Annotated in this window: 50 protein-coding genes, 3 tRNA genes and 2 pseudogenes (2 of these 55 only partly in view); 31 read left to right on the plus strand and 24 right to left on the minus strand. The window is 69.2% G+C overall.

The window, feature by feature from the left end; all coding sequences use genetic code 11:
- From QOL88_RS19865 to trxA, 7 genes are all read left to right on the plus strand, one after another.
- A protein-coding gene (locus QOL88_RS19865) for a DUF6049 family protein (RefSeq protein WP_097217886.1) crosses the window boundary here: on the plus strand, positions 1 to 475 show its end. The gene continues 1,931 nt to the left of window position 1, outside the view; 475 of the gene's 2,406 nt are visible here — the last part of the coding sequence; the start codon falls outside the window, past its left edge; it ends in the stop codon at positions 473 to 475.
- A 43-nt stretch (positions 476 to 518) separates the two neighbouring features.
- The gene (gene murJ, locus QOL88_RS19870; RefSeq protein WP_097217888.1) at positions 519 to 2,825 is read left to right on the plus strand and encodes a murein biosynthesis integral membrane protein MurJ; all 2,307 of its coding nucleotides are present in this window, start codon (positions 519 to 521) and stop codon (positions 2,823 to 2,825) included.
- Positions 2,826 to 2,967: 142 nt separating this feature from the next.
- Positions 2,968 to 4,680 carry a protein kinase family protein gene (locus QOL88_RS19875; protein WP_097217890.1) on the plus strand — a complete coding sequence of 571 codons (1,713 nt, stop codon included), beginning with the start codon at positions 2,968 to 2,970 and terminating at the stop codon, positions 4,678 to 4,680.
- 663 nt (positions 4,681 to 5,343) lie between these two features.
- Positions 5,344 to 6,072, plus strand: coding sequence for an RNA polymerase sigma factor SigM (sigM, locus tag QOL88_RS19880; RefSeq protein WP_097217892.1), 729 nt, complete (start codon positions 5,344 to 5,346; stop codon positions 6,070 to 6,072).
- On the plus strand, positions 6,069 to 6,992 hold the full coding sequence (locus QOL88_RS19885; RefSeq protein WP_097217894.1) for an anti-sigma factor family protein: 924 nt from the start codon (positions 6,069 to 6,071) through the stop codon (positions 6,990 to 6,992). The genes sigM and QOL88_RS19885 overlap by 4 nt, the downstream gene beginning before the upstream one ends.
- A 168-nt stretch (positions 6,993 to 7,160) precedes the next feature.
- The gene (gene trxB / locus QOL88_RS19890; RefSeq protein ID WP_097217895.1) at positions 7,161 to 8,129 is read left to right on the plus strand and encodes a thioredoxin-disulfide reductase; all 969 of its coding nucleotides are present in this window, start codon (positions 7,161 to 7,163) and stop codon (positions 8,127 to 8,129) included.
- Between the two features lie 45 nt (positions 8,130 to 8,174).
- Positions 8,175 to 8,507, plus strand: a complete 333-nt coding sequence (trxA, locus tag QOL88_RS19895; RefSeq protein ID WP_097217897.1) for a thioredoxin — start codon at positions 8,175 to 8,177, stop codon at positions 8,505 to 8,507.
- Positions 8,508 to 8,595: 88 nt separating this feature from the next.
- Here trxA and QOL88_RS19900 read toward each other — a convergent pair whose 3' ends face one another.
- From QOL88_RS19900 to rpmH, 9 genes are all read right to left on the minus strand, one after another.
- Positions 8,596 to 9,213: a GNAT family N-acetyltransferase gene (locus tag QOL88_RS19900; RefSeq protein WP_097217899.1), complete on the minus strand. Its 618-nt coding sequence runs from the start codon at positions 9,211 to 9,213 to the stop codon at positions 8,596 to 8,598.
- 324 nt (positions 9,214 to 9,537) lie between these two features.
- A complete protein-coding gene (locus QOL88_RS19905; RefSeq protein ID WP_031102671.1) occupies positions 9,538 to 10,638 on the minus strand; it encodes a ParB/RepB/Spo0J family partition protein in 1,101 nt (366 codons plus the stop codon).
- Positions 10,635 to 11,711 (minus strand): ParA family protein, encoded by a 1,077-nt coding sequence (locus tag QOL88_RS19910; RefSeq protein ID WP_097223089.1) that lies wholly within the window; start codon positions 11,709 to 11,711, stop codon positions 10,635 to 10,637. The genes QOL88_RS19905 and QOL88_RS19910 overlap by 4 nt, the downstream gene beginning before the upstream one ends.
- 265 nt (positions 11,712 to 11,976) lie before the next feature.
- On the minus strand, positions 11,977 to 12,693 hold the full coding sequence (rsmG, locus tag QOL88_RS19915; RefSeq protein WP_097217901.1) for a 16S rRNA (guanine(527)-N(7))-methyltransferase RsmG: 717 nt from the start codon (positions 12,691 to 12,693) through the stop codon (positions 11,977 to 11,979).
- A gap of 126 nt (positions 12,694 to 12,819) precedes the next feature.
- Positions 12,820 to 13,332, minus strand: coding sequence for a Jag family protein (locus tag QOL88_RS19920; RefSeq protein WP_097217903.1), 513 nt, complete (start codon positions 13,330 to 13,332; stop codon positions 12,820 to 12,822).
- A gap of 15 nt (positions 13,333 to 13,347) precedes the next feature.
- Positions 13,348 to 14,640, minus strand: a complete 1,293-nt coding sequence (gene yidC, locus QOL88_RS19925; RefSeq protein ID WP_097217905.1) for a membrane protein insertase YidC — start codon at positions 14,638 to 14,640, stop codon at positions 13,348 to 13,350.
- Between the two features lie 3 nt (positions 14,641 to 14,643).
- On the minus strand, positions 14,644 to 15,018 hold the full coding sequence (gene yidD, locus QOL88_RS19930) for a membrane protein insertion efficiency factor YidD (protein ID WP_097217907.1): 375 nt from the start codon (positions 15,016 to 15,018) through the stop codon (positions 14,644 to 14,646).
- Positions 15,015 to 15,386 carry a ribonuclease P protein component gene (rnpA, locus tag QOL88_RS19935; RefSeq protein ID WP_078615240.1) on the minus strand — a complete coding sequence of 124 codons (372 nt, stop codon included), beginning with the start codon at positions 15,384 to 15,386 and terminating at the stop codon, positions 15,015 to 15,017. Before rnpA ends, yidD begins: the two co-directional genes overlap by 4 nt.
- Positions 15,387 to 15,407: 21 nt before the next feature.
- Entirely contained in the window at positions 15,408 to 15,545 is a 138-nt protein-coding gene (gene rpmH / locus QOL88_RS19940; protein WP_005482975.1) for a 50S ribosomal protein L34, read from the minus strand.
- 374 nt (positions 15,546 to 15,919) lie between these two features.
- Between rpmH and dnaA (QOL88_RS38875) the strand changes: the two are divergent.
- From dnaA (QOL88_RS38875) to QOL88_RS19985, 10 genes and pseudogenes are all read left to right on the plus strand, one after another.
- A pseudogene (gene dnaA / locus QOL88_RS38875) lies at positions 15,920 to 16,274 on the plus strand (chromosomal replication initiator protein DnaA); the annotation flags it as partial.
- Between the two features lie 179 nt (positions 16,275 to 16,453).
- Positions 16,454 to 18,034, plus strand: a pseudogene (gene dnaA, locus QOL88_RS19945) (chromosomal replication initiator protein DnaA); the annotation flags it as partial.
- A 1,026-nt stretch (positions 18,035 to 19,060) separates the two neighbouring features.
- Entirely contained in the window at positions 19,061 to 20,191 is a 1,131-nt protein-coding gene (dnaN, locus tag QOL88_RS19950; RefSeq protein WP_097217913.1) for a DNA polymerase III subunit beta, read from the plus strand.
- A gap of 207 nt (positions 20,192 to 20,398) precedes the next feature.
- Positions 20,399 to 21,274 (plus strand): phosphogluconate dehydrogenase (NAD(+)-dependent, decarboxylating), encoded by an 876-nt coding sequence (gene gnd / locus QOL88_RS19955; protein WP_097217915.1) that lies wholly within the window; start codon positions 20,399 to 20,401, stop codon positions 21,272 to 21,274.
- Between the two features lie 31 nt (positions 21,275 to 21,305).
- A complete protein-coding gene (recF, locus tag QOL88_RS19960) occupies positions 21,306 to 22,427 on the plus strand; it encodes a DNA replication/repair protein RecF (RefSeq protein ID WP_097217917.1) in 1,122 nt (373 codons plus the stop codon).
- Positions 22,424 to 22,969, plus strand: coding sequence for a DciA family protein (locus QOL88_RS19965; RefSeq protein WP_097217919.1), 546 nt, complete (start codon positions 22,424 to 22,426; stop codon positions 22,967 to 22,969). Before recF ends, QOL88_RS19965 begins: the two co-directional genes overlap by 4 nt.
- 432 nt (positions 22,970 to 23,401) lie before the next feature.
- Entirely contained in the window at positions 23,402 to 25,462 is a 2,061-nt protein-coding gene (gene gyrB, locus QOL88_RS19970) for a DNA topoisomerase (ATP-hydrolyzing) subunit B (RefSeq protein WP_179878910.1), read from the plus strand.
- Positions 25,463 to 25,504: 42 nt separating this feature from the next.
- Positions 25,505 to 28,099: a DNA gyrase subunit A gene (gene gyrA, locus QOL88_RS19975; RefSeq protein ID WP_097217923.1), complete on the plus strand. Its 2,595-nt coding sequence runs from the start codon at positions 25,505 to 25,507 to the stop codon at positions 28,097 to 28,099.
- 19 nt (positions 28,100 to 28,118) lie between these two features.
- Positions 28,119 to 28,925: a DUF3566 domain-containing protein gene (locus tag QOL88_RS19980; protein ID WP_097217925.1), complete on the plus strand. Its 807-nt coding sequence runs from the start codon at positions 28,119 to 28,121 to the stop codon at positions 28,923 to 28,925.
- 110 nt (positions 28,926 to 29,035) lie between these two features.
- Positions 29,036 to 29,112 (plus strand) — tRNA-Ile (locus QOL88_RS19985).
- Positions 29,113 to 29,338: 226 nt separating this feature from the next.
- Here QOL88_RS19985 and QOL88_RS19990 read toward each other — a convergent pair.
- A complete protein-coding gene (locus tag QOL88_RS19990) occupies positions 29,339 to 29,701 on the minus strand; it encodes a DUF6344 domain-containing protein (RefSeq protein WP_097217928.1) in 363 nt (120 codons plus the stop codon).
- Positions 29,702 to 30,038: 337 nt separating this feature from the next.
- Here QOL88_RS19990 and QOL88_RS19995 point away from each other — a divergent pair, with 337 nt between their 5' ends.
- Positions 30,039 to 30,167 (plus strand): DLW-39 family protein, encoded by a 129-nt coding sequence (locus QOL88_RS19995; RefSeq protein ID WP_003999697.1) that lies wholly within the window; start codon positions 30,039 to 30,041, stop codon positions 30,165 to 30,167.
- A gap of 221 nt (positions 30,168 to 30,388) precedes the next feature.
- Positions 30,389 to 31,666 carry a hypothetical protein gene (locus QOL88_RS20000; protein WP_097217932.1) on the plus strand — a complete coding sequence of 426 codons (1,278 nt, stop codon included), beginning with the start codon at positions 30,389 to 30,391 and terminating at the stop codon, positions 31,664 to 31,666.
- A gap of 33 nt (positions 31,667 to 31,699) precedes the next feature.
- On the opposite strand, the gene QOL88_RS20005 is transcribed toward QOL88_RS20000, so the two are convergent.
- Positions 31,700 to 33,163 (minus strand): serine/threonine-protein kinase, encoded by a 1,464-nt coding sequence (locus QOL88_RS20005; protein ID WP_097217934.1) that lies wholly within the window; start codon positions 33,161 to 33,163, stop codon positions 31,700 to 31,702.
- Between the two features lie 281 nt (positions 33,164 to 33,444).
- Positions 33,445 to 33,993: a helix-turn-helix domain-containing protein gene (locus QOL88_RS20010; protein ID WP_030846998.1), complete on the minus strand. Its 549-nt coding sequence runs from the start codon at positions 33,991 to 33,993 to the stop codon at positions 33,445 to 33,447.
- Positions 33,994 to 34,174: 181 nt separating this feature from the next.
- On the opposite strand from QOL88_RS20010, the gene QOL88_RS20015 reads away from it, so the two are divergent.
- Positions 34,175 to 34,247: transfer RNA gene (locus tag QOL88_RS20015), tRNA-Ala, on the plus strand.
- Positions 34,248 to 34,407: 160 nt separating this feature from the next.
- Here QOL88_RS20015 and QOL88_RS20020 read toward each other — a convergent pair.
- Positions 34,408 to 35,109, minus strand: coding sequence for a DUF5324 family protein (locus tag QOL88_RS20020; RefSeq protein WP_097217936.1), 702 nt, complete (start codon positions 35,107 to 35,109; stop codon positions 34,408 to 34,410).
- 337 nt (positions 35,110 to 35,446) lie between these two features.
- Between QOL88_RS20020 and QOL88_RS20025 the strand changes: the two genes are divergently transcribed.
- Complete coding sequence (locus tag QOL88_RS20025; RefSeq protein ID WP_097217938.1) at positions 35,447 to 35,974, plus strand: peptidylprolyl isomerase; 528 nt, start codon at positions 35,447 to 35,449, stop codon at positions 35,972 to 35,974.
- Between the two features lie 88 nt (positions 35,975 to 36,062).
- Complete coding sequence (locus tag QOL88_RS20030) at positions 36,063 to 36,953, plus strand: rhomboid family intramembrane serine protease (RefSeq protein ID WP_097217939.1); 891 nt, start codon at positions 36,063 to 36,065, stop codon at positions 36,951 to 36,953.
- Positions 36,954 to 37,207: 254 nt separating this feature from the next.
- Here QOL88_RS20030 and crgA read toward each other — a convergent pair whose 3' ends face one another.
- Positions 37,208 to 37,462 (minus strand): cell division protein CrgA, encoded by a 255-nt coding sequence (gene crgA / locus QOL88_RS20035; RefSeq protein ID WP_030846986.1) that lies wholly within the window; start codon positions 37,460 to 37,462, stop codon positions 37,208 to 37,210.
- A 139-nt stretch (positions 37,463 to 37,601) separates the two neighbouring features.
- On the opposite strand from crgA, the gene QOL88_RS20040 reads away from it, so the two are divergent.
- From QOL88_RS20040 to QOL88_RS20065, 6 genes are read left to right on the plus strand one after another with little or no spacing between them, the layout of a single operon-like run.
- The gene (locus QOL88_RS20040; RefSeq protein WP_097217941.1) at positions 37,602 to 38,384 is read left to right on the plus strand and encodes a DUF881 domain-containing protein; all 783 of its coding nucleotides are present in this window, start codon (positions 37,602 to 37,604) and stop codon (positions 38,382 to 38,384) included.
- 20 nt (positions 38,385 to 38,404) lie between these two features.
- Positions 38,405 to 39,082: a class E sortase gene (locus QOL88_RS20045; RefSeq protein ID WP_097217943.1), complete on the plus strand. Its 678-nt coding sequence runs from the start codon at positions 38,405 to 38,407 to the stop codon at positions 39,080 to 39,082.
- 17 nt (positions 39,083 to 39,099) lie between these two features.
- Positions 39,100 to 39,297 (plus strand): hypothetical protein, encoded by a 198-nt coding sequence (locus QOL88_RS20050; protein ID WP_037668147.1) that lies wholly within the window; start codon positions 39,100 to 39,102, stop codon positions 39,295 to 39,297.
- The gene (locus QOL88_RS20055) at positions 39,294 to 39,932 is read left to right on the plus strand and encodes an aminodeoxychorismate/anthranilate synthase component II (protein ID WP_031105357.1); all 639 of its coding nucleotides are present in this window, start codon (positions 39,294 to 39,296) and stop codon (positions 39,930 to 39,932) included. Before QOL88_RS20050 ends, QOL88_RS20055 begins: the two co-directional genes overlap by 4 nt.
- The gene (locus QOL88_RS20060; protein WP_097217945.1) at positions 39,929 to 41,071 is read left to right on the plus strand and encodes a class E sortase; all 1,143 of its coding nucleotides are present in this window, start codon (positions 39,929 to 39,931) and stop codon (positions 41,069 to 41,071) included. The genes QOL88_RS20055 and QOL88_RS20060 overlap by 4 nt, the downstream gene beginning before the upstream one ends.
- Before the next feature lie 13 nt (positions 41,072 to 41,084).
- Positions 41,085 to 41,834 (plus strand): class E sortase, encoded by a 750-nt coding sequence (locus tag QOL88_RS20065; protein WP_097217947.1) that lies wholly within the window; start codon positions 41,085 to 41,087, stop codon positions 41,832 to 41,834.
- Between the two features lie 95 nt (positions 41,835 to 41,929).
- Here QOL88_RS20065 and QOL88_RS20070 read toward each other — a convergent pair whose 3' ends face one another.
- The 7 genes from QOL88_RS20070 to QOL88_RS20100 all read right to left on the minus strand — a co-directional run bounded on the left by QOL88_RS20070 (position 41,930) and on the right by QOL88_RS20100 (position 51,390).
- The gene (locus QOL88_RS20070; protein ID WP_097217949.1) at positions 41,930 to 42,961 is read right to left on the minus strand and encodes a restriction endonuclease; all 1,032 of its coding nucleotides are present in this window, start codon (positions 42,959 to 42,961) and stop codon (positions 41,930 to 41,932) included.
- 193 nt (positions 42,962 to 43,154) lie between these two features.
- The gene (gene pknB / locus QOL88_RS20075; RefSeq protein WP_097217951.1) at positions 43,155 to 45,179 is read right to left on the minus strand and encodes a Stk1 family PASTA domain-containing Ser/Thr kinase; all 2,025 of its coding nucleotides are present in this window, start codon (positions 45,177 to 45,179) and stop codon (positions 43,155 to 43,157) included.
- A 169-nt stretch (positions 45,180 to 45,348) separates the two neighbouring features.
- Positions 45,349 to 46,827: a peptidoglycan D,D-transpeptidase FtsI family protein gene (locus QOL88_RS20080; protein ID WP_097217953.1), complete on the minus strand. Its 1,479-nt coding sequence runs from the start codon at positions 46,825 to 46,827 to the stop codon at positions 45,349 to 45,351.
- Positions 46,824 to 48,281, minus strand: coding sequence for an FtsW/RodA/SpoVE family cell cycle protein (locus QOL88_RS20085; protein WP_097217955.1), 1,458 nt, complete (start codon positions 48,279 to 48,281; stop codon positions 46,824 to 46,826). Before QOL88_RS20085 ends, QOL88_RS20080 begins: the two co-directional genes overlap by 4 nt.
- A gap of 22 nt (positions 48,282 to 48,303) precedes the next feature.
- The gene (locus tag QOL88_RS20090) at positions 48,304 to 49,860 is read right to left on the minus strand and encodes a Stp1/IreP family PP2C-type Ser/Thr phosphatase (protein WP_097217957.1); all 1,557 of its coding nucleotides are present in this window, start codon (positions 49,858 to 49,860) and stop codon (positions 48,304 to 48,306) included.
- A 140-nt stretch (positions 49,861 to 50,000) separates the two neighbouring features.
- On the minus strand, positions 50,001 to 50,513 hold the full coding sequence (locus QOL88_RS20095) for an FHA domain-containing protein FhaB/FipA (protein WP_097217959.1): 513 nt from the start codon (positions 50,511 to 50,513) through the stop codon (positions 50,001 to 50,003).
- A gap of 10 nt (positions 50,514 to 50,523) precedes the next feature.
- Complete coding sequence (locus QOL88_RS20100; RefSeq protein WP_097217961.1) at positions 50,524 to 51,390, minus strand: FHA domain-containing protein; 867 nt, start codon at positions 51,388 to 51,390, stop codon at positions 50,524 to 50,526.
- A gap of 481 nt (positions 51,391 to 51,871) precedes the next feature.
- Here QOL88_RS20100 and QOL88_RS20105 point away from each other — a divergent pair.
- Positions 51,872 to 51,955: transfer RNA gene (locus tag QOL88_RS20105), tRNA-Leu, on the plus strand.
- A 104-nt stretch (positions 51,956 to 52,059) separates the two neighbouring features.
- Here the strand turns inward: QOL88_RS20105 and QOL88_RS20110 are convergent.
- The 3 genes from QOL88_RS20110 to QOL88_RS20120 all read right to left on the minus strand — a co-directional run bounded on the left by QOL88_RS20110 (position 52,060) and on the right by QOL88_RS20120 (position 55,813).
- Positions 52,060 to 52,593, minus strand: coding sequence for a winged helix-turn-helix transcriptional regulator (locus QOL88_RS20110; RefSeq protein WP_097217963.1), 534 nt, complete (start codon positions 52,591 to 52,593; stop codon positions 52,060 to 52,062).
- A 62-nt stretch (positions 52,594 to 52,655) separates the two neighbouring features.
- On the minus strand, positions 52,656 to 55,094 hold the full coding sequence (locus tag QOL88_RS20115) for an FtsX-like permease family protein (RefSeq protein ID WP_097217965.1): 2,439 nt from the start codon (positions 55,092 to 55,094) through the stop codon (positions 52,656 to 52,658).
- Entirely contained in the window at positions 55,088 to 55,813 is a 726-nt protein-coding gene (locus QOL88_RS20120) for an ABC transporter ATP-binding protein (protein WP_097217967.1), read from the minus strand. The genes QOL88_RS20115 and QOL88_RS20120 overlap by 7 nt, the downstream gene beginning before the upstream one ends.
- Before the next feature lie 161 nt (positions 55,814 to 55,974).
- Here QOL88_RS20120 and QOL88_RS20125 point away from each other — a divergent pair, with 161 nt between their 5' ends.
- Both QOL88_RS20125 and QOL88_RS20130 read left to right on the plus strand, forming a co-directional pair.
- Positions 55,975 to 57,246: a sensor histidine kinase gene (locus tag QOL88_RS20125; protein ID WP_179878911.1), complete on the plus strand. Its 1,272-nt coding sequence runs from the start codon at positions 55,975 to 55,977 to the stop codon at positions 57,244 to 57,246.
- Positions 57,236 to 57,671, plus strand: partial view of a response regulator transcription factor gene (locus QOL88_RS20130; protein WP_179879129.1) — the 5' portion only. Its footprint extends 224 nt past the window's final position; the window shows 436 of its 660 coding nt (coding positions 1-436); the start codon lies at positions 57,236 to 57,238; its stop codon lies beyond the right edge, outside the window. Before QOL88_RS20125 ends, QOL88_RS20130 begins: the two co-directional genes overlap by 11 nt.

Consider the following 57,671-nt stretch of genomic DNA (forward strand, 5'->3'; position numbering starts at 1 on the left):
GCAGCCCGTCACCGTCAACGGCGGCCACGCCCAGTCGGTGAAGTTCACCACGTCGGCCAACGCCAACGGCCGAGCCGAAGTCGTCGCCCAGCTGTACACGGAGGACGGCCAGAAGTACGGCGCCCCGGTCACCTTCGACGTGAAGGTCACCGAGGTCACGCCCACGGTGATGCTGGTCATCGGCGGTGGCGTCCTGCTCCTGGTCCTCGCGGGCTTCCGGATGTACACCCACCGCAAGCGCGCCGCCGCACGCGAGGCAGCCGAGGACGACACCGCCGAGGCGGACGACGAGTCCGACGGCCCGCACGACCGGGAAGACACTCCGCAGAACCCGGAGCCCTCCAGCGCACGTCTCAAGGAGGAGGCCGGGGCCGGCTCAGGGGCAGACACCTCCGAGCAGCCGAGTGACCCGGCCCCGGACACCGCAGCGGAAAGCACCGACCCGTCCGGCACGGGTGAGAGAGTGGACCGTTGAGAAATCGTGGCCGGTGGGCCCGGGACGATGAGGTGGGGTAAGCATGAACGCGCCGTACGACGGTGACCGCGGCCGTGCCGCGGGCAACTCGGGCTACCCCGACGCGGGCGGGCCCGAGGGTTCACCGCCCGAGCACGGCCAGGTGCCGCCGCAGCCGCCCGCGGACATCTACCTCCAGGACGCCTACGGCCAGGACCCCTACCGGGCACAGGACCTCTCCGCCCAGGACCCGGTCGGCGAGGCGCTCTACGACCGCTCCGCGCACCCGCCGCCCGCTCCCGGCACGTACCAGCCACAGCAGCAGTTGTACGGTCAGCCGCCGCAGTCGCCGTACGCGCCCGACCCGCAGGTGTGGGCGCAGACACCCGCGCCGGAGCCGGAGGGTCCGACCCGTCATCTGCCGTACGGCGACGACCCCCGCACCACCCAGTTCGTCGGCGTCGACGACCTCGTCTCCCAGGCGGGCGAGCCGCGCCAGGAGCCGGACGCGTTCGCGCACCTCTTCCGGGACCAGCAGCAGGGCAGCGGTCACCCGTCGTACGAGTCGCACTCGGTCCCCGGCCCGTCCCCGGCCCCGGGGCAGATGGCACAGGGCCCGTACGCACCGCAGGGTCAGTACACGGAGCAGTACGCGGAGCCCGGCCGGACCGCGGCGGTACCGCCCGTAGTGAACGAGACGCCGGCCCCCGAGCCCACCGCCGCATCCGCCCCCAAGAAGGGCGGCCGCGCCGCGGGCCTGATGAAGTCCAGCGCCGTGATGGCGGCGGGCACGATGGTCTCCCGCCTCACCGGCTTCATCCGCTCCGCGCTGATCGTGTCGGCGCTGGGCGTCGGCCTCCTGGGTGACACCTTCCAGGTCGCCTACCAGCTGCCGACGATGATCTACATCCTCACCGTCGGCGGTGGTCTCAACTCCGTCTTCGTGCCGCAGCTCGTGCGCGCCATGAAGGAGGACAACGACGGCGGCGAAGCGTACGCCAACCGCCTGCTCACCCTGGTCATCGTGACGCTGGGCGGACTCACCGCGCTCTCCGTCCTCGGCGCACCGCTCCTGATCCGCGTGCTGTCGGACCCGGTGGCGAGCGACCCGGCGGCGAACGAGGTCGCCGTCACCTTCGCCCAGTACTTCCTGCCCACCATCTTCTTCATGGGCATCCACGTGGTGATGGGCCAGATCCTCAACGCCCGTGGCAAGTTCGGCGCGATGATGTGGACTCCGGTCCTGAACAACATCGTCATCATCGTGACGCTGGGCATGTTCATCTACGTCTACGGCACCGCGGCCGACTCCGGGATGAAGGCCGCCAACATCCCGCCGGAGGGCCAGCGCCTGCTCGGCATCGGCGTCCTGCTCGGCCTCGTGGTCCAGGCGCTCGCGATGATCCCCTACCTGCGCGAGACCGGCTTCCGGCTGCGACTGCGCTTCGACTGGAAGGGCCAGGGGCTCGGCAAGGCTGTCACGCTGGCCAAGTGGACGGTGCTCTTCGTCCTCGCCAACCAGGCCGGCGCCATGATCGTCATCCAGCTGTCCACCGCGGCGGGCAAGGCCTCGCCGGTGGACGGCACCGGCTTCGCCGCCTACGCCAACGCACAGCTGATCTGGGGCCTGCCGCAGGCCATCATCACGGTCTCCCTCATGGCCGCCCTACTGCCGCGCCTGTCGCGCTCGGCGGCCGAGGGCGACGGGGGCGCCGTCCGCGACGACATCTCCCAGGGCCTGCGCACCACGGCGGTGGCGATCGTGCCGATCGCGTTCGGGTTCCTCTCCCTCGGCATCCCGATGTGCACCCTGATGTTCGGCTCCTCGGGCACCAGCGAGGCCACCAACATGGGCTTCATGCTCATGGCGTTCGGACTCGGCCTGATCCCGTACTCCGTGCAGTACGTGGTCCTGCGTGCCTTCTACGCCTATGAGGACACCCGAACTCCCTTCTACAACACGGTCATCGTGGCCGCGGTCAACGCGGGCGCCTCGGCGATCTGCTACTTCGTCATCCCGTCCCGCTGGGCCGTGGTCGGCATGGCCGCCTCGTACGGCCTGGCCTACGCGATCGGCGTCGGCGTCGCCTGGCGCCGGCTGCGCAAGCGGCTCGGCGGAGACCTCGACGGCGCCCGCGTCCTGCGGACTTACGCCCGGCTGTGTATCGCGTCGGTTCCGGCCGCCCTGCTCAGCGGCGCGGCCTGCTACGGCATCGGCCACTCGCTGGGCCAGGGCCCGGCCGGCTCGCTCGCCGCGGTCCTGGCCGGCGGCGTCGTACTGCTCGGGATCTTCTTCGTCGCCGCCCGCCGCATGCGCATCGAGGAACTCAACTCGCTGGTCGGCATGGTCCGCGGACGCCTGGGACGCTGAGTCGGGGGGTAGGCGCACAACCATCGTCAGCCACCGCGTGTCGTGCATAGCGGCGGACTGTGGGCACAATTGGTTTCGGCGTCGGGCTGCATGCATGGGACGCCGGGCCCGGCGCGTAATGGATGGGGAGGCAGGAACGACGGTGGCGGAACGGAGTACGGCTGCCGTCGACGTGGCAGACAACAGCGACGAGACGTCGCTGACCGCACAGGCGGACCAGTCCACGGCCGACGGGGTGGCCAAGAACCGGGAGCGGGACACGGACAGCGACGAGGTACAGGAGAGCACCGGGACCGACGGTGCCGGAACGACCTCGCCGCCCGAACTGCACAGTGGTCACAAACTCGCCAGGCGCTACCGCCTCGAGGAGTGCGTCACCCGTCTGGACGGATTCAGCAGTTGGCGTGCCGTGGACGAGAAGCTCCGCCGTGCCGTCGGGGTGCACATCCTGCCCGCCGACCACTCACGGGCCCGTTCCGTCCTGGCGGCCGCCCGCTCGTCCGCCCTCCTGGGTGACCCACGCTTCGTCCAGGTGCTGGACGCGGTGGAGGAGAACGACGTCGTCTACGTCGTGCACGAATGGCTGCCCGACGCGACGGAACTGACCACGCTCCTCGCCTCCGGGCCCCTGGAGCCCTACGACGCCTACCAGATGGTCAGTCAGGTCTCCTCCGCCATGGCCGCCGCCCATCGTGAGGGCCTCGCCCATCTGCGGCTGAACCCCAACGCCGTGCTCCGTGCCTCGACCGGCCAGTGGCGCATCCGCGGCCTCGCAGTCAACGCCGCCCTGCGCGGCGTCTCGTCCGACACACCGCAGCGCACGGACACCGAGGCCATCGGTGCCCTGCTGTACGCGGCGCTCACCCAGCGCTGGCCGTACGAGAGCGACGCCTACGGCCTGTCGGGCCTGCCGAAGGACATCGGCCTGATCGCGCCCGACCAGGTGCGGGCCGGTGTACACCGCGGTCTGTCCGAGCTCTCCATGCGCGCGCTCGTCAACGACGGCGCCACCGCGTCCCGGCACGAGTCGCCGTGCACCACGCCGGAGGAGCTGGTGAAGGCGATCGGCGAGATGCCCCGCATCCGTCCGCCGGAGCCGGCGTTCACCGCCCCGCCCGAGTACCAGCGCACGACGTACCAGCAGGGCACGTACGGCCGTCAGACCCCGCGCCCCGGCGTCACCCAGCCGGTCCCGACTCCGCCGCCCCCGCTCCAGAGCCGCACGGGCAAGGCCTTGAAGTGGGCCGTCTCCGCGCTCCTGATCGCCGCGCTGGGCCTCGGCAGCTGGCAGCTGGCGGACGCGCTGATGGACCAGGGCGGCAAGAACGAGGACCCGGGCCAGACGCAGACGAACGACGGGGACGGCGGCAACAAGCCGGTCGCACCGCTGAAGCAGATCCCGATCGACAGCGTGCGGGAGTTCACCCCGGGCGGTTCCGGCATACAGGAGGACGAGGTCCAGCTCGCCGTCGACGGCCAGGCGGACACCGCGTGGATCACGCCGGAGTACCGGGGGTACCCCAACTTCGGGAATCTGCCGCAGCGCAAGGACGGCAGCGGGCTGATCCTGGACCTCGGCAAGGTTACAAACGTGTCCCGTCTCGATATTTCCATGTATCGAAGCGGGCAGACAGCACAGGTTCTCGCCGCCGATGCCGATATTTCCGATCCGTCATCTCTGAGTGATTTCTCCGAGGAAATCACCGAATTGTCGACTGTGGGTTCCGACCTCAAGGTCACGCTGAAGAAGCCGGTCAAGACGCGTTACGTCTTCATCCACATCACGGAACTTCCGGCCGACGGCTCCGCGGACCGCTTCCGAGGAGGTATCTCAGAAATTCAAGTGCGCGGCTGAGAGCGCTCCAGCTGCACCGCAAGCGCGTCCGGTTCGAAGTTCAGGCTCCGAACCGGACGCAAGGATCAGCCGCAGTGACCCCAGTCGGAATTGTCACCTGTGGTCCCCACCTGGCCGAGGAAGCGCACGCACGCCCCATTGGCATACAGGCTCACCGGGCCGGCGTGGTAGGAGTAGTACCCAGAGTCCGTCTTCTTGGTCCCGCCGAGCACCTCAAGCTGAGCTATCATCCGCAACTTGACTCCAGGGGTCCGTGATGTGGTGATCACGCAGTTGGTGCCATTGCTGTAGTAGAGATCCACCCACCCTGTGTCAAAGGAAAGCCGGTCAATTCGACTCCCTGGACACGTGGTCGCAGCCTGAGCCGTTCCGGATCCCGCAAAAATGACCGCTCCCGCGATGGTCGACACGACCGTCCCCATAGCGGCAGCTCGACGCCTACTCAACTTCTTCACCAGCTTCTCCTGTTGCCTGTTGTGTGCCGAAAGAACATGACGCATCAATTATGTGACCAGCAGAGAGCTCATGATCATGATCAGGCCAATGGGAGGTGCTGTGTCTGTCACAGCGTTCCGGGACCCGCCTCGGGTTCGCTGAGGCGCGTTTACATCCCACCGACCCGCAGGATTCAATGGAACACTCAGAGCGGAACGGGGAGGGGACGTGCAGGTAGAGCACCAGAACAGCTCACCGGCGACCGATGCCCAACTGATCCGCCTTCATGTGGGAGGCGACCCGGAAGCCTTCGCCGAATTGGTACGCCGTCATCGTGACCGCCTCTGGGCCGTCGCCCTGCGTACCCTGGGCGACCGCGAGGAAGCCGCCGACGCCGTCCAGGACGCGCTGGTCTCCGCCTACCGGGCCGCCCACACCTTCCGGGGCCAGTCGGCGGTCACGACGTGGCTGCACAGGATCACGGTGAACGCCTGCCTGGACCGCGCCCGCAAGGCGGCCTCCCGGAAGACCTCTCCCGTCGACGACACCGAGCGCCTGGAGCAGCTGCTGGAGCCGCACGAGTCGGCTTCGGCCCCCGCCGAGCGCAACGATCTCCACCGGCAGCTCATCGAGGCCCTGGGAACCCTGCCCGCCGACCAGCGCGCCGCACTCGTCCTGGTGGACATGCAGGGCTACCCCGTCGCGGAGGCCGCCCGCATTCTCGACGTGCCGACCGGCACCGTGAAGAGCAGATGTGCGCGCGGAAGAGCCAGACTCCTGCCGCTGCTCACCCATCTACGGCCGGACAACAGCGGTGAGGTCAAGAACCCGCGCGAAGAACGGAACCGGACGCAGGGGCCGACCGTCCCACCCGCAGCGGGACCGCGCCGAGCGGAACCCCCGGACACAGGACCGAGCGACTCAGCTGCAGTGAAGGGCGGAGGTGGACGAGCGTGACGTCGACGACAGACATGGCCGGGCACCCGGACGTCGCGGAGATCTCCGACCTCGCCGAGGGTCTCCTCCCACCGGCCCGGACTACGGAGCTGCGCCGGCACCTGGACGACTGCGAGCTCTGTGCGGACGTCTACAGCTCCCTGGAGGAGATCCGCGGGCTCCTCGGCACACTGCCGGGTCCGCCGCGCATGCCCGCCGATGTCGCGGGCCGCATCGATGCCGCTCTTGCCGCCGAGGCCCTGCTGAACGCCTCGGGACCGGAGGCCGCAGAGAGCCCGGATCCAGTGAGCGCTCCCGGTTCTGCCTCCGAGGACGACAGCGATGCGCATGTTTCACGTGAAACATCGACGCCCCCCGACCGGCCTGTCGGCCGTCCCCGCTCCTCCACCACTGGTCCGGGCCGCAAGGGCCGCCCTCGCAACGGACGCCGCAGGATCGTCGTCCTGGGGACCGTCTTCACGGTGGCCGCCTTGGGTCTGGGATCCGTCTTGCTGACGTCGCTCGGGGACAACAAGCCTCCCGCCGGAGCGACGGGCGAACGGCAGACCACGGCGGCGGACACCTTCTCCGAAGGGAAGCTACCGAAGCAGGTCACCGGTCTCCTGGCCGAGAACAAGACCAAGGGCGGCGGCTCCCGCACTCCCTTCGGCGCGGCGACGGCTCCCGGCACCAACCAGCCGAAGGTCCTCAGGGAGGTCGTGGTGCCCGGCTGCGTCCGCGACGGCATCGGGCGCGACGACGCGGCCCTGGCCATCGAGAACGGCACCTATCAAGGGAAGAAGGCCATGCTCGTGCTGCTTCCCGACGCCGCCGACGCCACTCGGGTCACTGCCTACATCGTGGACGCGACCTGCGTGGATCACGAGGCGCCCACCGCCGCCGGCGAGGTACTCCTGAAGCGCACCTACCCGGCTGCCTGAGCGAACGCTTCGTCCTCGCCCTGTGGGGGCTCACCCCCAGGGCGCCGCATCTCCGTGTGCCCGGACACAGTGGGAATGCGCGCCCCTTAGGATCCGTTGGGTGGGGTGAGAGGTCATAGAGAACTCCCACCGCTCGACCGACGCAGTCCAGAGACGAGGAAACAAGCCGTGAGCGACGTCCGTAACGTGATCATCATCGGCTCCGGGCCCGCCGGCTACACGGCGGCGCTCTACACCGCGCGCGCGTCGCTGAAGCCACTGGTGTTCGAGGGCGCCGTCACCGCGGGTGGTGCGCTCATGAACACCACCGAGGTCGAGAACTTCCCGGGTTTCCAGGACGGCATCATGGGCCCCGAGCTCATGGACAACATGCGCGCCCAGTCGGAGCGCTTCGGAGCCGAGCTCGTCCCGGACGACATCGTGACCGTCGACCTGAGCGGTGAGATCAAGACCGTCACGGACACGGCCGGCACCGTGCACCGAGCGAAGGCCGTCATCGTCGCCACCGGCTCGCAGCACCGCAAGCTCGGACTGCCGAACGAGGACGCCCTGTCGGGCCGCGGTGTGTCCTGGTGCGCCACCTGTGACGGGTTCTTCTTCAAGGACCAGGACATCGCCGTGATCGGTGGTGGCGACACCGCGATGGAGGAGGCCACCTTCCTCTCGCGGTTCGCCAAGTCGGTGACCATCGTCCACCGCCGCGACACCCTGCGCGCCTCCAAGGCCATGCAGGAGCGCGCCTTCGCCGACCCGAAGATCTCCTTCGTGTGGGACAGCGAGGTCGCCGAGATCCAGGGCGACCCGAAGCTCTCCGGTCTGAAGCTGCGCAACCTCAAGACCGGTGAGATCTCGGACCTGCCGGTGACCGGACTCTTCATCGCCATCGGTCACGACCCGCGCACCGAGCTCTTCAAGGGCCAGCTCGACCTGGACGAAGAGGGCTACCTCAAGGTGAGCGCTCCGTCGACGCGCACCAACGTGACCGGTGTCTTCGGCGCCGGTGACGTGGTCGACCACACCTACCGTCAGGCGATCACCGCAGCCGGGACCGGCTGCTCCGCAGCTCTCGACGCCGAGCGCTACCTCGCCGCCCTGGCGGACGAGGAGCAGCCCGAGCCCGAGAAGACCGCCGTCTGACCTCCCCCTACCCGCCCCACGCACCAACCAGTTAAGGAGCCCGCCGTGGCCGGCACCCTGAAGAATGTGACCGACGACTCCTTCGAGCAGGACGTCCTCAAGAGCGACAAGCCTGTTCTGGTGGACTTCTGGGCCGCCTGGTGCGGTCCGTGCCGCCAGATCGCTCCGTCCCTCGAGGCGATCGCCGCCGAGTACGGCGACAAGATCGAGATCGTCAAGCTGAACATTGACGAGAACCCGGGTACGGCCGCCAAGTACGGCGTCATGTCCATCCCGACCCTGAACGTCTACCAGGGTGGCGAGGTCGCCAAGACCATCGTGGGCGCGAAGCCGAAGGCCGCGATCGTTCGCGACCTCGAGGAGTTCATCGCCGAGTGAATCGGCTACAGCGTCGCACCGACGGCGCATGTTTCACGTGAAACACGAATGGGCCAGCCCCGAAGGGTTGGCCCATTCGTTTGTCTGCTCACAGCGGCCGCAGCGCCGGCTCCTTCTGCACGGCTCCCAGGAGCCGGTCCAAGGCCATCTCGACGTCTTCCTTCCAGGAAAGCGTCGACCTCAGTTCCAGCCGCAGCCGCGGATGCGTGGGATGTTGGCGGACCGTCTTGAAGCCAACCGCCAGAAGATGGTCGGCGGGCAACAGACAGGCCGGTTCCTTCCAGCGCGCATCTCCGAAGGCCTCGATCGCCTTGAACCCACGCCGCAGCAGATCCTTGGCGACCGTCTGAACCATCACTCTGCCCAGCCCCTGCCCCTGGTAGCCGGGCACGATGAACGCGGTCATCAGCTGCACCGCGTCAGGCGAGACGGGGCTCGTGGGAAACGCCGTGGAGCGGGGGACATAGGCGGGTGGGGCGTAGAGCACGTAGCCCACCGGGACGTCGTCGACGTACACGACCCGGCCGCAGGACCCCCAGTCCAGCAGAACCGCTGAGATCCAGGCTTCCTTCTCCGGAGCGGACGTGCCCTCCTTTACCGCGGCCTCACCGCTGACTGGGTCGAGCTCCCAGAAGACACACGAGCGACAACGCTTGGGAAGGTCCTGGAGGTTGTCCAGCGTGAGCGGTACGAGCCGGCGGCCCATGAAGGCTGATCCTCGCTTCCTTCGCCCGCCACCGCGTCGCGGGCGGCTGTCAGAGCGCTCCGTTCCCTGAGGAGACTGCCGATGAACCCACCGACCGCTCCCAGCCCCAAACCGGCGCTCACCAGTCCGGTGCGGCTCATGGTTCGCATGGCCTCCGTCTCCCTTTCAGAGGTGCTGCCGAGTGGTTGCGCCGTACCTGACGCATCGTATCCACGATGCGATTCCATCGATACCGGCAGAAAGGAAAGAGCGAGCCACGTTCCGGCACACACCGGACACGGCCCGCTCTGTCTCCCTGCGCAGCAGAGGCTCCGTGCCGGAGGCTCAGGACTCGCTCTCTTCGGAGTCGCCCTCCGAAAGGCTGTTCTGCAGGACCGGCCCCTCGCCAGGAGCGAGTGAGCCCAGGATCCGCTCAAGATCCTCCATCGAGGCGAACTCGACGGTGATCTTGCCCTTCTTCTGACCCAGGTCGACCTTCACCCGCGTCTCGAAGCGGTCCGAGAGCCGTGTGGCGAGGTCGGACAGAGCCGGAGAGACCCGGGCACCGGCGCGCGGACCCTTGGGCTTCTGAGCCTTCTGAGGCCGTGACCCCATCAGGGTCACGATCTCCTCGACGGCTCGCACCGAGAGGCCCTCGGCCACGATGCGGTGAGCCAGCCGATCCTGCTCCTCAGAGTCCTCAACGGAGAGCAGTGCCCGTGCGTGACCGGCGGAGAGAACCCCCGCGGCGACCCGGCGCTGCACGGCCGGCGAGAGCTTCAGCAGACGCAGGGTGTTGGAAACCTGCGGGCGGGATCGGCCGATGCGGTCCGCCAGCTGATCGTGCGTGCAGTTGAAGTCCCTCAGCAACTGGTCGTAGGCGGCAGCCTCTTCCAGTGGGTTCAGCTGTGCACGGTGCAGGTTCTCCAGCAGTGCGTCCAGGAGGAGCTTCTCGTCCTCGGTGGCCCGCACGATCGCCGGGATCGCCTCCAGCCCCGCCTCGCGGCAGGCCCGCCAGCGGCGCTCGCCCATGATGAGCTCGTAGCGGTCGACACCCACCTGCCGTACGACGACCGGCTGAAGGAGCCCTACTTCCTTGATGGAGGTGATGAGCTCGGACAGTGCGTCCTCGTCGAAGACATCACGAGGCTGACGCGGGTTCGGCGTGATGAAGTCGAGGGGGATCTCGGCGAAATGCGCGCCGATGGGTGCCGCAGGCGTGGCAGAAGCACTCGGCTGCGCCGGCTCCTCTGTTTCACGTGAAACAGTCGGCAGGGTCGCTACCTTCGCCGCGGCCACCCCACGATCGCTCGGCAGCACAGGCACTGCCGCCGGGGACGTGGAAGCAGCGTTCCCCGCCGCGGCCTGGGCCACCGACTTCTCCGTCGGTGCGGCAGGGATCAGTGCGCCGAGACCACGGCCCAGCCCCCTCCGTCGCTCGCTCACTGGATGCCCTCCACCATGCTCTGGTCGTTCTGCTGTACGCCGATATGGGCGTGCGTGGCGTCATAGCTGATGCCAACGCCCTTCAGCGCGATCTCGCGTGCCGCCTCAAGGTAGGAGAGGGCACCACTCGATCCTGGATCGTAGGTCAAGACCGTCTGCCCATAGCTCGGCGCCTCCGAGATACGGACAGAGCGGGGGATGCTCGTGCGCAGCACCTCGTCGCCGAAGTGGGTGCGCACCTCTTCAGCGACCTGGGACGCGAGGCGCGTCCGGCCGTCGTACATGGTGAGCAGGATGGTCGATACATGCAGGGCGGGGTTGAGGTGCCCCCGCACGAGATCGACGTTACGCAGCAACTGCCCGAGGCCCTCCAGCGCGTAGTACTCGCACTGGATGGGGATCAGAACTTCCTGGCCCGCCACGAGAGCGTTGACTGTCAGGAGGCCGAGTGAGGGCGGGCAGTCAATGAGGATGTAGTCCAGCGGCTGCTCGTACGCCTGGATCGCGCGCTGGAGCCTGCTCTCCCGTGCCACGAGGGACACCAGCTCGATCTCCGCACCGGCGAGATCGATCGTGGCAGGTGCGCAGAAGAGGCCCTCGACATCGGGGACCGGCTGGACGACCTCGGAGAGAGGTCGGCTCTCCACCAACACGTCATAGATGGAAGGGACTTCGGCGTGATGGTCGATGCCCAGTGCGGTGGACGCATTGCCCTGCGGGTCGAGGTCGACTACGAGGACCCGGCCCCCGTGCAGCGCCAGTGATGCGGCAAGGTTGACGGTCGTCGTCGTCTTGCCCACACCACCCTTCTGGTTGGCGACCACGATGATTCGGGTCTGCTCGGGCCGTGGCAAGCCCTCGCCGGCACGGCCCAGAGCCTCCACTGCCAGTTGGGCAGCACGACCGATGGGAGTGTCGTCCATCGGAGGCGGTGTTTCACGTGAAACATCCGCCCCCATCGACTCGGTACGGGGACCGGGGACCGGATCGGTCATCGGTCCCGCGATGTTGGCGTCGGACCGCAAGGATTCACTCTCCTCGACTTCAGGCTCGCAATGAACAGAGCCTCCCATGTCTTCGGGGTCGTGAACCAGTGAGGCCTGGCGTTCTGTGGAGAAATCCACCTCTGTGGATACCTCGGGTCCCTCATCGAGTGAACCAAGAGGCTTTCGGTCGCGGGGTTCGGCCGCAGCGCGGCCACGACTGATGATGCCGTGCAGCAGTGAGCGACGTTTCACGTGAAACACGATGCACAGCAGCCGTGGCCGGACTGTCGCGACACTCCGGCATGCATCGGTTTGGCAGCTTGTGTGGAGTACGTCTCGTCCTCAGGACGGATCAGCGCCGACGACGCGTCCGCCCTGTGCGCGCCGCCTTGGCCCGCTTCGCAGCGAAGCGCACACCGCCAGGGCTCTCCCCGACCTCGACCCGCACGACGGTGGACAACGGGTCCACCACGCCCTCACCCACATGCAGGATGGACGTCTCCACCGCACCCAGCTTGCTCAGGGCCACCGAAGCGCTCTTCAGCTCCTCCTCGGCGGTGTCACCCTTGAGCGCGAGCATCTCCCCGTACGGTCGCAGCAGCGGAATGCCCCAGGTGGCGAGCCGGTCGAGCGGCGCAACGGCTCGGGCCGTCACCACATGGACGGGCTGGATCTTCCCCATGACTTCCTCGGCCCGCCCGCGCACCACGGTCACATGATCGAGGCCGAGCAGTTCCACGACCTCGGTGAGGAAGTTGGTGCGCCGCAGCAGCGGCTCCAGGAGCGTGATCTTCAGGTCGGTGCGGACCAGCGCCAGCGGAATACCCGGGAGACCGGCGCCCGAGCCGACATCGCACACCGTCACACCGTCGGGCACGACCTCCGAGAGCACCGCACAGTTCAGCAGGTGCCGCTCCCACAGGCGAGGCACCTCACGCGGGCCGATGAGACCGCGCTGCACGCCGGCCTCAGCGAGCAGCTCGGCGTACCGCACCGCATCCGCGAAGCGATCACCGAACACCTCTCGCGCCTGCTCGGGCGCGGGGGGAAGCTCCGCTGCCTCCGTCACGGGGGGACCGTCCTTCCGTACGGTGTCAGCGCACCCGGCGCCGACACCAGAACCACCAGAACTATCAGGCTGACAAAGTTCGGCCCCGCCTGCTCAACAGACGGGGCCGGGAAACGTAGAGGCCGATCAGGCCGGCAGAACGACGACGAAGCGCTGCGGCTCCTCGCCCTCGGACTCGCTGCGCAGGCCCGCGGCCTTGACCGCGTCGTGCACGACCTTGCGCTCGAAGGGCGACATCGGCTTCATCTTCACGGCCTCACCGCTGCTCTTGGCCTCCGCGGCGGCCTTGGCGCCCAGCTCGGACAGCTCCGAGCGCTTCTGTGCCCGGTACCCCGCGATGTCGAGCATCAGACGGCTGCGGTCGCCGGTCTCCCGGTGCACGGCCAGACGGGTGAGCTCCTGGAGCGCCTCCAGTACCTCGCCGTCACGGCCGACCAGCTTCTGCAGGTCACGGCCGCCCGAGTCGCTGATGATCGAGACGGAGGCACGGTCGGCCTCGACGTCCATGTCGATGTCGCCGTCGAGATCGGCGATGTCGAGCAGACCCTCCAGGTAGTCCGCCGCGATCTCGCCTTCCTGCTCCAGGCGAGTCAGGGTGTCTGCACCCTCGGCAGCGGCGGAGGTGGTGCCTTCCGTCACGGGATGGACTCCTTCTTACTTCTTGGACGGGGACTTGGGCCGCTGCGGGCCCTTGCGCTGTCCGGACTGGGCCTTGCTGCGGGTACTGCCTGCGGGCTTCGCGCCGCCCTTCTTGGCAGCGGCGGCGGGCTTGGCGTCCTCGGGCTCGTCGGACTTGGTCAGCGAAGTCTTCGGCTCGTCGGTCTCACCGGCCGCCTTGGCGCCGCCGACGACGCCGTGCTGCCGCTGCGACTTGCTCTGCCGCTTGGGCTGCTGACGCTTCGGGGTACCGCCGCCGGTGGTCGGCGTGCCGTCCTCGGCCTGGGCCGTGGCCGCGGCGTCGCTCTTGATCACGGTGCCGTCGGCCTGGGCGGCGAGGCCGGCCTTGCTCAGGCCGTTGATGAACTTGCGCTCGAACTCGTTGCGGTCGCGGCCCTTGGCGACGATCGCCTTGACGATGGCCCGGTCGCGGCGCTTGCTGACCTTGTCGTGCTGCTGGACGTGCTTGGTCAGGCGGTCGAGGTACGAGGCCTGGGCCTTGGAACCCGGGGTCGGGTTGTTGTGGATCACGTACATCTGCTGGCCCATGGTCCACACGTTGGTGGTCAGCCAGTAGACGAGGACACCGACCGGGAAGTTGATGCCGAAGACGGCGAACATGACCGGGAAGACGTACATCAGCATCTTCTGCTGCTGCATGAACGGGGTCTTCACCGTGGTGTCGACGTTCTTCGTCATCAGCTGGCGCTGGGTGAAGAACTGCGACGCCGACATCAGGACGATCATGATGGCGGTGACCACGCGAACGTCGGTCAGGGAGGCACCGAGTGCTTCCACCTTCGACGAGCTGTCGGTGAACTTCGCCGCCAGCGGAGCACCGACGATGTGTGCCTTCTGCGCGCTCTCCAGCAGGCTCTTGTTGATGACACCGATGGTGTCGCCCGTGGCGATGCCGTTGAGCACGTGGTACAGGGCGAAGAAGAACGGCGACTGCGCCAGGATGGGAAGGCACGAGGAGAGCGGGTTGGTGCCCGTCTCCTTGTACAGCTTCATCATCTCTTCGGACTGACGCTGCTTGTCGTTCTTGTAGCGCTCTTGGATCTTCTTCATCTCGGGCTGCAGCGTCTGCATGGCCCGAGTCGACTTGATCTGCTTCACGAAGAGCGGGATGAGGCAGATACGGATCAGGATCACCAGGGACACGATCGACAGGCCCCAGGCCCAGCCGGTGTCGGGGCCGAAGAGGGCGCCGTACACCGAGTGGAACTGGACGATGACCCAGGAGACGGGTGTGGTGATAAAGCTGAAGAGGCTGGCAATCGTGTCCACTAATCATGCTCCTTGGGCATGGGACGGTGTCTCTGCGGCCGGGCCCGAAGGACTGGACGGACTTGTGGGAGAAGCCTGTCCCTCGGTAGCCGGTCCGGCGGCGGAGGGCCCGCCCTTGCGTGCACGCCACGCGTTACGCAACATTTCGTGCCACCGCGGGCGCTTGCGCGGCGGGACATGGTCCACACCGCCCAGCGACCACGGATTGCATCGCAGGATGCGCCAGGCCGTGAGTGCCGTTCCCTTGATGGCGCCGTGCCGGTCGATGGCCGTGAAGCCATAGTGGGAGCACGACGGGTAGTACTTGCAAACCGGCCCGAGCAGCGGACTGATCGTCCACTGGTAGAGCTTGATCAGAGCCAGCAGCGGGTACTTCATCGCGCGCCCCCTCCCAGCAACCGCTGGAGAGCGGCATCCAGGTCTCGGGCCAGCTGTGCATGGTCGGCGTCACCCGATCCGGGCAGCGCTCGTACGACTACCAGGCTACCGGGGGGCAGCTGGGCGACTCGCTCCCGCATCAGGTGGCGAAGCCTGCGCTTCACTTTGTTCCGCACGACCGCGCCACCCACTGCCTTGCTCACGACGAAACCCGCACGCGTCGGGGGAGCGCTCTCCCCAGGCGCGTGCGGGTCCGTGGAACCGCTACGTAGGTGGACGACGAGGAGCGGGCGTCCGGCCCGGCGTCCTCGTCGTACCGCGGTCGCGAAGTCCTCGCGCCGCCTCAGCCGATGCTCGGTAGGCAGCACGACGTCATGACCTGATCAGGATCAGGCGGACAGGCTGGCGCGACCCTTGCTGCGGCGGTTCGCGAGAATCGCGCGACCGGCACGGGTACGCATCCGCAGGCGGAAGCCGTGGGTCTTCGCGCGACGACGGTTGTTCGGCTGGAAGGTGCGCTTGCTCACTCGGGGGCTCCAGAAGAAATCGGTAGTTGCGGGGTGCCGTCCTGGCTGTCACCGTGCGCCCACGAGTAGCTCGCAGTTACGCCCGAGTGCACCGCTGACCGATCACCCAAATGATCTGTGCCCATCGGAGGCAGGCGGCAGCAGCCATCGACAACTCGACCTGGTTACGGTACGCGCGGCTACGCCATCCGGTCAAACCAGGAGTCGCCGGGAGACACTTGTCCACAGGCTGGGGACAACGACTTGAACCGTACCGGCCGCGCTGACTACCGTGACGGAACTCCGATTCGTTCCCTTATCCCTGCCCCACCCGATTTACATCCTGAGCCGTCCCAGAACCACACGTTCGTGGGACCTGTGAGAGAGCGTGCCCTGTGGCTGACGTACCTGCCGATCTTGCCGCAGTGTGGCCACGCGTATTGGAGCAGCTCCTCGGGGAGGGCCGCGTCCAAGGGGTCGAGGGGAAGGACGAGCACTGGATCCGGCGCTGCCAGCCGCTCGCGCTGGTCGCGGACACCGCCCTGCTCGCCGTACCGAACGAATTCGCGAAGGGCGTACTCGAGGGCCGGCTGGCGCCGATCGTCAGCGAGACGCTGAGCCGCGAGTGCGGCCGTCCGATCCGGATCGCGATCACCGTCGACGACTCCGCTGGCGAGCCCCCCGCCCCGCCGGCGCCCCCGGCCCGCCCCCAGCCGCGCTACGAGGAGCCCGAGCTCCCGGCCGCGCGCCAGGACCGCGAGGGTTACGACCGTCCGGACCGTGAGGGATATGACCGTTCCGAGCGGGACGGATATGACCGATCCGAGCGGGACGGGTACGACCGATCCGAGCGGGACAAGTACGACCGGCAGGAACGCGACGGATACGACCGTCCGGAACGCGCCCCCTACGACCGCCAGGACCGTGACGGGTACGAGGGGTACGGCCGCCACCGCGCCGACAAATTGCCCGGTCCGGCCGGCGACCAGCTTCCGCCTACGCGCGCAGATCAACTTCCCACCGCCCGTCCCGCGTACCCGTCCGAGTACCAGCGCCCCGAGCCCGGCGCCTGGCCGCGGCCCACGCAGCAGGACGAGTACGGCTGGCAGCAACAGCGCCTCGGCTTTCCCGAGCGTGACCCGTACGCCTCACCCGGGCAGGACTCGTACGGCTCGCAGGACTCGTACGGCTCCTCGGACTCCTACGGCCCACCCTCCCAGGACGCCTACGGCTCCCCCTCCCAGGACTACCGCCCGCAGCCCATGGAGCGCCCCTCCTATGAGCAGCAGCGTCCCGACTACGAAACGTCGCGCGGCGACTACGAACAGCGCGACCCGGTGCGCCGGGAGCTGCCCGAGCCGCCGGCCGGCTCCGGCCACGTCCACCGGGGCGGCCCGGTCGGCCCGAACCTGCCGACGACCGGTGCCCCCGGCCCGCTGGCCGCGCAGCCCGCGCCGGCGACCGGCCCGGGCGAACCCACCGCGCGTCTGAACCCGAAGTACCTCTTCGACACGTTCGTCATCGGTGCCTCCAACCGCTTCGCGCACGCGGCCGCGGTCGCTGTGGCCGAGGCACCGGCGAAGGCGTACAACCCCTTGTTCATCTACGGGGAGTCCGGGCTCGGCAAAACGCACCTGCTGCACGCGATCGGGCACTACGCGCGCAGCCTCTACCCGGGCACACGGGTGCGGTACGTGAGCTCGGAGGAGTTCACCAACGAGTTCATCAACTCCATCCGCGACGGCAAGGGCGACAGCTTCCGCAAGCGCTACCGCGAGATGGACATCCTGCTCGTCGACGACATCCAGTTCCTCGCGGACAAGGAGTCGACGCAGGAGGAGTTCTTCCACACCTTCAACACGCTCCACAACGCCAACAAGCAGATCGTGCTGTCCTCCGACCGGCCGCCGAAGCAGCTGGTGACACTGGAGGACCGGCTGCGGAACCGTTTCGAGTGGGGTCTGATCACGGACGTCCAGCCGCCGGAGCTGGAGACGCGGATCGCGATCCTCCGCAAGAAGGCGGTGCAGGAGCAGCTGAACGCGCCGCCGGAGGTGCTGGAGTTCATCGCGTCCCGGATCTCGCGCAACATCCGTGAGCTGGAGGGCGCGCTGATCCGGGTCACCGCGTTCGCCTCGCTCAACCGGCAGCCGGTGGACCTGGGGCTGACGGAGATCGTCCTCAAGGACCTCATCCCCGGTGGCGAGGACTCTGCACCCGAGATCACGTCGACGGCCATCATGGGCGCGACGGCGGACTACTTCGGGCTGACCGTCGAGGACCTGTGCGGCACCTCGCGCGGCCGCGCCCTCGTCACGGCCCGGCAGATCGCCATGTACCTGTGCCGTGAGCTGACGGACCTGTCGCTGCCGAAAATCGGCGCGCTGTTCGGCGGCCGCGACCACACGACGGTCATGCACGCGGACCGCAAGATCCGCAATCTGATGGCCGAGCGCCGTTCCATCTACAACCAGGTCACGGAGCTGACCAACCGCATCAAGAACGGCTGACGGCGGCGGCAGCACGCCGCAGAACGCCGCTGAGGGCGCCCCCGGATCTCTCCGGGAGCGCCCTTCTTATGTGCTGAGGCTCGCTGAGGCCCCCGCGGCCACTGCGGCCACTGCGGCCACTGCTGTGCTGTGCCACGGGCCCCGTTCCGGTCGCCGCAGCAGCCGAGCGACCCGGTTTCCGGGCCGCCGAGGCCCCTCACCGGCTCCCACCGCGCGCACCCCGCCGCATCCCCACCGCAACCCGCTGTTCGATTAATCGCCGGGTTACGGCCTCCCTCCACAGATTCGAGGACTTTCTGCCGTCCACATCCTGGGGACTGCGGAGTTGTCCAGATCGTGTCCACAGCGGCCCTTGCTGAAAGGCCATCAGGCCAGCTCAGGTGGTTGTGGATTCGTGGACGAAGGATCTCCACAGACTGTGGACGACGAGATGATCCACAGGCTGTGCACCGAGTTGTCCACCGGCCGCCCACAGGCTGGGTGCAGTTGTCCCCAGCGATCGGTCGCTTCTCCACATGCCTGTCCACTGTTCGGCAACACGACGCGCCTTCTCACCGGGTCGAGTGAAAGGCGTCACACGAAGGTGCCGGGTTGGGCTGTGGGAAACATGGGTAAAGCTGGGGACAGCGCTGGGGAGAACTCGCCGCACCCTGTGCACGGCGTGTGCAGAACTTTCTGTTCTCCACAGATACGCCCAGTTGTCCACCGCCTCCACCCACAGGACCCGTGGACAAAATTCCCGCTCTGAGCTGGGCAAACGAGGTTATCCACGGTATCCACAGCCCCTACTACTACTCCCGACTAGAGAGAGCTGGGAATCCGTTTCGAAGGGGGCCCTGTGCACAACTCGCTCTTCGGTGCCCGACCGCCCCTCGTCATGACTTGACCCCGAGAGGCACCTACTGTCAGTGCCGTGCGTCAGACTGGTCCCCGGTGTCCTCCCCGTCACAGGGACCGTCGACACCGAGACAGACGACGAGGGCCAGGCAGAGCGAGAAGCGCCGGCAACAGCAGGAGGCGGCAACAGTGAAGATCCGGGTGGAACGCGACGTACTCGCGGAGGCAGTGGCCTGGGCGGCACGCAGCCTCCCGGCCCGTCCGCCGGCGCCTGTCCTCGCCGGCCTGCTGCTGAAGGCCGAGGAAGGCCAGCTGAGCCTGTCCAGCTTCGACTACGAGGTCTCCGCACGGGTGTCCGTCGAGGCCGAGGTCGACGAGGAGGGCACGGTCCTGGTCTCCGGCCGCCTGCTCGCGGACATCTGCCGCGCGCTGCCGAACCGGCCGGTGGAGATTTCCACAGACGGTGTACGGGCGACCGTGGTCTGCGGCTCGTCGCGGTTCACACTCCACACCCTGCCTGTGGAGGAGTACCCGGCCCTGCCCCAGATGCCGAACGCGACGGGCACGGTCCCCGGCGAGGTCTTCGCCTCCGCCGCCTCCCAGGTCGCCATCGCGGCCGGCCGTGACGACACGCTGCCCGTCCTCACCGGTGTCCGCATCGAGATCGAGGGCGACACCGTCACGCTGGCGTCCACCGACCGCTACCGCTTCGCGGTCCGCGAGTTCCTCTGGAAGCCGGAGAACCCCGACGCCTCCGCGGTCGCCCTGGTGCCCGCCAAGACGCTCCTGGACACCGCCAAGGCCCTGACCAGCGGCGACCAGGTGATCCTGGCGCTGTCCGGCTCGGGCTCCGGCGAGGGCCTGATCGGCTTCGAGGGCGCGGGCCGCCGTACGACGACGCGCCTGCTGGAGGGCGACCTCCCGAAGTACCGCACGCTGTTCCCGACGGAGTTCAACAGCGTCGCCGTCATCGAGACCGCCCCCTTCGTGGAGGCCGTCAAGCGCGTGGCCCTGGTCGCCGAGCGCAACACCCCGGTGCGGCTCAGCTTCGAGCAGGGTGTGCTCATCCTGGAGGCCGGTTCCAGCGACGACGCACAGGCTGTGGAAAGGGTTGACGCCCAGCTCGAGGGCGACGACATCTCGATCGCCTTCAACCCGACGTTCCTGCTGGACGGTCTGAGCGCCATCGACTCCCCGGTGGCCCAGCTGTCGTTCACCACGTCCACCAAGCCCGCGCTGCTCAGTGGCAAGCCGGCGCTGGACGCCGAGGCGGACGAGGCCTACAAGTACCTGATCATGCCGGTGCGCCTCAGCGGCTGATCCCGCCCGAGGGCCGGTGAGACGCGGAGGGTCACCAGCGGTTGTCCACAGGCTGAGGACAAAGCTGCAGGTGAGGGCGTACGACTGAGCGCGTATGCCCACAGATGTGCGCGCGCGTCCGGGTTTAGGCTCGGACGCGGGTACGAAAGTGCCTCGCGGTACGCACGTGCCGCCACGCCACGTCGCAGAACCTAAGGAACACAACTGATGGAGCTCGGTCTCGTCGGCCTCGGCAAGATGGGCGGCAACATGCGCGAGCGGATCCGCCGCGCAGGTCACACCGTCCTCGGATACGACCGCAACCCGGACCTCGCCGATGTCCACAGCCTGGAAGAGCTTGTGGGCAAGCTCAGCGGCCCGCGCGTGATCTGGGTGATGGTCCCGGCCGGTGAGGCCACGCAGACCACGATCGACCAGCTCGCCGAGCTGCTGGAGCCCGGCGACGTCGTCGTGGACGGCGGCAACTCCCGCTGGACCGACGACGAGAAGCACGCCGAGGAGCTGGCGGCCAAGGGCATCGGCTTCGTCGACTGTGGTGTCTCCGGCGGCGTCTGGGGCCTGGAGAACGGCTACGCGCTGATGTACGGCGGCGACAAGGAGAACGTCGCCAAGGTCCAGCCGGTCTTCGACGCCCTCAAGCCGGAGGGCGACTCCGGCTCGGTGCACGCCGGCAAGGTCGGCGCGGGCCACTTCGCGAAGATGGTCCACAACGGCATCGAGTACGCGATGATGCAGGCCTACGCCGAGGGCTGGGAGCTGCTGGAGAAGGTCGACTCCGTGACCGACGTCCGGGAGGTCTTCCGCTCCTGGCAGGAGGGCACGGTCATCCGCTCCTGGCTGCTCGACCTCGCGGTCAACGCGCTCGACGGGGACGAGCACCTGGACGAGCTCCGGGGTTATGCACAGGACTCCGGCGAGGGACGCTGGACCGTGGAAGCGGCCATCGACAACGCGGTGCCGCTGCCGGCGATCACCGCGTCACTGTTCGCGCGGTTCTCCTCCCGCCAGGAGGACTCGCCCCAGATGAAGATGATCGCGGCGCTGCGGAACCAGTTCGGCGGCCACGCGGTCGAGAAGAAGTAACCGAGTACCGAGGGAGGTCGGCGAAACGACCATGCACGTCACGCATCTGTCGCTGGCCGACTTCCGCTCGTATCCCCGGGTCGAGGTCCCGCTCGACCCTGGGGTGACGGCCTTCGTCGGGCCGAACGGGCAGGGCAAGACCAACCTCGTCGAGGCGGTCGGCTATCTCGCCACCCTCGGCAGCCACCGGGTCTCCTCCGACGCCCCCCTGGTCCGGATGGGCGCCGAGCGCGCGATCATCCGGGCCCAGGTCCGGCAGGGCGAACGGCAGCAACTGGTCGAGCTGGAGCTGAACCCGGGGCGCGCCAACCGGGCCCGGATCAACAGGTCCTCGCAGGTCAGGCCGCGTGACGTGCTGGGGATCGTGCGGACCGTGCTGTTCGCGCCCGAGGATCTCGCGCTGGTCAAGGGCGACCCCGGTGAGCGGCGGCGCTTCCTCGACGAGCTGATCACCGCGCGCTCCCCGCGCATGGCCGGGGTCCGCTCCGACTACGACCGGGTCCTCAAGCAGCGCAACACCCTGCTGAAGTCGGCGGCGCTGGCCCGCCGGCACGGCGGTCGCACCATGGACATGTCCACCCTGGACGTGTGGGACCAGCATCTCGCGCGCGCGGGCGCCGAGTTGCTCGCCCAGCGCCTGGACCTGATCGCCACGATCCAGCCGCTGGCCGACAAGGCGTACGAGCAACTCGCCCCCGGCGGCGGCCCGATCGCGCTGGAGTACAAGCCGTCCGCGCCGGGCGAGGCGCACACCCGCGAGGACCTCTTCGAGCAGCTGATGGCCGCGCTCGCCGAGGCCCGCAAGCAGGAGATCGAGCGCGGCGTCACCCTGATCGGCCCGCACCGCGACGACCTCCAGCTCAAGCTCGGCCAGCTGCCCGCCAAGGGCTACGCCTCTCACGGCGAGTCCTGGTCCTACGCGCTGGCGCTGCGGCTGGCCTCGTACGACCTCCTGAGCGCGGAGGGCAACGAGCCGGTGCTGGTGCTCGACGACGTCTTCGCCGAGCTGGACACCCGTCGTCGGGAGCGCCTCGCCGAGCTGGTGGCGCCCGGCGAGCAGGTCCTGGTGACGGCCGCGGTCGACGACGACGTACCGCATGTGCTGTCGGGGACGCGGTTCGCCGTGTCCGAGGGGACGGTCGAGCGCGTATGACGGAGAACACATCCGGCGGTGCCCCCGAGCCGTCCAAGTCCCCCGGGCCTTCCGGCGTCGATCTCGCGCGCGTGGCGCTGCGCGCCGCCAAGGACGCCGCACGCGCGCGCGGGGACGCGGCGCAGCAGAAGAAGCAGGCGCGCCGTGGCGGTCTGCGCTCCGGCGCGCGCGCTGACGGGCGCGACCCCATGGCGCTCGGCTCCGCGATCAACCGGCTGATCACCGAGCGCGGCTGGGAGGCGCCGGCCGCCGTGGGCGGTGTGATGGGCCGCTGGCCGCAGATCGTGGGCGAGGACGTCGCCAAGCACTGTGTGCCGGAGAAGTACGACGAGGACGAGCGCGTCCTGACCGTGCGCTGCGACTCGACGGCCTGGGCGACCAACCTCCGGCTGCTCGCGCCCACGCTGGTCGCGCGCCTCAACGAGGACCTGGGCCACGGCAGGGTGACGCTGATCAAGGTGCAGGGCCCCGGCGGCCCGGCCCGCCGCTACGGCCCGCTGCGCGCCCCCGGCAGTACCGGTCCGGGCGATACCTACGGCTGATCTCCGCCGGTTTCCCGCCCGTCGACAGCACGTGACCGACATCACATCAAGGGCTTCCGTCCGCTCTTTCGGAGCGTCGGCGGGCCCTTCGTCGTGTGCCCGCACACGGTTGCGAATCGCGACCTGACTCCGAAGTAGCCAAGGGTTGACGGCCGGAAGCGCTGAGTGCCTCTGTGAGCCTCTTGGAGCCCCCATCCGTATATCGGGAGTCGGACAAGACCCGTCGAGGGCGGCACATGCGGACTCAGGTACCGGCAAACCCCCATCAGTGTCAGTGCTACCGGTAGACTGGAAGCAATCCCGCCCCACTCGCTGGGGACCGTCCGGGAAAAGCTGAGCAACGCTGATCAAGGCTTACCAACGCAACATGCCGCAGCCGCTCCGGCAACCCGCCGACGAGCCTGGCTCGTGCTGTGCCAGAAAGGGCGCTTCGTGGCCGATTCCGGCAACCCCAACGAGAACATTCCGTCCACCGACGCCGGCACCACCGGCGCGGTCACCTCGTCGAACGGCGAGGTGACCGCCTCGTACGACGCCAGTGCCATCACCGTCCTCGAGGGTCTGGACGCGGTCCGCAAGCGACCCGGTATGTACATCGGCTCGACCGGTGAGCGCGGCCTCCACCACCTGGTGCAGGAGGTCGTCGACAACTCCGTCGACGAGGCGCTCGCCGGGCACGCGGACACCATCGACGTCACGATCCTCGCCGACGGTGGCGTGCGGGTCGTCGACAACGGCCGTGGCATCCCGGTCGGCATCGTCCCCTCCGAGGGCAAGCCGGCCCTCGAGGTCGTGCTGACGGTCCTGCACGCGGGCGGCAAGTTCGGCGGCGGCGGCTACGCGGTCTCCGGCGGTCTGCACGGCGTGGGTGTCTCCGTCGTCAACGCCCTGTCCACCAGGGTCGCGGTGGAGGTCAAGACCGACGGCCACCGCTGGACGCAGGAATACAAGTTGGGCGTCCCGACGGCCCCGCTCGCCAAGCACGAGGCCACGGACGAGCACGGCACCTCGGTCACCTTCTGGGCCGACCCGGACATCTTCGAGACCACCGACTACTCCTTCGAGACGCTGTCGCGGCGCTTCCAGGAGATGGCGTTCCTCAACAAGGGCCTGCGCATCAACCTCACCGACGAGCGCGAGTCGGCGAAGGCCACCGCCGGCGCGGACGAGGCGGGCGAGGACGAGAAGCACGAGGTCAAGAGCGTTTCGTACCACTACGAGGGCGGCATCGTCGACTTCGTGACGTACCTCAACTCCCGCAAGGGAGACCTGGTGCACCCCACCGTGATCGACCTCGAGGCCGAGGACAAGGACAAGAGCCTGTCCCTCGAGGTCGCGATGCAGTGGAACGGCGGCTACACCGAGGGTGTGTACTCGTTCGCCAACATCATCCACACCCACGAGGGCGGTACGCACGAAGAGGGCTTCCGCTCCGCGCTGACCTCGCTGATCAACAAGTACGCGCGCGACAAGAGGCTGCTGCGCGAGAAGGACGACAACCTCACGGGTGACGACATCCGCGAGGGTCTGACGGCGATCATCTCGGTCAAGCTGAGCGAGCCCCAGTTCGAGGGCCAGACCAAGACCAAGCTGGGCAACACCGAGGTCAAGACCTTCGTGCAGAAGGTCGTCTACGAGCACCTCACGGACTGGCTGGACCGCAACCCGAACGAAGCCGCGGACATCATCCGCAAGGGCATCCAGGCGGCCACCGCGCGCGTGGCGGCCCGCAAGGCCCGGGACCTCACCCGGCGCAAGGGCCTGCTGGAGACCGCGTCCCTGCCGGGCAAGCTCTCCGACTGCCAGTCGAACGACCCCACCAAGTGCGAGATCTTCATCGTCGAGGGTGACTCCGCCGGCGGCTCGGCCAAGTCCGGCCGCGACCCGCAGTACCAGGCGATCCTCCCGATCCGCGGCAAGATCCTGAACGTCGAGAAGGCGCGGATCGACAAGATCCTGCAGAACCAGGAGATCCAGGCGCTGATCTCGGCCTTCGGCACCGGAGTCCACGAGGACTTCGACATCGAGAAGCTGCGCTATCACAAGATCATCCTGATGGCCGACGCCGACGTCGACGGCCAGCACATCAACACCCTGCTGCTGACCTTCCTGTTCCGCTTCATGCGGCCCCTGGTCGAGGCCGGGCACGTGTACCTCTCCCGCCCGCCGCTCTACAAGATCAAGTGGGGCAAGGACGACTTCGAGTACGCGTACTCCGACCGCGAGCGCGACGCCCTGATCGAGATGGGCCGCAACGCGGGCAAGCGCATCAAGGACGACTCGGTGCAGCGCTTCAAGGGTCTCGGTGAGATGAACGCCGAGGAGCTGCGCATCACGACCATGGACCAGGAGCACCGCGTCCTCGGCCAGGTCACCCTCGACGACGCCGCCCAGGCCGACGACCTGTTCTCGGTCCTCATGGGCGAGGACGTCGAGGCCCGCCGCGCGTTCATCCAGCGCAACGCCAAGGACGTCCGCTTCCTCGACATCTGAGTCGGTCTCAGCTGACCGCATCAGGAAGGATCTTCACCAGCAATGACCGACGAGAACACTCCCGTGACGACGCCCGAGGGTGACGCCCTGGCCATGCGCGTCGAGCCCGTCGGGCTCGAGACGGAGATGCAGCGCTCGTATCTCGACTACGCGATGTCCGTCATCGTCTCGCGTGCGCTGCCGGACGTCCGCGACGGCCTCAAGCCCGTCCACCGCCGCGTCCTGTACGCCATGTACGACGGCGGCTACCGCCCCGAGCGGGGCTTCTACAAGTGCGCCCGCGTCGTCGGCGACGTCATGGGCAACTACCACCCGCACGGCGACTCCTCCATCTATGACGCGCTGGTCCGCCTCGCGCAGTCGTGGTCGATGCGCATGCCGCTCGTCGACTCCAACGGCAACTTCGGCTCCCCGGGCAACGACCCGGCCGCGGCCATGCGGTACACCGAGTGCAAGATGGCGCCGCTGTCGATGGAGATGGTCCGCGACATCGACGAGGAGACCGTCGACTTCACGGACAACTACGACGGCCGCTCCCAGGAGCCGACCGTCCTGCCGGCCCGCTTCCCGAACCTGCTGATCAACGGCTCGGCCGGTATCGCGGTCGGCATGGCCACCAACATCCCGCCGCACAACCTGCGCGAGGTCGCGGCCGGCGCCCAGTGGTACCTGGAGAACCCCGAGGCCTCCCACGAGGAGCTGCTGGACGCGCTCATCGAGCGCATCAAGGGCCCGGACTTCCCGACCGGCGCGCTCGTCGTGGGCCGCCGGGGCATCGAGGAGGCGTACCGCACCGGCCGCGGCTCCATCACCATGCGCGCGGTCGTCGAGGTCGAGGAGATCCAGAACCGCCAGTGCCTGGTGGTCACGGAGCTTCCGTACCAGGTCAACCCGGACAACCTCGCCCAGAAGATCGCCGACCTCGTGAAGGACGGCAAGATCGGCGGCATCGCGGACGTCCGTGACGAGACCTCCTCGCGCACGGGCCAGCGCCTGGTCATCGTGCTGAAGCGGGACGCGGTCGCCAAGGTCGTGCTGAACAACCTCTACAAGCACACCGACCTGCAGACGAACTTCGGCGCCAACATGCTGGCGCTGGTGGACGGCGTGCCGCGCACGCTGTCGCTCGACGCGTTCATCCGCCACTGGGTGACGCACCAGATCGAGGTCATCGTCCGCCGTACGCGCTTCCGGCTGCGCAAGGCCGAGGAGCGGGCGCACATCCTGCGCGGTCTGCTGAAGGCCCTGGACGCCATCGACGAGGTCATCGCGCTGATCCGGCGCAGCGACACCGTCGAGATCGCCCGCGGCGGCCTGATGAGCCTGCTGGAGATCGACGAGATCCAGGCCAACGCCATCCTCGAGATGCAGCTGCGCCGACTGGCCGCCCTGGAGCGCCAGAAGATCGTCCAGGAGCACGACGAACTCCAGGCGAAGATCAACGAGTACAACGAGATCCTCGCCTCCCCGGTCCGTCAGCGCGGCATCGTCAGCGCCGAACTGGCCGCGATCGTCGAGAAGTTCGGCGACGACCGCAAGACGACGCTGATCCCCTACGAGGGCGACATGTCCATCGAGGACCTGATCGCCGAGGAGGACATCGTCGTCACGGTCACCCGGGGCGGCTACATCAAGCGCACCAAGACCGACGACTACCGCGCCCAGAAGCGCGGCGGCAAGGGCGTGCGCGGTACGAAGCTCAAGGAAGACGACATCGTCGACCACTTCTTCGTGTCCACCACGCACCACTGGCTGCTGTTCTTCACCAACAAGGGCCGCGTCTACCGAGTGAAGGGCTACGAGCTGCCCGACGCCGGCCGGGACGCGCGCGGTCAGCACGTCGCGAACCTGCTCGCCTTCCAGCCGGACGAGGCGATCGCCGAGATCCTGGCGATCCGCGACTACGAGGCGGTTCCCTACCTCGTGCTCGCCACCAAGGCCGGACTTGTGAAGAAGACGCCTCTGAAGGATTACGATTCGCCCCGTTCCGGCGGTGTGATCGCCATCAACCTTCGCGAGGGTCAGGACGGTTCGGACGACGAACTGATCGGTGCCGAACTGGTCTCGGCAGACGACGATCTGCTTCTGATCAGCAAGAAGGCGCAATCGATCAGGTTCACCGCATCGGACGACACCCTGCGACCCATGGGCCGTGCCACCTCGGGTGTCAAGGGCATGAGCTTCCGCGAGGGCGACGAACTGCTCTCGATGAATGTTGTTCGACCCGGTACGTTCGTGTTCACTGCCACAGACGGCGGGTACGCGAAGCGGACCAACGTCGACGAGTACCGCGTCCAGGGTCGCGGCGGCCTCGGCATCAAGGCTGCCAAGATCGTCGAGGACCGTGGATCCCTCGTCGGCGCGCTGGTGGTCGAGGAGACCGACGAGATCCTCGCCATCACGCTGTCGGGCGGTGTGATTCGTACGCGAGTCAACGAGATCAGGGAAACCGGCCGTGACACCATGGGCGTCCAACTGATCAATCTGGGCAAGCGCGATGCCGTCGTGGGCATCGCTCGCAACGCCGAGGCGGGGCGCGAGGCGGAGGAGGTCGACGGCGACGTGGTCGTCGACGAGACCGCCGAAGGCGCCGTGACCACCGGCACGGACGAGGGTGAGGCGCCCTCGGCCGAGTAGGCACGAGGAGTGAGTCAGCGTGAGCGGAGCCACGGGCGCCGGACCGGCCGGAACCTCAAGGGGTACGGAAGCGGACGACGGCGGTCGTGGCTCCGCCGCGCGTGCGGCGGACCCGCACACGACCAACCTGAAGGCGATCAAGTCCCCGGCCAAGGACACGCCCTCGCCTGACGCGCAAGAGTCACAGGGGGGAACTGTGAGGGACACCCGAGGTCCGCAGACCCAGAAGAAGAAGCCCGGCGCCGGCCCGTCCGCCTCCGCCGCGCAGCCGCAGCCGGCCGCGCAGGAGCCGGGCACGGCCTCGCCCCTGCCCGGGGAACGGCAGGCGCAGCCGCAGGCCGGGCCGTACCACCCGCCGCAGGCCTACCCGGCGCAGCAGGCGGCGGCCGGGGCGGCCGGGGGCGCCGCGGCCGCCGCCGTGCGGCGTCCTCGTACGGGGGCGCGCACCACTCCGCGCGTCCGCAAGGCGCGGCTGCGGGTGGCGAAGGCCGACCCGTGGTCGGTGATGAAGGTCAGCTTCCTGCTCTCCATCGCCCTCGGCATCTGCACGATCGTCGCGTCCGCCGTGCTGTGGATGGTCATGGACGCGATGGGCGTCTTCTCGACGGTCGGCGGCACGATCTCGGAGGCCACCGGCTCGAACGAGTCCAACGGCTTCGACCTGCAGGCCTTCCTGTCGCTGCCCAACGTCCTGATGTTCACGTCGATCATCGCGGTCATCGACGTCGTCCTTGCGACCGCCCTCGCGACACTCGGCGCGTTCATCTACAACCTGTCCGCGGGCTTCGTGGGCGGTGTCGAGCTGACCCTCGCCGAGGACGAGTGACGTCACCTCTGTCGTTGCCCTGACGGTGCCCCGACAACCGATTTTGGGACTGCCCATGTCGTGCGCTAATCTTCAGGAGTCAGCGCGCGGGACACACCGCAGAGCGCGGCGGGGCTATAGCTCAGTTGGTTAGAGCGCATCCCTGATAAGGATGAGGCCACAGGTTCAAATCCTGTTAGCCCCACCAGCGAAAAGAGCAGCACCTCACGTGAGGTGCTGCTCTTTGACGTATACGGCTGACATCGAGAGCGGTGCAGTGGTGTGAGGTGGGCCCGCGGCGGCTTTGTGCCGTTACAACCCACCGGCATGTCCTGATCCATGGCCCGGTCCGAGCATCAGGACATGCGTAAGCCCGGCCGCTCTGTCGAGCTGCCGGGCTTTGTACGCAGATCGCTTGGGTGGTTTTCCGGGGGTCAGCGCTTCAGGGGCGTGAGATGGTCCGCGTCGGCGTCGGGGTCCTCGTCGGTGCAGTCGGTGCCGGGGGAGGACGCCGTGTCCGCGGGCGAGCGGTGCCGGCAGCGGGGGGTCTTGCCGTGGGCCTCGGCTCGGATGCGCTGCTTCATCGTGGGGGGCAGGGCCCTGGGGGAGGACCAGGGGAAGGTCGCCGGTGCCGCCGTCCGCTGCTGCGGGATGCTCGCGCCGTTGCTGTTGCTCTTCTGCTCGGTCTGCGCTACGGCCGCGGCGGCGGTCGTGGTGACGAGTCCGAGCGCCGTGCACAGCGCGATGAATGCGGTGACGATGGCGGTCCACACCTTCATGACCTTGTTCCGGGCCATGGCCCCTCACTTTCGGGTTGGGCGATTTGCGTACTTTCCTCATGATGTGTATGGGCGCCGAGAAGTGGTGGACCTACGCCCGTGGCGCGTCGATGTTCAGATGAACACCACCCGGATGGCCGCAAGAGCGACGAAAACGTAAGGAGAGCGGAGGAGAGAGGTCAAAGTAACCGTCCGTCGAGGTGTGATCACCCTCCGATCGGAGCGGTGTACTCCGCTTCTATCCCGGTCACCGGGACGGGAGTTGAGGGCCGACTCAGGTCACCGATCGGTATCGGTCGGTGTGTATAGTCGGGCGCCAGAGGTCCCCTACGTCAACGAAAGACGAGGTCGCGCGGTGAAGAAGCTTCTCCTGGTCGCACTGGCCGCCATCGGCGGGCTCCTCGTGTACCGCCAGATCCAGGCGGATCGCGCCGAGCAGGATCTGTGGACGGAGGCGACTGACTCCGTGCCCACGGGTTCGTGAGTCACGACAACCCAGACCGAGCACACCCCGGCCGCCTCGCGGTCGGGGTTTTGTGTGCCGAGGGCCGGTCGTGAACCCGGCCGGCGCGGCAGGATGGGCCACGGTGGCACGGCTTCGTGACCGGTGACGGTGAGGGGTGGCGCGTGAGGGGTCGGTGTCGTACGGGACGGAGTCGTACGGCGTGGGGCAGGCGCGCGGGGGCGTGGCGCCGCAGTCCGGCGGTGGCCGTGCGCGTCGGCGCCGCGGCGGCGGTGCTGGGAGCGACAGCGGCCGTGGTGCCGGGACAGGCCGCCACAGCCGGAGAGGTCGCCGGCACACCGAGCCCATACGCCTTCGCCGACGGCGCGCAGAGCGTCGAGGGAGCGCGAAGCACCGGAGACGCGGCCCCGCTGAAGCCCGGCGGGACCTACAGGAGCTCCCTGCCGAGCAGCGGCAAGGTCAGCTACCGCCTCGACCTCGACGCCGCGTCGAACGCGTACGTCTCCGTCACCGCCGTCCCCTCCCCCGGCAGCACGGTCTCCGTCATCGACGGGGTCAAGGTGACCGTGCAGGACGCCGAGGGCCACACCTGCTCCGACGACACCGCGAGTTTCGGAATCGCACGCAGCCCCCACCCCATCGCGGCCTGGGGCAGGCGCGAGACCGGCAGGCCGCTGTGCCGGAAGGCCGGTGCCTACTTCGTGTCCGTGGAGCGCGTCGACCCCGACGGTGAGGGCTCCTCGCCGGACGCCTGGGATCTGGAACTCGTCGCGATGACGGAACCCGGAGAAGTCAAGACCGGCGCGACCAGCGCGCCCGGGGCGTGGAACTCCGCCACGCCCCAGCCGCTCCAGGGAGAGCCCGAGCGCCGGAAGGGCGGCGCGGGATTCAGCGGGGCGACCCCCGTCGACCAGGGAGTCTGGCGGGACGACATCCGGCCCGGCCAGACCCTCTTCTACGAGGTGCCGGTCGACTGGGGGCAGCAGGTGTCCGTCACCGCGGAGCTCGGCAGCTCGGACTCCGGCGGCACCGGCTACACGTCCGACGCGCTCGACCTGGATCTCTACAACCCCGCGCGCGGACGCGTCGCCGACGTGGGGGTCGGCTACGACGGCGATCAGAAGTCCGGGAGCCTGCCTCCTCTGCCACCGGTCGACCACGCCAACCGATACGCCGCCACCGCACAGGTCAGCGCGCTGCGCTTCGCCGGTTCCTACTACCTTGTCGCCCACCTCTCGGAGGCGGTCGCGGACACCTTCGGGGACGGGCCGTTCGTGATGACCCTGCGCGTCCGGACGAGCGGGGAGCCCCGGAGCGGGCCCGAGTACGCGGGGGAGTCCGTGCCGAAGGGCGTCTTCGCGGTTTCGGACGAGGACCGGGAGGCGGCCGCGGAGGGTGTGGCCGCGGGCGACGACACCGCCATGAGGGCGCTCGCCGTGGGCGGCATCGGCACCGGGAGCGCCCTGCTCGTGGGGCTCGGGGCCTGGACAGTGATGGCCAGGCGGCGGACCACACCGTAGGGCAGGCGCTTCCCTGCCCAGTCGCAGGACCCCTCAGATGCGGGTGAGGGCCCAGAAGCCCACCGCGTAGCAGGCCAGTGCGAGGAGCAGCAGCGGCACCGCCACCTTGGCCGGAGGCCCGGCGTGGGAACGCCGCTGTGCCCGGTGCCGTGACGGCGTCTGGCCGACCGATGGGGCCTGCGGGCTCTGGGCGGTGTACGAGGCCGTGGAGACGTCCGTGCGGTACTGCTCCGCAAGGGGCAGGGGCAGGCCGGAGTACACCGGCTGGAGTGGCTGGGCGGGCGAGAGCCGGTGCGTCGGGTCGTGGGGGGAGACGGGCGCCTGCTGATACGGAGCGGGCCCGGCCGGGCCGGGCGTGGGCGACGAGGTGACGGTGGCCTGCGGAGGCGGCAGATGGAAGCTGCCGGTGTCCGACATCGAGGGCAACGGCGCGGAGTCGGGGCCGGTGGCGCGTCGCGGATCGGTCGGCACCGCCTCGGCGCCTTGCTGCCGGGGCTCGGCGTGCTGCCCCCCGGACACCGAGAGCTCGCCCCCGCCCTCTCCCCGCCGGGACCGCTCTTCCCCGCCCCCGAAGGAGCCGGGCCGCTCCTGCCTCGGCCCCAGCCCCTTCGCTCTCTCCATCGGCCCCTCGGGGGCGAACCCCCTCGGAAGCGGGCCGAGTTGGTCGAAGATCTCGATCAGCTCGTCGTCCGGCCCCGGGTCCGGCAGGAGCTCCGCGGCGGCGACGAGGGCCTTGCGTGCCCCCGTGGCCGTACGGAACCGCGCCTCCGGATCCGGCTGGAGCAACATGGCCACCACCTGCCACAGCGGCTCCGGGATGCCCTTGGGCGCACCAGGCGTCCCGTGCTCGGCGAAGTACTGGACAAGGGCCTTGCTGTCCGGCTTGGCACCCTCCAGCAGATACAGCGCGACCAGCCCTGCCGCGAACAGGTCGGCGGGGAAGTCCGGTTCGGCGCCCATCATCTGCTCGGGCGCGAGATAACCGGGCGTCCCGACGACGAGGTTGGTCTCCGTCAGGCGGGGCTCGCCCAGCCGCATCGCGATGCCGAAGTCGGACAGCCGCAGCCGCGGCCGGCCCGTGCCGGTGGCCTCCAGCAGCACGTTGGCGGGTTTCACATCACGGTGCACGACGTCCTCCGCGTGCACCGCGGCCAGACCCGCCAGCAGCTGGTCGAGCAGGGTACAGACGAACGCCGGTGGCAGGGGACCGTAATCCCCGACGAGATGGACCAGGGATCCGCCCGCGACCAGATCCATGGTGAACAGGACCTTGTCGTCGTCGGCGGCCCAACTGGTGGGGGCCAGTACATGGGGGTGGTCGATCCGCAGGGCCTGTTCCCGGACGAAGCGCAGCAGCGAGTGCGCGTCGCTCTGGAGCAGGACCTTGGCGGCCACGTAGCGACGGCGGCGGTGGTCCCAGGCGCGCCAGACGGCGCCGACCCCTCCGCGTCCGATCGGGTCGACCAGTTCGTACCGGCCGGCGAAGACCTCACCCATGGCTGTACGTCGCTCCTCCCCCTGCGGCTTCCCCCCTTGCTTCCCCCTCGGCGAGCGCTACGACTCCCCGACGGGCGAAACGGTCCCCTGAATCCCTGAATCCCCTGAATCGTGGGGAATCCCCCGACTCCCCCGAGTCCTTCGATGAGCGGTACATCCCCCTCGCGTCGACCGGTCCCCCGTACGGAACACGCCCCCTCGTGCCCGCCCGTCCGCGACGCGTCCGCCGTCACCTCACCCGCGGCCCGCTGCCGAACCCCCTTCGGCGCTGGGCGGTGGGATCAACTCTGGTGGGACTGGTAGTGCGAGACCGCGTCCGAGGTGCGGCCGGCGCCGTAGACCCGGAGGAACTCTGCCAGTTCCGGATGCGTCGGGGCGAGGGTGTCGGCGGCGTCGATGATGTCGCCCGCCGCCGCGACCGACCGCAGCAGCGACTGGATCTCGCGGACGACCCGCTTGACCGTGGGTGCCCCCGAACTGCTCGTCGTCTGTGTGGTGTTGCTGAGCACCGATCCCCCCTGTGACTTCTTGATCTCCTCCATGCGCTCGGTGGCCTCGGCCGCGCTCACGCTGCCGTCCGCGACCTGCCCCGCCAGGTCCTGCAGCAGCTGCACCCGCTGCACGACAGCCGGGTTGCCGATCTTCGCCCGCTGACCGCTCATCAGCTGCGACAGCATCGGTGCGGACAGTCCCAGAACCCCCGCGAGACGAGCCTGGTTGAGACCAAGATCGTCGATGAGCCTACGGAAGAGCGCCCCCAGCGGCTCCCCGTACCAGTTCCGCTGCAGTTCCCGCGCTCTTGCGGTCGCTTCCTGCTGTGCGGCGTCCATTGCGTCTCCCCATCGCTTCCCCATGTACGGCGGTTCGCGGTAGCGAACCACGCCGAGCATCTTACGGAGAGTGGTCGGCGACGGGGACCCCCAATCTTTTTGCGGAACCACGGGGGTGACCCGGTACTCTGGTCTCCGACGCCCGCCGGGATGCGGTTCCTCCGGTCGGACGTCCCCTTACGGGGCCTTAGCTCAGTTGGTAGAGCGCTGTCTTTGCATGGCAGATGTCAGGGGTTCGACTCCCCTAGGCTCCACTTCCGGAAATGCCCTCCGAACTGCGGAAACGCGGTGCCGGAGGGTATTTTTCGCGTACGGGAGCGGCTGCGGGCGGCCGCTGTTTCACGTGAAACAGCACGGCGGGGCGGGAGACCCTCAAGTCTCCCGCCCCGCCGTGCTGTTGGATCCGGTGCGCCCTCAGGAACGGTCGTCGCGCCGGGCGGCCTCGTCCTCGGCCTGCTTGGCCTCGACCTCCGGGTCCAGGACCGACGTGCCCGTGCCGTCCACGGACGACAGGCGCCCCGACTCGGGGACCTCCGTCGCCGCCGGCGGCTCCACCAGCCAGTCCGGGTTGGCCTGCTTGTCCCACCACTTCCACGCGGCGAAAGCACCACCCGCCACGGCGCCCAGGATCACCAGCGTCTTCATGGCCTTACCGGCCTTGGCCCGCCGTTCGTGCTTGCGGACCAGCTTCTGGATCTCCTTGGACGTGACCTGACCGCGCAGCGCGGCCACGGCAGCCGTACTCCGGGCCGCGGCCTCGGCCGTAACGGGCACGGCCGCGGCCACCGCCTGCTCGATCCTCGGCCTGGAGTACTCCGCCGCCTGGCGGGCGGCCTTACGGGTGCGTTCGGCGGCTTCCTGGGCGGCCTGGTCGACCTTCGGCGGCACATGCGTGCGGGCCTGCTCCAGATACGGCTGCACCAGAGTGCCGTACTGGACACGCGCCTGCCCTGCGGCCTGCGTCACCTTGGGCGCTAGCCGTACGCGTGCCTCGTGTGCGTAGTGCGCGGCCCTGTCCTTGGCCGTGTCGGCGTAGGGCGCCACCACTTCCGCGGCGTGCAGCACGCTGTCCTTCGCCGAACCAGTCGCGGCGCGCACGCTGTCGATGCGGGTCACGGGTTCCTCCTCCTCGGTGGCGTACGGTATTTCGACTTTCCACCCTTTTACGGATCATGCCTCCTGGCGCACGACCAGGCATGCGCGGAAGGGCATCCGGGTCACACAAGTCGGCATCCAAAGCCGATCATGTGCGATAGCGGATGAATAGGGGGCAACAGGAGCTTGTCGTCGACAATGCCACGGATCGCCGCCCAGCGCCCCCGCCCCGGGACTACTGCCCGGATTTTCTGCGGACTCCGCCGAGGGTTTCCCCCCGCCGCACCGAGGCCGGGCGACGCGAGGGCCGGTCCGTGCGAGGATCAGGGGGTCACGGAAAGACAACGGAAGGCAGATCGTGGCTGAGCAGCTCTACGCCACCCTGAAGACCAATCACGGCGACATCGAAGTCCGGCTTCTGCCGAACCACGCGCCCAAGACGGTCAAGAACTTCGTCGAGCTCGCCCAGGGCGAGCGGGAGTGGACCCACCCGGAGACGGGCGAGAAGTCCACCGACAAGCTCTACGACGGCACGGTCTTCCACCGGGTGATCAGTGGCTTCATGATCCAGGGCGGCGACCCGCTGGGCAACGGCACCGGCGGCCCCGGCTACCAGTTCGAGGACGAGTTCCACCCCGACCTGCGCTTCGACAAGCCCTACCTGCTGGCGATGGCCAACGCCGGCCCGGGCACCAACGGCTCGCAGTTCTTCGTCACCGTCTCCCCGACGGCGTGGCTGAACCGCAAGCACACCATCTTCGGCGAGGTCACCGACGCGGCCAGCCAGAAGGTCGTGGACACCATCGCCACGACCCAGACGAACCCGCGCACCGACCGGCCGCTGAACGACGTGGTCATCGAGTCGGTCGTCATCGAGACCCGCTGAGTGCGACGGCTCCCGCAGGGAACCAATCGCCCCGCTCATCCGTAAGGATGAGCGGGGCGGGCTTTTCTCACACGACCTAGGGGAGACCATGGACGACCAGGCTGCGGGCAGCCCGCAGGACGCCCACAGCGTCCCCATGTGCTACCGCCACCCGGACCGCGAGACGGGCATCCGCTGCACGCGCTGCGAACGCCCGATCTGCCCCGAGTGCATGGTCAACGCCTCCGTCGGCTTCCAGTGCCCCGAGTGCGTCCGCACCGGTTCCGGCACAGGCCACTCGCCCACGGCCGCCATGCCCCGCACGATCGCCGGCGGTTCCATCGCCGCCGACCGCCGGCTGCTGACCAAGATCCTCATCGGGATCAACCTGGCCGTGTTCATCGCCGTCCAGGTCCACGAGTCGCTGCTCAACGACATCGTCCTGCTCGGCGCCTGGCCGCCGGCGCCCTTCGCGCCCACCCAGGGCGTGGCGGGAGGCGAGTGGTACCGCATGGTGACGTCGATGTTCACGCACCAGGAGATCTGGCACATCGCGTTCAACATGCTCAGCCTGTGGTGGCTCGGCGGCCCGCTCGAAGCGGCCCTCGGGCGCGTCCGCTATCTCGCGCTCTACTTCATCTCCGGCCTCGCGGGCAGCGCGCTCGCCTACCTGCTGGCGTCCCCGAGCACGGCGACCCTGGGCGCCTCCGGCGCGATCTTCGGCCTGTTCGGTGCCACGGCCGTGCTGATGCGCCGGCTCAACTACGACATGCGGCCGATCATCGCGCTGCTGGTGATCAACCTGATCTTCACCTTCAGTCCTGGGTTCAACATCTCCTGGCAGGCCCACATCGGCGGCCTGGTCGCCGGTGTCGTCGTCGGATACGCCATGGTCCACGCCCCGCGTGAGCGCCGCGCACTGGTCCAGTACGGCACCTGCGCCCTGGTCCTGGGTGTGGTCGTGCTCATGACCGTTCTGAGGACGGCGCAGCTCGCCTGACCAGGCGTTGTCCACAGCGGGTGTCGGATCTTGTGCATAGGGTGCGGGAACACATGTGCCCCCTGTCACCGACCCGCGTTCCCGCAGGTCAGGCAGGGGGCGAACAAGTTTTCGAAGACCGGTACTTCCGTCATACCGGCGTCAACACCCAGCGGGTTATCCACAGATCGTCTTCATTATCCCCATGTGGAAAACTGCTGTGGATAACTCAGCGAACACCCCTGGGCAGAGCTGCGTTCACCGTGTGGTGGCCGCTACTTCCACTGGGTCGAGACACCGAATCCGGCGGCGATGAAGCCGAAGCCCACCACGATGTTCCAGTTGCCCAGCGAGTCGATGGGCAGCGATCCGTCGGTGACGTAGAAGACGACGATCCAGGCCAGGCCGATGAGGAACATGGCCAGCATGACCGGCGCGACCCAGGCACGGTTGCTCAGCTTGATCGCGGTCGTCTGCTTGGCAGGCGGCGGCGTGTAGTCGGCCTTCTTGCGGATACGTGACTTCGGCACGAGGGTCTCTCCTGTCGATGCGCTGCGTGGCCGCGCAGGTAACTGGGTCGGTCTCGGGGCAGCGTGAGGGGACTCCGATGGCTCCCCCGGGCGTCCGTTAGCGTAGTGCTTCCGCCGCGCCGAAGGAGATAAGGGTACGTTGAGCAATTCTGCCGACTCCCCCGGGACGGGATCCACCCCTGAGCGCGTGCGCCGTTTTCGGCCCGTGCGCGTCCTGACGGCGGCCGTGTTCGCTCTGGCGGGGCTCATCTTCTTCACCAGCTTCGACACCGCCAAGGGCACCAACATCCGTACGGACAGCTCGCTGCTGAAGCTGTCCGACCTCATCCACGAGCGAAGCCGGGAGAACGGCGCGCTGGACGAGGCCAACGGCACCCTGCGCCAGGACATAGAGACCCTCGCCGAGCGCGACGACGGCAGCACCAAGGCGGAGGACGACAAGCTCACGGCCCTGGAGAAGCGCGCCGGCACGCAGAAGCTCAAGGGTGACTCGCTCACGGTCACGCTCAACGACGCCCCGCCGGACGCCACCGCCAAGCTTCCCGGCTACCCCGAGCCGCAGCCCGACTACCTGGTCATCCACCAGCAGGACCTCCAGGCCGTGGTGAACGCGATGTGGCAGGGCGGGGCCAAGGGGATCAAGGTCATGGACCAGCGGCTGATCTCCACCAGCGCCGTGCGCTGCGTGGGCAACACCCTGATCCTCCAGGGCCGTGTCTATTCACCGCCGTACAAGATCACGGCGGTCGGTGATCCGGGCAAGCTGCAGAAGGCGCTCGCGGCCTCCCCGGCGATCCAGAACTACATGGTCTACGTCAACGTCTACGGGCTCGGCTGGAAAGTCGAGGAGAACGGCCCGGTGACTCTGCCCGGCTACTCGGGCACAGTGGATCTGCATTACGCGAAGCCCGTGGAGCAGTAGCCGGACCGGGGGAGCTGCCGGTGCGCGTGATCGTCAGGACCGTCAGCGAACTGTGCATCACCGTCGGCAGCCTGATCGTGCTGTTCGTCGTCTACGTGCTCTTCTGGACCGGTGTGAAGGCCGACGGCGTCATGGACGACCAGATCGACCTGCTCCACAAGGAGTGGTCCAGGCCCCGGCCACCGGCCGCCGGCTCGCCCGTGGGCCCGGCGAAGCCCGCGCCCTACGCCAAGGGCAGGCCTTTCGCGATCATGTACATCCCGCGGCTTGGTTTCACGTGGAACAAGCCCGTGCTCGAAGGCACCGCCACCGGCACCCTGAAGAAGGGCCTCGGCCACTACGCCGAGACGGCCCAGCTCGGGCAGAGGGGGAATTTCGCGGTCGCCGGCCACCGCCGCACCTACGGGGACCCGTTCAAGGACTTCCCCGAGCTCAGGCGGGGTGACGCGGTGGTGCTGACCGACGGCACGACCTGGTTCACGTATCGGGTCGACAAAGGACCGTACAAAACAGTGCCCTCGGACATCGAGGTGATCGACCCTGTCCCACGTACTTCCGGGTATACGCGTTCGGGCCGGTATCTGACGCTGACCACGTGCGAACCGGAGTGGGGGCACAGTCACCGTCTGATCGTCTGGGCGCACCTGGACTCCACCCAGCCCGTGGAGGCCGGGAAACCTGAGGCGCTGCGCCGTTAGTCTGGTGGCTGTACGGCGTGGGTCTGGTGCCGTGGTACGACGGAAGGGACGGCATGTACGGCTGGATCTGGCGGCATCTGCCGGGGAACACGTGGGCGAAGGCAGTGATCTCACTCGTCCTGGTCGTGGCCGTGGTCTACGTCCTCTTCCAGTACGTCTTCCCGTGGGCGGAACCGCTGCTGCCCTTCAACGATGTGACGGTGGACAACCAGTGAGCGCGCGCATTCTCGTCGTCGACAACTACGACAGCTTCGTCTTCAACCTGGTCCAGTACCTCTACCAGCTCGGTGCCGAGTGCGAGGTCCTGCGCAATGACGAGGTGTCGACGGCGCATGCCCAGGACGGCTTCGACGGGGTCCTGCTCTCTCCGGGTCCCGGTACGCCCGAGCAGGCCGGTGTCTGCGTCGACATGGTCCGGCACTGTGCGGGCACGGGTGTCCCGGTCTTCGGCGTCTGCCTCGGCATGCAGTCGATGCAGGTGGCGTACGGCGGTGTGGTGGACCGTGCGCCCGAGCTGCTGCACGGCAAGACCTCGTTGGTCGAGCACGGCGGCGGCGGCGTCTTCGCCGGTCTGCCTTCGCCCTTCACGGCGACGCGCTACCACTCGCTGGCCGCCGAGCCCGCTACGGTCCCGGCGGAGCTGGAGGTCACGGCCCGTACGCACGACGGCATCGTGATGGGCCTGAGGCACCGCGAACTTCCGGTTGAGGGCGTGCAGTTCCACCCCGAGTCGGTGCTGACCGAGCACGGGCACCGGATGCTGGCCAACTGGCTGGTGGAGTGCGGCGACCAGGGTGCCGTGGCGAGGTCGGCCGGGCTCGCCCCGGTGGTGGGCAGGGCCTCGGCGTGACCGCCCTGCGCCCCGAGCGCGAGTCCGACACCTCGTACGGGCAGCAGTCGTACGGGGCGCGGGGTGCGTTCGAGGAGTGGTCGGGCGGGGAGACGTACGGGGTGTCCTCGCAGTCGCAGCAGTCGCAGCAGTCGCAGCAGCCGTACGCGTCGTACGAACCCGTCCCGGAGGAGACGTATCTGCCGCCCCCCGACGAGGAGACGGTGGCGCTGCGGATTCCGGATCCACCGCCGGGGACCGGCGGCTCCACAACGCGCTCTGCGGGCTCTTCCGCCTCACGGCAGGACGGGCCCGCCCACGGTGGGCGCGCGGCCCGCAGAAAGGCCGCCAAGCGCCGTCACGGACGCCATGGCGGCGCGTCGGACACCCCGTCGGCCGCCCACACCGGCCGCGGCACCGACAGGGGCAGCCAGTCGCGGGCGCCGCTGTCGCGGGTCGAGGCGCGGCGGCAGGCGCGGGCGCGCAAGCCCGGTGCGGCGGTCGTCGCGAGCCGGGCGATAGGAGAGGTGTTCATCACCACCGGCGTGCTGATGCTGCTGTTCGTCACCTACCAGCTGTGGTGGACGAACGTCCGGGCGCACGCCCAGGCCGGCCAGGAGGCAAGCAGCCTCCAGAACGACTGGGCGAGCGGCAAGCGCAACCCCGGGGCGTTCGAACCGGGGCAGGGTTTCGCCATCCTGCACATTCCGAAGCTGGACGTGGTCGTCCCGATCGCCGAGGGCACCAGCAGCAAGGGCGTGCTCGATCGGGGCATGGTCGGCCACTACGCCGAGGGCGCGCTGAAGACGGCGATGCCCGGGGACGAGAGCGGGAACTTCGGGCTCGCGGGTCACCGCAACACCCACGGGGAGCCGTTCCGGTACATCAACAAGCTCGCTCCGGGCGATCCGATCGTCGTGGAGACGCAGGACGAGTACTTCGTCTACAAGATGGCGTCGATCCTGCCGGTGACGTCGCCGAGCAATACGAGCGTTCTGAATCCGGTGCCCACGGGCTCCGGATTCACCAAGCCCGGCCGCTACATCACGCTGACCACGTGCACGCCGGAGTTCACCAGCAAGTACCGGATGATCGTCTGGGGCAAGATGGTCGAGGAACGGCCGCGCAGCAAGGGCAAGCCGGATGCGCTCGTCAGTTAAGGGCAGATGACCAGTGGCAGCGACCACCGACACCGACCACGAGAAGCACACCGGCGGGGCGTCCCGGCCGTCTGCGGCACGTCGCAGGCCCGGCCCGATCGCCATGGCGGTCAGCTTCTTCGGGGAACTCCTCATCACCGCGGGCCTGGTCCTCGGCCTGTTCGTCGTCTACTCGTTGTGGTGGACGAACGTGGTCGCCGACCGCGCGGCCGGCCAGCAGGCCGACAAGGTCCGTGAGGACTGGGCGCACGGCCGGGGCGGCCCCGGCGCGCTGGACACCAAGAACGGCATCGGCTTCCTGCACGTGCCGGCGATGAGGAACGGCGAGGTCCTGGTCGAGAAGGGCACGTCGAACAAGATCCTCAACGACGGCGTCGCCGGCTACTACACCGACCCCGTCAAGGCGACCCTGCCGATGTCGGGCAAGGACGGCAACTTCTCCCTCGCCGCCCACCGCGACGGTCACGGGGCCAAGTTCCACAACATCGACAAGATCAAGAAGGGCGACCCGATCGTCTTCGAGACGAAGGACAAGTGGTTCGTCTACAAGGTCTACGACGTCCTGCCCGAGACGTCGAAGTTCAACGTCGAGGTCCTCTCCCAGGTCCCGAAGGAGTCCGGCAGGAAGAAGCCGGGCCACTACATCACCCTGACGACCTGCACGCCGGTGTACACGAGCACGTACCGGTATGTCGTGTGGGGCGAGCTGGAGCGGGTGGAGAAGGTGGACAGCGAGCGGACACCGCCGAAGGAACTGGGCTGAGCGCCTTCCTCGTGGGTGGTGAGCCGCTAGCATGACGGAGGCCCGAAGCCGCAACTTTCTCTTGCGACTTCGGGCCTTTTGTCGCGCTCTGGTCGCTACTCCAGGACGCCCAGGGCCGTCCCGGCGCTCCATTCCTCGACCAGCCCACGATGGACGGTGGTGATGCCGCTTTCGGCGGCGATGTTGAGGGCGTCGCGGGTGAAGGGGCAGGTCGCCACGAACAGGGCCACCTCGGAGTCGTGCAGGACCTTGGCGGCCCCGAGGAACTTCTGGATGTCGGGGCTGGTGATGGAGATGTGGGGCGCGAACCTCTTGCACTGGACGACGACGCGCCGCCCGTCGGCCGTGTGCGCGGTGATGTCGATGCCGCGGTCCCTTCCGCCGCCTCGCACGACGACGTCGGTGCAGCCGTCGCGGCGGAGCAGCTCGGCGACGTGTTCTTCGAACTCGCGCCCGTTCATGGCGTCCATGGCGGCCATGACTCCGGCGAGGGGACGGTTCTCCCGGGGGCTTTCCAGCCGCTGTAGCCGGGTGTGGTGCTGTCGGAGCCGCTTCTCGATGCGCTGGACGCCTGCCCGGAGGGCGATGAGCTCTCGCCGGTGCTCGCCCGACGTTTCGATCAGGGCGTTGAACATGGGGACAACGGTCGTCCCCAGGACGTGGGTGATGCGCTGGTCGATGCGGGCGTCGAGGGAGGCGGCGTCCATCGGGGCGGAGTTTTCCACAGGCTGTGTGCGTGCCAGGTACTCCGTGTCGAGGAGGTACACACGCACCTGACGTGCGACGTCACTGTCTCGGAGCAGCATGGCGATGTTGAGGACGGCGCGCCGGGGGAAGAGGGCCAGGGATCGGGTGCGTGACTGGATTCCACTGAGGTTCTTGAAGGACCTCAGTTCTTCGCCGGTCAGCAGTCGGTAGCCGCTGGCCTCCAGCTCGGTTCGGTGGTCCTTGACGAGCGACTTGATGGCTTCGAGACCGACGTCGAAGTACGACGCCACCATCGCGGTCGTCACATGCGTCCCGTCCGGCAGCAGCGACAGTGCCTTGACCCTGTCGAGTACGTCCGTGCGGGCGAGCACGCTGCCGCGCAGGGTCGGTGATTCCAGCAAGGCCGTTTCGTTGATCACGTTCTGCCCTTCGGCTCGTATGGCCGGGGCGGGGTTCCGATGCCCCACCCCACCCGGTGAACGAGTCGGGACATATGAAGACACGATCGACGGACGCACACTTTTGCGGGTCTGTCGTCGGCTGCGCACGGCAGAGCCCCCGGCCTTTGTGGGGCCGGGGGCTCTGGGGTGTGTCGGTGTGGTGCGGGCGGGGTCAGTCGTCCTCGTTGCTGCCGTTGAGGCCGCCGAAGATGCCACCGTTGCCGTTGCCGCCGTTGTTGCCGCCTCCGACGCCGACGGTCTGGAGGGTGATCGTCGTGGCCGCCGGGTCGTCGACCTCCTGGTTGGGACCCGGGTTCTGGCCGGCCACGAGGGCGTTGTCGCTCTGGTCGCTGCCGCCCGCGAACTGGATGTTGGTGAAGCCCTGCTGCGCGAGGATCTGCTTGGCCTGGCCGACCGTCTGGCCGACGACCTGCGGGACCTTGACCTTCTGCTGCTGCTTCTTTTTGCCGATCTGGATGTTGACCGAGGAGTTCGGGTCGACCGACGTGCCGGCCTGGGGCGTGGTCTGGATGACCTTGCCGACCTGGTTGTCGTCGTCGGTCTCCACCTCGGTGCAGTTGCCGACCAGGTTGCTGGCCTGCATCTGCTGCTTGGCCGCGTCACAGCTCTGGCCGAGCACGTCCGGGACGGTGGACTTCTTCGCTTCCTTGGCGACGGTCAGGGTGATCGTGGAGCCCTTCTCGACTTCGTCGCCTGTGCTCGGGTCCTGCTCCAGCACGGTCCCCGGGTCCTCCGGTGACTCACGGGTCTCCGTCTGGACATCGAACTGATACCGGTCGCCCGTCAGCTTCGCCTTCGCCTCGTCGAGGCTGAGGCCGGTCACACTGGGGACCGTCACCTTCGGCGCCCCGGTCGACACGACCAGGGAGATGGTGTCGCCCTTGTTGACCTCGACCCCGGGCTTCGGGTCCTGGGAGCAGATCTTGCCCTTGCTCTGGTTGTCGCAGGGCTTGCTGGAGAAGGTCAGCTCGAGGTCGGAATTGGTGGCCAGCTGCTGGGCGCTCCTCTTCGTCTCACCGACGAAGTTGGGCGCGTCGAGCGCGTCGTTGCCCACGCCTCCGTCGCCGCTGAACGCCAGCCGGCCGATCAGGATCGCCCCGACCAGGACGAGGATGCCCGCCACCACCAGCAGGATCGTGGAGGTGTTCGACTTGCGCTGCTGCCCGCGGCGCCGGTCGGGGCGGTCGTCGTAGCCGTAGCCGCCGTCGTCCGGGTTCATCGGGGGCAGCATGGACGTGGCGCCGGCGCCGGAGTCGGCGCGCAGGGCCGTCGTGGGCTGGTCGTCGGGGTAGCCGCCGTAGCCGACCGCGCCCATCGCGGCCGTCGCGGCGACCGGCTGGCCGTCGAGGCAGGCCTCGATGTCGGCGCGCATCTCGTCGGCCGACTGGTAGCGGTAGTCCGGGTCCTTGGTGAGGGCCTTGAGGACGATCGCGTCCATCTCGGGCGTGATCTCTGGATCGAAGACCGACGGAGCCTGCGGCTCCTCGCGGACGTGCTGGTAGGCCACGGCCACCGGGGAGTCGCCGACGAACGGCGGGCGGACGGTCAGCAGCTCGTAGAGCAGACAGCCGGTCGAGTACAGGTCGGAGCGGGCGTCGACCTGCTCGCCCTTGGCCTGCTCCGGGGAGAGGTACTGGGCGGTGCCGATGACCGCGGAGGTCTGCGTCATCGTCATGCCGGAGTCGCCCATGGCGCGGGCGATGCCGAAGTCCATGACCTTGACCTGGCCGTTGCGCGTCAGCATGACGTTCGCCGGCTTGATGTCGCGGTGGACGATGCCGGCGCGGTGCGAGTACTCGAGGGCCTGGAGGATGCCGATGGTCATCTCCATGGCACGCTCCGGCAGGAGCTTGCGGCCGGAGTGCAGCAGCTCACGCAGTGTCGAGCCGTCCACGTACTCCATGACGATGTACGGGATCGACACGTTGTCGATGTAGTCCTCGCCCGTGTCGTAGACCGCGACGATCGCGGGATGGTTGAGCGAGGCGGCCGACTGGGCCTCCCGGCGGAACCGGGCCTGGAAGGAAGGGTCACGCGCGAGATCCGCGCGCAGCGTCTTCACCGCCACGGTGCGGCCGAGGCGGGTGTCATGCGCGAGGTAGACCTCCGCCATGCCACCACGCCCGAGCACCTGGCCCAGTTCGTACCGGCCGCCGAGGCGACGCGGCTCTTCCATAGCTACCTACCAGCCCTCTCCGTCGGTCCCGACCGGCATGCTTGTACGGTCGGAGGCTGCCGTCCGGGCCTACCGTACCCGGCTCGCTTTGTGTGACCTGGCCAAGCCCGTCAGCCGATACAGGACCGGTATCGCAACGTGCACCGATGTGAAGCAGGCGTGAGCGGGGTCACTTCTTGCTGTCGATGACCGCCTCCATCACGTTCCTCGCGATCGGGGCCGCGAGGCCGCCACCGGAGATGTCGTCACGGACGGCCTTGTCGTCCTCGATGACGACCGCCACGGCGACCGGTGAGCTGCCGTCGTCGCCCTTGGCGTAGGAGATGAACCACGCGTAGGGGTTCTCGCTGTTGTCGACGCCGTGCTGGGCGGTACCGGTCTTGCCGCCGACCGTGACGCCGTCGATCTTGGCGTTCGAGCCGGTGCCCTTGTCGACGACCGTCTCCATCATGGACTGGAGGATCTGGGCGTTCTCCGCCGACAGCGGCTGGCTCAGTTCCTCGGGGTCGGTCTTCTCGATCGGGTCGACGCCGGAGGACTGGAGCTCGTCCACCATGTAGGGCTTCATCAGCTTGCCGTCGTTGGCGACGGCCGAGGCGACCATGGCCATCTGCAGCGGGGTCGCGGCGGTGTTGAACTGGCCGATGGACGACAGCGCGGTCTGCGACGGGTTCATGTTGTCGGAGAAGACCGAGGCGTTGGCGCGGACCGGGGTGAACTGCTCCTCGTCGAAGCCGAACTTCTTGGCCATGTCCAGCATCTTGTCGTTGCCGAGGTCGGCGCCGATCTTGCCGAAGACGGTGTTGCAGGAGTACTGGAGGGCCACCCGCAGTGTCGCGTTCTCGCAGGGGATGTTGCCCTCGTTGGGCAGCTTGGTGGTGGTGCCCGTCATGACCCACGGGTCCGGCGAGTTCGTCTTGGCGTCGGCGGACGTGTAGATCCCGTCCTCCAGCGCGGCGGCCGCGGTGACCACCTTGAAGGTGGAGCCGGGCGGGTAGGTCTCGCGCAGGGCCCGGTTGAGCATCGGGTCGTTCGGGTTGGTCTTCTTCTGCAGTTTCTGCCAGGCCTTGCTGTCCGTCGTCGTGGAGTTCCCGGCGAAGGACGACGGGTCGTAGGACGGGTAGGAGGCCAGGGCGAGGATCTTGCCGGTGGACGGCTCCAGGGCGACGACGGCGCCCTTGCCGCCCTGCTTCTCCAGGCCGTTGAAGGCGGCCTTCTGGGCGGCGGCGTTCAGGGTGGTGACGACGTTGCCGCCCTGCTGCTTCTTGCCGGTGAGCATGTCGAGGGTGTTGCGGAAGAACAGCCGGTCGTCGTTGCCGGTGAGGATGCCGTCCTCGATGCTCTCCAGCTGTGTGGCGCCGAAGGCCTGTGAGGCGTATCCGGTGACCGGCGCCCACATGGGGCCGTCCTTGTAGGTGCGCTTGAACTTGAAGTCGCTGCCCGACGACTCGGCGGAGCCGGTGATCGGCTTGCCGTCGACGATGATGTCGCCGCGGGGCGAGGCGTAGCGCTCGATGGTGACGCGGCGGTTGTTCTTGTCGGTCCGCAGCTCGTCGGCCTGGACGTACTGGATCCAGTTGTCGCGGACCAGCAGGGCCAGAACGAGCAGGCCGCAGAAGATCGCGATCCGGCGCAGGGGCTTGTTCATGACGGGCGGACCACCTGGGTCATCTCGGCGTCGGGGTTGGCGGCGGGGGCGGGGGCCGGGCGGCGGGCGGTGTCGCTGATCCTCAGCAGGATGCCGATCAGTGCCCAGTTGGCGATCACGGAGGAACCGCCGTACGCCACGAACGGCAGCGTCATACCGGTCAGCGGGATGAGGCCCATCACACCGCCGGCCACGACGAAGACCTGGAGGGCGAAGGCGCCGGACAGGCCGATGGCCAGCAGCTTGCCGAACGGGTCGCGGGCCGCGAGGGCGGTGCGCACACCCCGCTCGACGATCAGACCGTAGAGCAGCATGATCGCCATGACGCCGGCCAGGCCCAGCTCCTCGCCGAAGGTGGCGAGGATGAAGTCGGAGTTGGCGGCGAAGCCGATGAGGTCGGAGTTGCCCTGCCCGAGACCGGTGCCGAGCGTGCCGCCGGAGCCGAAGGCCCACAGGGCCTGCATGGCCTGCTCGGAGTGGACGATGCCGTCCTGAACGGCGGCGCGGGAGAGCTCGAACTCGTGGAACGGGTCCAGCCAGGCCTGCACACGCGTCTGGATGTGCGGCTCGAAGCTCGCCACGCTGACGGCGCCGACCGCGGACATCAGCAGACCGAAGACGATCCAGCTGGTCCGCTCGGTGGCGACGTACAGCATGATGATGAACATCCCGAAGAACAGCAGGGATGTACCGAGGTCGGTCTCGAAGACCAGGATGAGGATCGAGATCACCCAGACGACGAGGATCGGTCCGAGGTCGCGGCCGCGCGGCAGGTACAGGCCCATGAAGCGGCGGCTGGCCAGGGCCAGGGCGTCTCTCTTGACCATGAGGTAGCCGGCGAAGAACACCGCGAGGACGATCTTCGCGAACTCGCCGGGCTGGAGCGTGCCGAGGCCGGGGATCTTGATCCAGATCTTGGCGCCGTAGATGTTCGCGCCGAGTCCGGGCACGAGCGGCAGGATCAGCAGGAGCAGCGCACCCGCCATGGAGATGTACGTGTAGCGCTGCAGGACCCGGTGGTCCTTGAGGAAGATCAGCACGCCGACCAGCAGGGCGACGCCCATCGCGGAGTACAGCAGCTGCCGGGGAGCCGCTTCGACGAACTGCTTGCTCGCCTGCAGCTTCTCCGACTGGTCGAGGCGCCAGATGATGACCAGTCCGAGCCCGTTGAGCAGCGTGGCCAGCGGCAGCATCAGCGGGTCGGCGTACGGCGCGAACTTCCGTACGGCGAGATGCCCGACGCCCGCGAGCAGACCGAGCCCGAGCCCGTAGCTCAGCAGGCCCGGCGGCACCGAGTCGTGAAGCGCCAGGCCGACATTGGCGTAGGCGAACACCGGGATGACGACGGCGAACACCAGCAGCGCGAGCTCGGTGTTGCGCCGGCTCGGCGCGCCGATGGCGCCGATCGTGGACGTGTGGTTCGTCGGCGAGTGCGACGTATTCGTACCGCTCATCGTGTGACAGGGCCTCTCACGGCTACTGCTTACCGCACAGCGAGACGACCTTCTGCTCTTCCTCCGAGAGGCTGGGGCCGGGGCTGGGAGTGGGTGCGGTCGTGGTCGGGGGCTTGGACTTCTCCGGTGCCGACGGTGAACCCGACGGGCTGGACGGGTTCGGCGTCGGTGTGGCCTTGGACGTGAAGGAGGCGGGAGTGGTTCCCGTGGTGCCCCCGGCCTCGCCTTCGCCGGTCTTGGAGTTGTTCTTGCTCTCGGCGTCGCGCCGCTGCGCCTCCTTCTTGCACGCGGAGGCCTGCACCGACAGTTCCTGGATCTTCGCCTGGGCGTTCTTCAGGCCGCCCTCGGGGATCGTCGCCTCGACGAGTTTCTGCTGGTAGGGCGGCAGGTACTTGAGTTCGATCTCGGGGTGGTCCTTCTCGACGTTCGAGAGCGAGACCCAGGCCAGGTCCTGGCTGATGCCCCGGTACAGCGCGACGTGCTCGTCCTCGGTGCCGACGTAGTACTGCGTCTGCGTCCAGCGGTATCCGCCGTACAGGCCACCGCCGATGACGGCCAGCGCGAGGGCGCCGTAGAGGGATCTCTTCAGCCAGCGGCCCTTCTTGCGGGGCTTGGTGAAGTCGTCGTCGCCGTAGTCGAAGCCGGCCGCCGGGATGTAGCCGGTGGTGTCGCCGGATCCGGGCGGGCCGAACTCGCCGCCCCCGCCGCCCCGGCCGTGCCCCTGGCGGCCGAGCCCGGAGGCGCGGCCGGCGGGGGTCTGCATGATGCCGTTGTCGTGCAGCTGGTGCTGGTTCTCGGCGACGGCGCCGACCACGACGGGGGTGTCGGAGAGCTGCCCCGCGAGGGTGTCGCCGGTGTCGAGGTCGAGGACGTCGGCGATGATGACCGTGATGTTGTCCGGGCCGCCGCCGCGCAGCGCCAGCTCGATCAGGTTCTGGACGGTCTCCTGGGGGCCCTGGTAGCTGGCGAGGGTGTCCTCCAGGGTCTGGTGGGACACCACGCCGGACAGGCCGTCGGAGCAGATCAGGTAGCGGTCGCCGGCGCGGACCTCGCGGATGGACAGGTCCGGCTCGACGTGGTCGCCGGATCCGAGGGCGCGCATCAGCAGCGAGCGCTGCGGGTGCGTGGTCGCCTCCTCCTCGGTGATCCGGCCCTCGTCGACCAGGCGCTGCACCCAGGTGTGGTCCTGGGTGATCTGCGTGAGGACGCCGTCGCGGAGCAGGTAGGCGCGCGAGTCGCCGACGTGTACGAGTCCGAGGCGCTGACCCGTCCACAGCAGGGCGGTCAGGGTGGTGCCCATGCCCTCCAGCTGGGGGTCGTCCTCGACCATCGAGCGCAGCTGGTCGTTGGCGCGCTGTACCGCCGTGCCGAGCGAGGTGAGGACGTCGGAGCCGGGAACGTCGTCGTCGAGGGCGACGATGGTGGAGATGGCCTCGGAGGAGGCGACCTCACCGGCCGCCGCGCCGCCCATGCCGTCGGCGATGGCGAGCAGGCGCGGGCCGGCGTAACCGGAGTCCTCGTTGCCCTCCCGGATCATGCCCTTGTGCGATCCGGCCGCGAAGCGCAGTGACAGACTCATGCGCACCTCGCCTGTCGGCTCCGGGTACAGCCGGTCGTGTCGAGCCACACTGCCCACCCTCCGGTCGGGAGCGCGCGGGGGGCCGGGGTGGGGCCCGCCACTGCGTGCTCGCTCCGCTCGCGCCTATCCATGATGTAGCACTACTTCCGCAGCTCGATGACGGTCTTGCCGATGCGGATCGGCGCGCCCAGCGCAATCGGTGTGGGAGTCGTCAGCCGGGACCGGTCCAGGTATGTGCCGTTGGTGGAGCCGAGGTCCTCGACGATCCACTGGCCGTCGCGGTCCGGGTAGATCCTGGCATGGCGGCTGGAGGCGTAGTCGTCGTCCAGCACGATCGTCGAGTCGTGCGCCCGGCCCAGGGTGATGGTCTGGCCCTGGAGCGCGACCGTGGTGCCGGTGAGGGTGCCCTCGGTCACGACCAGCTTGGTGGGGGCGTTACGGCCGCGCCGGCCTCCGGCGGGCTGCTGGCGCTGCGGCGGCGGCGCCTGGCGGGCGGCGGCCTGCTGCTGCCTGCCTGCCTCGCGGCGCGAACCGCGCTGCGTGACACGCGTACCGAACAGGTCGCTGCGGATGACCTGCACGGCCACGATCACGAACAGCCACAGTACGGCCAGGAAACCCAGCCGCATGACCGTGAGGGTCAGCTCTGACATTGCCCCCGCTTCACCCTTCGGCTTGCCGGTAAATGATGGTGGTGCTGCCCACGACGATCCGCGAGCCGTCGCGGAGCGTAGCGCGGGTGGTGTGCTGCCCGTCCACCACGATGCCGTTGGTGGATCCGAGATCCTGGATCGTCGAGGGCGTTCCGGTCCGGATCTCGCAGTGCCGGCGGGAGACGCCGGGGTCGTCGATCCGCACGTCGGCGTCGGTGCTGCGGCCCATCACCAGCGTCGCGCGGGAGATCTGATGGCGGGTGCCGTTGATCTCGATCCAGTGGCGGGTGCGTCCGCCGGCGGCCGGGGCGGCCGGGGGCCGGGGGCCGCTCGCGGCGGGCGGGTAGCCGTAGCCGCCGGGACGGCCGCCGGGCGGCGGCGCGGACGGCATGGGCGGGGCGCCGGAGGGCGCCGCGGACGGCGGGTAGCCGTAGCCGCCGGGGCGTCCGCCCTGCGGGGCGGCGGGTGCGGCGCCGCCGCCTCCCGGGCCCTGCTGGCTGCTGGAGGAGGCGAGCGTGCGGCTGCGTACCCGGTACAGGCCGGTGTCGAGGTCGTCCGCCTTCTCCAGGTGCACCTTGATCGGGCCCATGAAGGTGTAGCGCTGCTGCTTGGCGTAGTCGCGCACCATGCCGGCGAGCTCGTCGCCGAGCTGGCCGGAGTAGGGGCTGAGCCGCTCGAAGTCGGGAGTGCTCAGCTCGACGATGAAGTCGTTGGGCACGACCGTCCGGTCGCGGTTCCAGATGGTGGCGTTGTTGTCGCACTCGCGCTGGAGCGCTCCCGCGATCTCCACGGGCTGGACCTCGGACTTGAACACCTTGGCGAAGGTGCCGTTGACCAGACCTTCGAGACGTTGCTCGAACTTCTTCAGGACTCCCATGGGGCACCTCCTCCTTGGCTGCCGTCCTGTGTACTGCCCTGCGGGCCGCTTGCCGGGTACTGCTGGTACTGCTTACTGATCGTATCCACGCGCGGCTCGATCGGCTGGTTCCCCCTGTCGGCCCCGCCGACGGGTGTCGACGCATGACGAGGTTCCCTGTGGAGCTCGTCTTCGAACTCCTCCGGTGGTACTGCTGCGCGTAACCGCCTCCGGTATGCCTGCAAGGATCGTAGAGGCGGCCGAAGACCAGTGTCCCGCACCCGGCTGTGGACCCCGACCCCCTCCTGCGGAGACGGCGGGTACCGGTACGAGGTTGATACGTGAACCGGTACGGGTTGATACGTGGCAGGGACATCGAAGGTTCGGTGGGGGGTCTGCCTGCGGCGATAAGGGATGTGAACCCACCCCCTCCAGCGTGCTAATGTTCTGGGTGTCGGAAGGCGCCACGCCCCAAGGGGCAGGCGCCCAGGACACACCCAATGCGCGGGTGGCGGAATAGGCAGACGCGCTGGATTCAGGTTCCAGTGCCCGCAAGGGCGTGGGGGTTCAACTCCCCCCTCGCGCACCGTCGGAACGGGCGGCATCGATCAGATGCCGCCCGTTCTTCGTGTTGGTGGATGTGGCGGTTGTCTCGGGCCCGCCCTGGATTCCCGCCGTGTGAGGAAGCTCTCAGGCCTGGTCGGCCGGGCGGTCGCCGAGCGTCCGTCCCGGGGCGAAGCGTTCCCGTACGACCGGGGCGTCGAGGAGGCGGGCCGGGTAGCCCGGGCCGGTGCGGGCGGTCATGTCCCGCTGGTGCAGGGGCTCGCCGCAGGCGGAGCAGACGACCCGGGCCTCGGTGTCGTGGTCGCAGGGTGTGTGGCGCAGGACCACCGGGGCGCCCTCCTCGCCGGCCAGCCAGCGGTCGCCCCAGGCGTTGATCGCGGTGAGGACCCCGAAGAAGTCGCGGCCCTTGTCCGTGGGCAGGTACTCGTGGCGGACGGGGTCCCGCTGGTAGACGTGCCGCCGCAGCAGGCCCTCGGCCTCCAGGCGCCGCAGCCGGTCGGTGAGGGTGTTGCGGGCGATGCCGAGCGTGCCGATGAAGCCGTCGAAGCGGGATTCGCCGTAGAAGACCTCGCGCAGGACCAGCAGGGTCCAGGCGTCGCCCAGGATGTCGGCGGTGCGGGCGATCGAGCAGGGCCAGTTGCCGAACGAGGTCCGTCTCATGGCCCCACTGTAGGCGGCTTGTCGCGGCTGGTCTCATGATGAGATCGACCCGGTCCGGAGGGCTATTCGCGGATCCCGGCGAGGTCCGCCGGGCGGCGGCGCAGGGCGAGGGCGGCGGGGGCCGTCGCGCAGACCACGGCCAGGAGGGCGCAGGCGAGCGCCGTCGTGCCGAGGGCCTGCCACGGGAGGGTGACGGAGGGCCGCACCGACAGCAGAGCGAGGGCGCCCCACATCCCGGCCAGGTTGACGCCGGTGACCAGCAGGCCGAGGAGCGCTCCGGCCGCGACGGCCGTCAGGGCCTCGGCCGCGGTCAGCCGCAGCACCTGCCACCGGGTGGCTCCTGCCATGCGCAGCACGGCCAGGTCGCGGACCCGGTCGGCGGCCGCCATGACCGTGGTGTTGGCCACGGAGATGCCCGTGTAGAGCAGGGCGATGCCGAGGACCAGGAGGAGGCCGAGGCGGGTGGTGCGGTTGGTTTCGGGGTGGGTGGCCCGGATCCACGCGTCCCGGGTGAGGACCTCGCCGCCTCCCGCGCCGATCGCCTCGCGCAGGGCGGTGGCCACGGGGCCCGGGGCCGTGCCCTTCTCGAGGGCCACGTCCACGCGGTCGATTCCGGCTCCCGGGGCGTTGCGCGGGGTGACGTAGACGCCGTTGCCGCCGGTGCCGGTGGGCATCACCGCGGCGATGCGGAGGGTGCGCGGTGTCCCGTCGCCGAGCCACACCCGGACCCGGTCGCCCACCCGGTGCCGCTGCCACTCCTCGTTGACGACGATCGAGCCGTTGTCGAGGTCGCCCAGCCTGCCGACGGTGAGCGGCAGGTGGGTGGTGGCGGCCAGGTCGCCGGGGGTCGCGGCGCGGGCCTCGGAGCGGATCAGGGCCACGCCGTCCTCCAGGACGTGCACGGCCGTCGACGACGTCGGTGAGATCCGCGCGCCCGGTACCGCGCCCAGCCGGTGCAGGGTGGCGGTGTCGAAGGCCGTTCCGGCGGCCGGGGTGAGCACGAAGGCGGCGGTGGTGCGCTCGCTCGTCTCGGTGGTCTTCGCGTGGTTCAGGGTCGCGGTGGCGCCGAGGAGTGAACCGGCGAGCGCGACCGTGACGAGGACGGGGGCCGCGAGTGCGGCGGTGCGGCGTACTCCGGTGGCCGTGTTCTCGCGGACCAACATGCCCACGGCCGACGGGAAGCAGGTCAGCAGGCGGGTCAGGGGCCGCAGTACGAGGGGCGCGAGCAGGGCGGTCGCGGTGATCAGCAGCATGGGGCGGCTGATGTACGTCTTGCGGTGGAGCAGGTCGGAGGGGTCCGTGGTGAGGGACAGGGCCAGGGGCACGGCGGCGGCGAGCAGGAGGGCCGCGCCGCAGAGCAGGCGTCCCCGGGTCAGGGGCCCCCTGTCGGCCGCCGCCTCGCGCAGGGCCTCGGTGGGGGCGGTGCGGCCGGCCCGCCAGGAGGCCGCGGTCGCTCCGCACAGGGCGACGAGCAGGCCCGTCCAGAAGGCCGCGTGGTACGGCCAGGTGTGCTCGCCGATGGTGAACCAGGCCGGGGCGAGACCCTCCTCGGCCACGCGGGCGGCCAGCAACGGCGCCCCGTGGGAGCCGAGCACACAGCCGGCGGCGGAGGCGAGGGTGCCGACGGCGAGGGCCTCGGCGAGGACGCTCCGGCGGATCTGGGCCGGGGTCGCCCCGGCGGTGCGCAGCAGGGCGAACTCCCTGCGGCGCTGGGCGACCGCGAAGGCGAAGGTCGACGCCACGACGAAGACCGACACGAAGGCGGTGACGCCACCGGCGGTGCCGAACAGGGCGTTCATCGCGGTGAGCGCCTCACCGTCCCGGCCGGGGTCTGCGTCGGCGAGGCGGCGGGTGTCGCCGGTGAGCACCTGGGCGCCGCCGCCCACCGCCTTCCGTACGGACGCCGGGTCGGCCCGCACGACGAACTGGGCGACCGACGGGGCCAGTCGGGCCGCGCGGGCGTCGGTGAAGAACACGGCGTTCTCGAAACCGCGCGGGGTGAGCGTGCCGACGACGCGCACCGAGCCTTGGCCGGTACGCACCTTCTGGCCCGGGCGCGCCCAGTCGCCGGTGACGACGGCCTCGTCGGACGCGCGGGGTGCCCGGCCGGTGGCGAGCTCGTAGGGGGCGAACGCGGCGGTGGACCAGGGGTGCCCGACCAGGTCCGCGGGGCCGCCCTGCGCCCGGACGGGGAACGAGCGGTCCTCGATGACCGGGCCCAGCGTCCGCAGCCGGGCGACGGTCGCGGCCGGTACGGGACGCGGGTGGGCCAGCGGGGACTCGCGGGCGCCGACCGGGGTCGGTACGCGCAGGGTGTCCTGGCCCTTGACCACGACCGGCGCGGCGGCGAAGCGTTCGGGGCCGCGCTCCGGGGCGTCGGCCGTCGAGGCCAGGGCCAGGCCCATCACGGTGAGCAGTGCCACGCCCAGACAGAGCGCGACGAAGCTGCCGGTGAAGCCGGCCCAGCGGATGCGCAGCGTGCGCAGGGTGACGCTCAGCACGGCACGGCCTCCAGACGGGTCATGCGCGTGGCGATGGTGTCGGCGCCGGCGCCGGTCAACTCCCCGCTCACCCGGCCGTCGACGAGGAAGACCACACGGTCGGCGTACGCCGCGGCCACCGGGTCGTGCGTGACCATGACGACCGTCTGGCCGTCGCGGTCGACCATGCCGCGCAGCAGCCCGAGCACCTCGCGGCCGGTCCGGGTGTCCAGGGCGCCGGTCGGTTCGTCGCCGAACAGCACGTCGGGCCGGGTGATCAACGCACGGGCCAGGGCGACGCGTTGCTGCTGGCCGCCGGAGAGTTCGGACGGTCTGTGCCGGGCCCGGTCGGCGAGGCCGACCTGTCCGAGCGCCTGGCGCACCCGGGCGGAGGGGACGCGGCGGCCGGCCAGGCGCAGGGGCAGCGCCACGTTCTGCTCGGCGGTCAGCGAGGGCAGCAGGTTGAACGCCTGGAAGACGAAGCCGACGCGCTCGCGCCGCAGCAGGGTCAGCCGCCGCTCGCCGAGCCCGGTCAGTTCGGTGCCGCCCACGGTGACCGACCCGGAGGTGGGCCGGTCCAGGCCGGCCGCGCACTGGAGCAGGGTCGACTTGCCGGAGCCGGAGGGGCCCATGACGGCGGTGAAGGTCCCGGTGGGGAACGTGAGCGATACGTCGTCGAGTGCCCTCACGCGTCCGTAGGTCCTGGTGACCGAGTCCAACTGGACGGCGTCGTGTGTCATGGGTCCCCCCGGTGTCTGGTTCGGTGTCGCCCCAACGAAACCGCTCGGGGGCGGGCCGGCGCAGTGCGGCGGGGCCTAGACCTGGGGTAGGGCCAGGCATACCCCAGGGCCTCGGTCTGCGCCCATGGCCGGGGCCCCGGGCGGCTTCTACGGTGATCCCCATGCACCCTCGCAACGTGTGGCAGGCCCTGTCCCGCCCCGGCTACCTGCTGTCGGCGTGGCCGTGGCGGTCGGCGTGTTACCTGCTCACCGGCGCGGTCACCGGTGCCGTCGTGCTCGTCGGGATCGTGCTCTCGGCGGCGGCCGGCGGGGTGCTCGCGCTCGCGCTGGTGGGGCTGCCGGTGCTGCTCGGGACGGCGCTGGCGGGCATTCCGGTGGCGGCACTGGAGCGGTTCCGGCTGCGGCTGGTCGACACGGAGCCGGCGTCGGATCCGCACCGGCCGCCCGGGGAGCCGGGGCTGCGGGCCTGGTTGTCGACGCGGCTGCGGGAGCGGGCCACCTGGCGGGAGCTGGGTCATGCCCTGCTGTTCGCGGGGCTGTTGTGGCCGGTCGACGCCCTCGCGTTCGCCGTCTTCCTGCTGGGGCCGCTCTCCGTGGTGGCGACTCCGCTGCTCCTGGCCGTCCTCGGCGAGGCGAAGGTCCTCAAGGTGTGGCTGGTCACGACCTGGCCGGCTGCCGTGGGGTTCGCCGTCCTGGGGCTGGTCCTGCTCGTCCTCGGTGCCTACCTGCTGGGCGTGCTGGCCGGGGCCCGGGCCGGGCTGGCCCGGCTGCTGGTCGCGCCGCGGGAGGCCGACCTGGGGGCCAGGGTGGTCGAACTGGCCCGGTCGCGGGTGCGGTTGGTGGACGCCTTCGAGGCGGAGCGGCGGCGTATCGAACGCGATCTGCACGACGGGGCGCAGCAGCGGCTCGTCGCCCTGACGATGACGCTCGGGCTGGCCCGTCTCGACGCCCCGCCCGGCCCGCTCGCCGACCAGCTCGCCAAGGCGCACCAGGAGGCGGGTACGGCCCTCGCGGAACTGCGCGAGCTCATCCACGGCATCCACCCCAAGGTCCTCGCCGACTACGGCCTCGAAGCCGCCGTGGCCGACGCCGCGGACCGTTCGGCCGTGCCCGTGGACGTCGACCTGGAGCTGCCCGGCCGGCTCTCCCCGGCGGTCGAGGCCGCCGCGTACTTCGTGGTGTGCGAGGCGCTCGCCAACGTGGGCCGGCACAGCGGCGCGAGCCGTGCCGAGGTGAGCGGCGGGCACCGGGACGGGCGGCTGCTGCTGCGGATACGCGACGACGGGTGCGGTGGCGCACGGGCCGGGCAGGGCAGCGGACTGACCGGACTCGCGGACCGGGTGTCGGTGCTCGATGGCAGACTCTCCCTGTCCAGTCCGCCCGGCGGACCGACCCTGCTGTGTGTGGAGATCCCTTGTGACCCTGCGAGTTGAGCGGCCGCTGCGGGTCGTCCTGGCGGAGGACAGCGTCCTGCTGCGGGACGGGCTGGTCGGGCTGCTCGGGCGCTGCGGGCACGAGGTCGTCGCGGCCGTGGGGGATGCCGAGGCCCTGGTCGCGGCTGTCGGGGAGCACGACCCGGACGTGGTCGTCACGGACGTGCGCATGCCGCCCGGCTTCCAGGACGAGGGCCTGGCCGCGGCCGTGCGGCTGCGCGGGGAGCGGCCCACGCTGCCCGTGCTGGTCCTCAGCCAGTACGTGCAGCGCCGGTACGCCGCCGAGCTGCTCGACTCCGGCGACGGCACGGGCGTCGGCTATCTGCTCAAGGACCGCGTCGGCCAGGTCGAGGAGTTCGTCGAGGCGCTCGGCAAGGTGGCGGACGGCGGCACGGTCGTCGACCCCGAGGTCGTACGGCAGTTGC

It is taken from the genome of Streptomyces sp. Ag82_O1-12 (assembly GCF_900182715.1).
GTDB lineage: Bacteria > Actinomycetota > Actinomycetes > Streptomycetales > Streptomycetaceae > Streptomyces > Streptomyces massasporeus.

Excerpts from the sequence above, each read along its gene's own strand:
- murJ (WP_097217888.1), top strand. The coding sequence starts at position 519 with ATGAACGCGCCGTACGACGGTGACCGCGGCCGTGCCGCGGGCAACTCG.
- QOL88_RS19900 (WP_097217899.1), bottom strand. The coding sequence starts at position 9,213 with ATGGGCCGCCGGCTCGTACCGCTCACGCTGGACAACCTCCAGGACCTT.
- QOL88_RS19910 (WP_097223089.1), bottom strand. The coding sequence starts at position 11,711 with ATGGGAGGCTCTGTTCATTGCGAGCCTGAAGTCGAGGAGAGTGAATCC.
- yidD (WP_097217907.1), bottom strand. The coding sequence starts at position 15,018 with ATGAAGTACCCGCTGCTGGCTCTGATCAAGCTCTACCAGTGGACGATC.
- gnd (WP_097217915.1), top strand. The coding sequence starts at position 20,399 with ATGGAGCTCGGTCTCGTCGGCCTCGGCAAGATGGGCGGCAACATGCGC.
- recF (WP_097217917.1), top strand. The coding sequence starts at position 21,306 with ATGCACGTCACGCATCTGTCGCTGGCCGACTTCCGCTCGTATCCCCGG.
- QOL88_RS19965 (WP_097217919.1), top strand. The coding sequence starts at position 22,424 with ATGACGGAGAACACATCCGGCGGTGCCCCCGAGCCGTCCAAGTCCCCC.
- gyrA (WP_097217923.1), top strand. The coding sequence starts at position 25,505 with ATGACCGACGAGAACACTCCCGTGACGACGCCCGAGGGTGACGCCCTG.
- QOL88_RS19990 (WP_097217928.1), bottom strand. The coding sequence starts at position 29,701 with ATGGCCCGGAACAAGGTCATGAAGGTGTGGACCGCCATCGTCACCGCA.
- QOL88_RS20005 (WP_097217934.1), bottom strand. The coding sequence starts at position 33,163 with ATGGGTGAGGTCTTCGCCGGCCGGTACGAACTGGTCGACCCGATCGGA.
- QOL88_RS20010 (WP_030846998.1), bottom strand. The coding sequence starts at position 33,993 with ATGGACGCCGCACAGCAGGAAGCGACCGCAAGAGCGCGGGAACTGCAG.
- QOL88_RS20030 (WP_097217939.1), top strand. The coding sequence starts at position 36,063 with ATGGACGACCAGGCTGCGGGCAGCCCGCAGGACGCCCACAGCGTCCCC.
- pknB (WP_097217951.1), bottom strand. The coding sequence starts at position 45,179 with ATGGAAGAGCCGCGTCGCCTCGGCGGCCGGTACGAACTGGGCCAGGTG.
- QOL88_RS20080 (WP_097217953.1), bottom strand. The coding sequence starts at position 46,827 with ATGAACAAGCCCCTGCGCCGGATCGCGATCTTCTGCGGCCTGCTCGTT.
- QOL88_RS20085 (WP_097217955.1), bottom strand. The coding sequence starts at position 48,281 with ATGAGCGGTACGAATACGTCGCACTCGCCGACGAACCACACGTCCACG.
- QOL88_RS20090 (WP_097217957.1), bottom strand. The coding sequence starts at position 49,860 with ATGAGTCTGTCACTGCGCTTCGCGGCCGGATCGCACAAGGGCATGATC.
- QOL88_RS20095 (WP_097217959.1), bottom strand. The coding sequence starts at position 50,513 with ATGTCAGAGCTGACCCTCACGGTCATGCGGCTGGGTTTCCTGGCCGTA.
- QOL88_RS20100 (WP_097217961.1), bottom strand. The coding sequence starts at position 51,390 with ATGGGAGTCCTGAAGAAGTTCGAGCAACGTCTCGAAGGTCTGGTCAAC.
- QOL88_RS20110 (WP_097217963.1), bottom strand. The coding sequence starts at position 52,593 with ATGAGACGGACCTCGTTCGGCAACTGGCCCTGCTCGATCGCCCGCACC.
- QOL88_RS20120 (WP_097217967.1), bottom strand. The coding sequence starts at position 55,813 with ATGACACACGACGCCGTCCAGTTGGACTCGGTCACCAGGACCTACGGA.
- QOL88_RS20125 (WP_179878911.1), top strand. The coding sequence starts at position 55,975 with ATGCACCCTCGCAACGTGTGGCAGGCCCTGTCCCGCCCCGGCTACCTG.